This window comes from Pseudomonas sp. (assembly GCF_036387035.1).
Lineage (GTDB): Bacteria > Pseudomonadota > Gammaproteobacteria > Pseudomonadales > Pseudomonadaceae > Aquipseudomonas.
The window spans coordinates 1-44796 of the sequence record NZ_DASVUM010000061.1; the positions used below are offsets into that span (position 1 = coordinate 1).

Here is a 44796-nt window from a genome sequence, read left to right on the forward strand (position 1 = left end):
GTGCCCCATAGCCCGAGGAAAATTGCCATGCCATAGTCGCCTCTCCAGGCCAGCCACGCCGTGGCCGGTATCCAGATCAGCGGCGGGCCCATGGGCACCAGACTCAGCAGGAAAGTGCCAATGCCCAGCACCAATGCGCCCGGCACGCCCGCAATCAAGAAGCCGATCAACGCCAGCACGGCCTGCGCCGCTGCCGTGCCGATCACGCCGTTGACCACCCGCTGCACCGTACCGGCCACCAGATCGAGGTAATACTGCGCGCGGTCGCCAATCAGTCGTTCCAGAAGGCTCAGCACGAACGCCGCCACGCGGGGCCCGTCGCGGTAAAAAAAGAACACGAAGACGATGCTGAGGGTCAGTTCCAGAATGCCGCCACCGATCTGCGCGCTCCGCGCCAGCAGCCAGTTGCCCACCTGCCCGAGGTACGGCCTGACGCTGACCAGCAGTGCAGCGCCCTGCTGATCGATGGTGTTCCAGTAACCCACCAGTCGCCCACCCACCATCGGAATCCCCGCCAGCCAGGTGGGTGGGTCCGGCAGGCCATCCACTTGCACGTCCTTGACGAACGCCGTTGCGTCACGCACGTGATCCGCCAGATTGAAGCCCAGCCACACCAGCGGTGCGAGTACCAGCACCATCCAGCCGAGCGTCAGAATCGCCGCCGCCAGGGATTCGCGTCCCTTGAGCGCGCGGGTCAACAGGCGCATCAGCGGCCAACTGGCAAAGGCCAGCACTGCGCCCCAGAACAGCGCCGACCAGAACGGCGCCATGACCCACAGGCAAGCGCCGAGCAGCGCGAGCAGAAGAATCTGCACCAACAGGCGGTCGTTATTGAACATCGGTCATTCCGCCAAAAGTGGGTTCGGGTCCATTGAGCATACCGGCGAATACCGCAGCCCGCCTCATCCTGCATCCAGGCCAGCGTTGAGACGGGGTTGAGCCCGCCTCAGCGAATGAGTTCGAGCGTCAGCCCCGGATTTTTGCGGTCGCCGGCTTCCAGCCGCGCCGCGCGCACGCCTTTTGCCACGAGCGCCTGACGCCAGGCCTCGCGCTGATCCCCGGACAGCGTGACACGCAAGGTGCTGTCCAGATTCAGGCCACGGGACAGCAAGGTGATCCAGGGCTCCTGGGGTTCTGAAGTCAGCATCGGCAGCTCCAGCTCGCCGGTGCTTTTCAGCTCGCGCAACAGGGTCGCGGAGGTTGGCAGCAGCTCCCCAAGGGGCGTGCCGGACTGAAATTGCTCGACATGCAGGAACGCCCGGCGGTTGCCACGGGTGATGCCATACAACGCCACAAGGGTATTGTCAGCCGGGGCGGCCAGGCGCAGCAGCAGGTAGGATTGGCCATTGTCGGCGCCATACAGCTTGGCGTTGCCAAACACCTCATTGGCCCAGAGGCTGCTTTCGCCGCAATCGCGCGCCTGACACCAGAACAGTAACTGCGCGCCCTGCTGCTGCAAGGCTTCACGGGCGGCTGTAAACGCCTCATCGGCGCTGTGTTCGACCGGCAGTTGGTAGGTTATGCCCGTGACAATGCCACGCCCGGACACTTGCCCGTCAAAACGCAACTGGCCGCTGATCTTGCGGATCGATCCTAGAGGGTAGATGCGTTCAAGCTCAACGGCAGGCCGATAATCGACGATTTCAGCGTCTGCCAGTCGCGGCAGGTTGGGCAGATCCTGACTGCCAGGCACATCGGCCGCATGGGCAACGGCGGCGAGGCCGGTCAGCAGCAGCGACAGCGTGAGCGCTTGGGTGAACGTCTTGGGTGCACTCATGACAGGGCAGTCGGCGAGGCGGTCAGTAAAGCGGCAGGCAACGCAACGCGCGGGCAAAACAACGCCGCGACAACGCGCGGCGGGCCTGACAATAAAACGGTGCGGCGTGGGCAGTGGTCCATCGTGCAGTCTCCTGTTTCAACTGCGCCAGCCTCGGCAGTTGCAGGCTGCAAGTCAAGGAACGGCGAAGAAGCGATTGAAACAGTCTGCAACAGAGCCCGCACCCGCTTCGTCGTTCAGGTGCAAGTGATGCCCGCCCGGCAAGGACGTCACCGTAAAAGGAACAGTGGCGAGGAGTTCACGGTTTTGCGCGAGCATCCCCTCCTCGGCCACGATCAACTGCGCAGGGCAGCGCACCGCCGTCACGAAAGACAGCGCCTGCGCACGCGTCAGCCGAATCGCCGACGGCAAGGTCAACCGGCTGTCGCTGCGCCAGGTGTAGCCGCCGGGCACCGGCATCAGGCCTCGCTGCGCCAACAGCTCGGCGGCTTCGCGACTGACCGCGACCATGCCTTTCATCCGGGCCTCTACCGCCCGATCCATATCCGGGTATACCGGCTTGCGCTTGTCCTGTTGCGTCAATTGCGCCTGCAGTGCCGCGCCCATGCGCTCGGCCACTGACTCCGGCTCGCCCAGCGGCGGAATCAGGCCGTCGATCAGGGCCAGACGACTGACGCGCTGCGGGACCGCCGCCGCCACGATGACCGAGATGATCGCGCCCAGCGAATGGCCCAGCAGGGAGAACCGCTCCCAGCCCATTTGCCCGGCCACTTGCAACACGTCGTGGGCGTAGTCGGGCAAGCCATAGGCCGAACCCGGCGGGCGGTGATCGGAATGGCCGTGCCCGGCCAAATCCAGCGCCAGGATCCGCAGCCCTTCGAGCCGGGGCGCCAGGCGCGCGAAGCTGTTGGCATTGTCCAGCCAGCCATGCAGGGCGATTACCGGAATGCCATCGTGCGGACCGAACAGGTGGGCCGCCAGCTCGATATGCGGCAGACTCAGGCGGATTTCCTCCACTGAGCAGGTCATGCGCGGGCCCGTTGCGCTGCGTCTGCCGTTGCCGTGCCGGCATTGGCAGCCCAGCGTGAGAACAGCGCTCTGAGCATGTGGGCGGTGTCCTCGGGATGTTCGAGCGGGAACATGTGCCCTCCGGGCACGGAAAGGTACTCGCCTTCGCGCATGCTTTTGACCGACAGCGCATGGTGGCGACGCACCACATCGCTGCTTTCGCCGCGCACCATCGCCAGGGGAACCCGCAGCTGGCGCGCCAGCCCGGGACTGGTATGGGGCACGCTGCGGTAGATACTGATTTCAGTGGCCGGATCGAAGCGCAAGCGCAACCCTTCCCCATCAGCTTGCAGCCCATGACTCAAGTAGGCCTCGAAGCACTCGGGATCAAAACGCCGGAACAGCGACTTGCCGGAAAAGTAATCGCGCGCCGCCTCAACGCTGCTGAACACCTCGCGGCGTCCCAACGTCCGGCCAGCGGGTGTAATGCGATCGATGAAGCCGAACCGTTTGGCCGCACGGATCACCCACTGATCGACGCGCGTCAGCACCGGTGAGTCGAGCATGACAACGCCCCGGTACAACTCCGGGTGACGCAACGCCGCATGATAATGCAGCACGCCGCCCAGGGAATGGCCAACGCCCCACACCGGTTGGGGCTGCTCACGCAGATGATGGATCAGCTCGTCCACCAGCTCCGGCCAGTTATCGGTCACGGGAAACCGCGGGTTATGGGCATGCTGCTCCAGATGCCGGATCTCGAACTCAGGCCCGAGGGCGGCAAACAGCTTGCCGTACGTTCCGGAAGGGAAGCCGTTGGCGTGAGCGAAGAACAGGAGTTGGGTCATGCCGAGGCATCCAGAGCAACCAGAATATGCCGCGATTGTGCGCACCGCCCGCCAGCGCGGCAATGACCGGAACTGCCATCAATGAGGCCACTCCGGTCATTGGAGGTTTTATCTGGCTGAGTGGGAGCGATCAGGTGTCACACCGCGAGAATTCTGTTGCAACATCCGGCCTCTTCCCGGCTAAAGCCGGTCCCACAAAAGGCAATGCGCGCAGCCAGTGGGACCGGCTTTAGCCGGGAAGCCCTTGATCTGCTTTTGATCCTCATCCAGAGGAAGCAGAGACACCACAAGTCGCGACTTGGGTGCAGGGTGACCGAGGCGAAACCGTTCTGCCGTGAGCCAGAACAAAGAACGAACTACCGCTGCGGCGGCTGCTCGCCATGGGGCACGACCGCGACCGTCAGCCGGGAAATACAGCAGGCTTTCCCGTCCTCGTTGGTCAGGCGGATATCCCACACGTGAGTCGTGCGCCCGATGTGCACCGGGTGCGCCACCGCCGTCACTCGCCCGCTGCGCACCCCGCGCAAATGGTTGGCGTTGACTTCGATGCCCACGCAAAAAAACCGATCGGTATCTATTACCAGGTAGCTCGCGGTAGAGCCCACCGTTTCCGCCAGCACCACCGACGCGCCGCCGTGCAAAAGGCCGTACGGCTGATGAGTGCGCTCATCCACCGCCATGCTCGCCGTCAGAGACTGCTCGTCGACCGCCTCAAAACGAATATCCAGCACCTCACCGATGGTGTTCTTCTGCTTTGCGTTCAGTGCTTCAAGATCCGGGGGGCTACGCCATACAGTCATGGTTCTTCCTTGTTATTCGAGGGTTGCGGTACGTCTCACGTGCGGCAGCGCGGCACCTGGAACAGCGCGCGGCGCCGCATCATTCTGCGTGGCGAACATCCATCAATTGCATGGCACCGGCAAGGGGCAAATCCGCCTCAAGCCGAGCGAGACTGGCGGTGTGCATCGGTTGCGCCTGTTGCACCGACCCATGCACCGCCAGGCCAATCAACGCACCCACCAGCGGCTGATGGCTGACCAGCAAGACATCCTCCACGCTGTACGCATCCAGTTGATCAAGCACCGTGTGCGGGTGACTGTCCGGGGTCAGCCACGGCACCGTCTCGATGGCATCGGTGAACCCAAGGGCCTGTCGGACGAGTTCGGCGGTCTGCTGAGCGCGCACATACGGACTGGCGATGATCCGCGTCAGTGGCTGCCCCATCAAATGAGCGGCGCTGCGCAAGACCTCTTCTCGCCCCTTGGCGGTGAGCTCCCGCTCGGCGTCCGTGCGGGCCTGAGGCCGGGCTTCGCCATGGCGCAGAATCCAGACGTTCACGGTTTGGGCTCCTGATCGGCCGCAGGAGGGATTTCCGCGGTAGACGGCGTTGTGTCAGGCACCGGAGGAGCCTTGGCAGGTGCCGGTTGCGGCGTGGCAGGCACAGGCTGCGGCGTTGCAGCCGCCGGATGCGGCGTGACGACAACGACGTGAGGCGCCTCGCCCTCAGGTGCCCGCGGCGTCGGCCAGTCGGCAAACGGCCAGGGCTTCTGATCGGTGTTGAAGGTACCGAAGCGGCCAATCTGTGCGAGGTACTGGCTCAGGCTGTCGCCGAACGACATCACGCTCAGGCTCGGCGCACCATAGAATAGGCGGTAGACCAGCTGCACCAGGACGACCGCAGCCAGAACCACTTCCGCCACTTGCCAGACCAGTACAAACAGCACCATCCATAGGATGCGCAGCAGGATCGATTCGTGTTGCTTGAGTTTTGATTCGTTCAAGAGCTTCTCCGTGAGGGATCAGTTGAAACCACTGGTTGAAATGAAATCGACATCGGTCTTGGGCTCGGCGCGCATCAGCAGTTCGATGACCTGCTCCAGCGTGCGTCCCTCGAACAGGATGGCGTGGAGCCCGGCAACCAGCGGCATGTAGACCTGCAATTCTTGCGCCTTGGCCTTGAGCACCTTCAGCGTATTGACGCCCTCCGCGACCTCGCCCAGCCGGGTAACCGCCTCGTCCAGGCTAAGGCCCTGCCCCAGGGCAAAGCCGACCTGGTAATTACGGCTCTTGGGTGATGAACAGGTCACGATCAGGTCGCCGACCCCGGCCAGGCCCAGGAAGGTCATCGGGTTGGCGCCCTGGCTGACCGCGAAACGGGTCATTTCGGCCAGCGCGCGGGTGATCAGCATGCTTTTGGTGTTCTCGCCCATGTTCAGCGCCACTGCCATGCCGGCAATGATGGCGTAGACGTTTTTCAGCGCCCCGCCCAGCTCGACGCCAAAACGGTCGGCGCTGGCGTACACGCGGAAAGTACGGCCGTGCAAGGCAGTCTGGACCTGCTGGCAGAGGTCCTCGTCTTCACTGGCGACCACCGTGGCGGTCAGGGCGTGCTCGGCAATCTCGCGCGCCAGATTGGGGCCGGACAACACGCCGATTCGCGCAGCGGGTGCGATGTCCTCAAGGATCTCGCTCATGAGCTTGAAGGTGTCGGCCTCGATGCCCTTGGTCAGGCTGACCAGCATCTTGCCGGCGAGCAGGTCGACGTGCGGCGTGAGCACGCCGCGCAGCGCACTGGAAGGCAACGCCACGAACACCAGCTGGCTGTCGCGCAAGGTGGCGTGCAGATCGGTGACCGCCTCGACGCCGTCGAGCACCTTGATCCCCTTTAGGTAGCGCGGGTTTTCGCGATTGACGCGAATCGCCTCGGCCTGCTCCGGGTCGCGCATCCACTGCGTCACCCGGTGACCGTTGCCGGCCAACAGATTGGCCACCGCTGTCCCGAAGCTGCCGCCGCCAAGGACCGCTATTGGTTGCTGCTGGGTCATAAAACAATCCATTAAGGGCCATGACATCTGGCGATGCGGGCATTATACGGAGCGCCGTGCTCGCGGCCAGAGCGAAAAGGTGCCCCCACGAACTTCTAGCCGATCCCCCACTCATGGCGAGGAAATTGCCCACAGCTCAGTTAAGATGCGCTCCCCAGATGAAAATTCCGCAGCGACGCCGATGAGCTATCGTCAGGTCGCTCCCGAAGAGGTCCGTCACATGACACCATTCGCCTGCTTTTCGCGCCCTCTCAGGCTTCGCCATGCCTGAGGATCGACAAATCCTGCGAGTCCGGACCACCGGAGCCGCCTCGTGACGGCCCAGCGCAGCTGGAACATCAGCACCCGCACGCAGATCCTCAGCCTGGGCCCGGCCTTGTTGCTGACCCTGCTGCTGATCAGCTTCTTTACTGTGGTGCGAATTCAGGACCTGCGACAGGAGCTCAATCACACCGGGCAACTGATCGCCAACCAACTGGCGCCGGCGTCGGAGTACGGCGTGATCGTGGGCAACAGGGCCGTCCTGGAAAACCTCATGAAGGCCACGATGAACACGCCCCATGTGCGTTTTCTCGAGGTCCGTGACAGCGCTGGCAACGTGCTGGTGCATGTCGAGCCCGCCGAAAGACCGGGCCGCTCGCGGCAGATGGAAGTGTTCCAGGCGCCCATTCGCTTGCAGCCGGACAAATCCGCGCAGTGGTTTGCAGGCGCCAACGAGGCAAGTCTGGAGGATGACCCCAGCGTGCCCGTCGAGGGCTATCTGGGACGCGTGCTGGTGGGCATGTCCAGCGATGCGTTCAATCAGCGCGAGCAGGAGATACTGCTCAAAGCCGGTGTGTTGGCGCTGTTCGCTCTGCTGTTTACTTACATGCTGGCAAGGCGTTTGTCGTTAAGCCTGTCCCAGCCTATCAGCGCCATGAGCGCAGCGGTAAAGGCCATCCAGCAAGGTGATTATTCTGCTCCGCTGCCCGTTGCCGATGATGCCGAGTTGGGCGATCTGGCGCGGCACATCAACAACCTCGCCCTGGGTCTGGAGAAGGCCAGCCGTGAGCAGAAGCAGGCGATGGACGCGCTCATCCGCACCCGCGAAGAAGCCGAACGCGCGAACAGCGCGAAGTCTGAATTCCTGGCGATGATGAGCCACGAGCTGCGCACGCCCATGAACGGCGTGCTGGGCATGCTGCAGCTGATGGAAACCACGAGGATGACCGACGAGCAGGCCGAGTACGCCGCGCTGGCCATGGAATCCACCGAACACCTGCTGCGGGTGATCAACGACATTCTGGACTTTTCGCGCTTCGAACGCGATGCGCTGGAACTGGAGAGCATTTCATTCAATCTGGCCGACCTGATCAGCACCTCGGTACAGGCCTTTTCCCACAACGCTCAACAGCGCGGTCTGGCATTGGAACTGGACTTGCCGCCCGCAATGGAAGCGCTACAGGTCAAGGGCGACCCCACGCGAATCCGCCAGATACTGGTGAACCTGATCGGCAACGCGCTCAAGTTCACGGAATTCGGCAGCGTGCGCGTCGAAGCAGCGTTCACCGCTGCTGACCCGCAGCACATTCTGTTTACCTGCGCCGTTCGCGACAGCGGCATCGGGATTTCTCCGGACCTGCTGGAATCAATGTTCGATGCGTTTCAGCAAGCGGACAACTCCATCTCCCGTCGCTATGGTGGCACCGGTTTGGGTCTGCCCATTGCGCGCAATCTGGCCGAGCGCATGGGCGGATCGCTGCAGGCGCAGAGCAGCGAGGGGCTCGGGTCTGTGTTTCAGCTGCAAATCCCCCTGCAGCGGGTGCAAAGGCCTGTGATCACGCCTGCCGCCGGCACCGTGGGCGAATTGCCGCAAAGCCGCGACGCCTGTGTGCTGCTGGTCGAGGACAATCCGGTGAACCGCACGGTGGTCGACGCGATGCTGCGCAGCCTCGGCTTGCAAGTGAGTGTGGCGGCCGACGGCCTGGAAGCGGTGAACATGGCCAGCCGGGAAACCTTCGCGCTGATTCTGATGGATTGCCGACTGCCGGTCATGGACGGCTATGAAGCCACCCGCCGTATCCGCCTGCTTCCAGGACTGGCGACGTTACCGATTATTGCCCTGACCGCCAACGCCCAGCACGGCGACCGGGAAATCTGTCTGCAGGCCGGAATGAACGATTATCTGGCCAAGCCGTTCAAACGTGCTGATTTACAGCAGGTTTTACAACGTTGGCTGACCATTAAGGCATCTGCGACTGGCGGTAAATGATAAATTGCGGCAGTCTTGTGTGCCGATTCGACCCGTGCCAACGCGCGGACGAAAAATTTCAGTGCACAGGTGTACATTCATTTCACCCGTGCTGTGACTTTCACTACAACGCAATAGTCTATGAGTAGGCTGCCAGCAGAGGGATGACCCGCTGGCCAGATTGGGTAAGTAACGCCACACCCTGCCGCACAGGATTATCGAGGAGCTCGCATGACCAAACAAAACGCCTTTACCCGGGAAGATCTGCTGCGCTGCAGTCGCGGCGAGCTGTTCGGCCCGGGTAATGCGCAATTGCCCGCCCCCAACATGCTGATGGTTGATCGCATCACCCTGATCAGCGAAGAAGGCGGCAAGTTCGGCAAAGGTGAATTGGTCGCCGAACTCGATATCAATCCCGACCTGTGGTTCTTCGCCTGTCACTTCGAAGGTGACCCGGTGATGCCAGGCTGCCTGGGCCTCGACGCCATGTGGCAGCTGGTCGGCTTCTTCCTCGGCTGGCAAGGCCTGCCGGGCCGCGGTCGCGCACTGGGCTCGGGCGAAGTGAAGTTCTTCGGCCAGGTTCTGCCGACCGCCAAGAAAGTCACCTACAACATTCACATCAAGCGCGTCCTCAAAGGCAAGCTGAATCTGGCCATCGCCGATGGTTCGGTCAGCGTGGACGGGCGTGAAATCTATACCGCTGAAGGCCTGCGTGTCGGCGTCTTCACTTCCACTGAAAATTTCTAAGGGTATTCGCATGCGCCGCGTCGTTATCACTGGTCTGGGCATTGTTTCCTGCTTGGGCAATGACAAAGACACCGTCTCCGCCAACTTGCGTGCAAGTCGCCCTGGCATCCGTTTCAATCCGGAATATGCCGAAATGGGTCTGCGCAGCCAGGTGTCGGGCTCCATTGACCTTAATCTCGAAGAACTGATCGATCGCAAGATCTTCCGCTTCGTGGGCCACGCTGCTGCGTATGCCTACCTGGCGATGAAAGACGCCGTGACCGACTCCGGTCTGACCGAGGAGCAAGTCTCCAACCCGCGTACCGGTCTGATTGCCGGCTCCGGTGGCGCATCCACGCTGAACCAGATGGAAGCGCTGGATATCCTGCGCGAGAAAGGCGTCAAGCGCGTTGGTCCTTACCGCGTGACCCGCACCATGAGCAGCACGGTATCGGCATGCCTGGCGACGCCCTTCAAGATCAAGGGACTGAACTATTCCATCGCTTCTGCCTGCGCCACCAGTGCTCACTGCATCGGTACCGCCATGGAACAGATTCAGATGGGCAAGCAGGACATCGTGTTTGCCGGCGGTGGCGAAGAGGAGCACTGGAGCCAGTCGTTCCTGTTCGACGCCATGGGCGCGCTGTCCAGCAAACGCAACGAAACGCCAGAACAAGCTTCCCGCGCCTACGACGCTGACCGTGACGGCTTCGTCATCGCTGGCGGCGGCGGCATGGTAGTGGTCGAGGAGCTGGAACACGCCCTGGCCCGTGGTGCCAAGATCTACGCCGAACTGGTGGGCTACGGTGCCACCTCCGACGGCTACGACATGGTTGCCCCGAGCGGCGAAGGCGCGATCCGCTGCATGCAGCAGGCGCTGTCGACCGTTGACGGCACCATCGACTACCTGAACACCCACGGTACTTCCACTCCGGTTGGCGATGCCAAGGAAATGGAAGGCGTGCGTGAAGTGTTCGGCGACAAGGCACCGGCCATCAGCTCCACCAAGAGCCTGTCGGGTCACTCCCTGGGCGCCGCCGGCGTTCACGAAGCGATCTATTGCATGCTCATGATGGAAGGCAACTTCATGGCCGGTTCGGCGAACATCGACGAGCTGGACCCTGCGGTAGCCGATATGCCGATCCTGACCAAGACCCGCGAAAACACCGAGCTGAACCTGGTGATGAGCAACAGCTTTGGCTTTGGCGGCACCAACGCCACGCTGGTGATGAAGCGCTGGACTGGCAAGTAATCACGTCAGTCGCAGACTAAAAAAAGGCGCCCTGCGGGGCCCTTTTTTTATGCCTGCGAAACACGTTCAGCGGGAACTGCCGTTAGTGGGACATGCCCTCTGTGGGACCGGCTTAACCCACGCAGCAGTGGGGCCTGTTTAAGCCCCTAAGCCAGTGAGACCCGCTTTCGCCGGGAAAGCATCGAAGCTCAAACAGAGAACGCTGCCACCAGCCCGTTCAGATCCGTGGCCAGTCGCGACAGCTCGTGGCTGGCGGCGCTGGTCTGGTTCGCGCCTGCCGAGCTTTGCAGGGAGATGTCACGAATGTTGGTGAGGTTGCGGTCCACCTCGCGCGCCACTTGCGCCTGCTCCTCCGACGCACTGGCAATGACGACGTTGCGCTCGGTGATCAATGTGATGGCCGCCGCGATGTCATCCAGCGCAACACCTGCCGACTGCGCCAGCTCGAGGGTCGTCTGGGCCCGGCTGTTGCTGCCTTGCATGGCGGCCACGGCCTGATCGGTGCCCTGACGGATGTCGCCCACCAGTTGCTCGATTTCCTGGGTTGACGACTGGGTGCGATGCGCCAGTGCGCGAACCTCATCCGCCACCACGGCAAAACCACGTCCCGCCTCCCCGGCCCGCGCCGCTTCAATCGCCGCGTTCAACGCGAGCAGATTGGTTTGCTCGGCAACGGAGCGGATCACGTCCAGCACCTTGGTGATGCCGTACACCTTTTGAGCGAGGGTTTGCACCTGATCGCCAGCATCAGTGACGTCTTCGGCCAGATGGGCGATGGACGCCACCGTCTGCTGGACCTGCTTACGGCCGTGCTGGGCAATCCGGTCGGACTCACCGGAAGCCTGGGACGTCGCCACGGCGTTGCGCGCGACCTCCTCGACGGCTGCCGTCATCTCGTTGACCGCCGTTGCCGCCTGATCAATCTCCAGGCTCTGCTGATGCAGGCCGCGCGTCGCGTCTTCAGTGACCGTGCTCAGCTCCTCCGATGCAGACGCCAGCTGATTCGAAGAATCGGCGATGCGCATGATCGTGCGGCGCAGACTCTGCTGCATGGTCTTCAGGGCCTCCAGCAAACGCGCCGGCTCGTCACGGCCCTGCACGACGATCTCGGTGGTGAGATCACCGGCCGCCACCATTTGGGCGATCCCCAACGCCTGTGCGATGGGTCTGACGATGCTGCGGGTCAGGCCCCAGGCCAGCACCAGAGTAATGAGCGCCGTCAGTACCATCATCCCGGCAACCCAGCCCACCGCACTGGAGAACACCGATTTCGCCCGGTCACTGGCGTCTATCGCTCCCGCCTTGTTCAGTGCTACCAATTCAGTCAGCGCAACCGTCATCTTGTCGGCGAACTGGTTCATTTCGCCATTGACCAGCTGCATGGCGTCCTCAATCTGATTCGCGCCGGACAGCTCCATCACGCGGCTCTGTCGCTGGTAATAGCCCTGCTGAGCGGCGGTAAACGTCTCGTACACCTCGCGTTCGCGCGGTGACCCGATCAAGGCGGCATAGTTTTGCTGGGTGGTCTGCAAACCTGCCTTGAGCTGGTCGACTTTGGCCGCGTTGTCGCGCAGCGCGTCCGGGTTGCGGTTGAGCATAAGACGCAACGTGAGCGTGCGGATGCGCATGAGGTCTTGCCCGACGGTGCCAAGCTCCATCACGCTGGGCAGCCATTTGCTTTCGACGTGGTCCGACTGGGCGCGCATGCTTGCCATCTGCATCAGCGCAAAGGCCCCAAGGGCGAAAACCAGCAAGGCCAGCACGCCGAAACCGATGGCTGCCCGGGGCGCGATGTTCATGTTTCTGACGGTCATACCCGATTCCTTCCCAAGACACTGCTATGGAAACAGCAGTTGCGTGTGATGTCGGCTTTCAGATGACGTTCTGTAGGACAATTCCCATAGCGCTGCCGACGAATCGTTACAGAGTGTGTAGCACCGCCGTTCCAGCCAAGTGCCCGACTGATCTATACCCTGTGTGTCATGCCCACCGAGAGCGCCATTATGCTAACCATCACTCCCCGCGCTGAAGACGTCGAAGGCCAACCGATCCTGCGCCCCTTGCCCGCTGCACAATGCCGGAGCGTGGGCCCGTTCGTGTTTTTCGACCACATGCTCGAGATGCAATATGCCCCCGGCACCGGCATGGACATCCGCCAACATCCACACATCGGGCTTTCCACCCTGACCTACCTGTTTGAAGGCGAAATCCGCCACAAGGACAGCCTGGGCAGCGATCAGTTGGTCAGGCCCGGCGAAGTCAGCTGGATGACCGCCGGCCGCGCCATCGCTCACATCGAGCGCACCCCGGATTCTTTGCAGGCCAGCGGCTCACGCCTGCACGGGTTGCAAGTCTGGCTGGCCTCGCCCACGTCTCATGAGCAGGACGACGGGCATTACAGCCATCACGCCGCCGACACATTGCCGGTCAGTGACGGCATGGGCATTCGGATACGCCTGATCGCGGGGGAAGGCTTTTGCCTGAAATCACCGGTGCCGGTGCTGTCGCCCACGCTTTACGCCGAGCTGAACCTGCAGACCGCCACGACGCTGCGTGTGCCGGCCGAGCATGAACAGCGCGCGCTCTACGTCATTGACGGCGAACTGCTGCTGGATGGGCAGCCGGTGCGGCCGCGAAGTCTGGTGGTGCTGGATACTGGCAGCGAGCCGACGCTCTGCGCGCAAAGCGAGTGCCATGCCGTACTGATTGGCGGGGCGCCACTGGATGGGCCAAGACGGATGAGCTGGAATTTTGTGGCCAGCGATCCGGCACTGATCGAGCAGGCCAGGGCAAAATGGGCCGCGGGCGACTGGCCGACCGTGCCGGGGGAAGTGGAGCGCATCGAATGGCCGGTGAGCAGTAAGCTCAGGCGCTGATGGCCCAAGCCCCACATCATCTTTTCGTCGCGGTGACGCGTGGGGCCTGGTGAAATTCACATCAGCCCGCAAACACCTCGTCCAGCAGGTTGTGCATCGAGGTAAACGCGCGCTTGGACACGGTCGGGTTGTACATCTGCACGCCCGGGTTGTTCGCGTGCGGGTCGGTGAAGGAGTGGTACGCCCCGCCGTAGCTCAGCAGTTGCCAATCGACATTGGCCGCATTCATTTCGGCTTCGAACGCCGGCAGTTGCTCTTTCGGCACCAGGGGATCGGACGCGCCGTGCATCACCAGGACCTTGCCCTTGATGTTCTTGGCATCTGCCGGGTTCGGCGTGTCCAGCGTGCCATGGAAGGAAACCGCAGCCTTGAGCGGCGCACCGGTGCGCGCCAGTTCCAGGGCGCAGCAACCGCCGAAGCAAAAGCCAAACACCGCCAGCCGGGATGTATCGACGGCGGCGTGAGCCTGTGCGGTCAGTTGGTCCAGCGCCGCCTTCATGCGGGTGTTCAACAGCACGCGATCGTTCTTCAACGGCATCATGGCAGCCGCCGCTTCATCGCCATTGGCGGGGCGCACGTGCTGACCATACAGATCCGCCAGCAACACCACATAGCCCTTGCTCGCCACGTCCCTGGCAATCTGCTCGGCGTCTTCGCTGACGCCCATCCAGTTCGGCGCCATCACCAGGCCCGGTGCGGCCTGAGCACCCTCGCCAAAGGCCAGACGACTCTCGTAGCTGACGCCGTCGATCTCATACACGACGGACTGCACAGTGACATTGCTCATAGCGAACTCCTGCTGATAAGGATGGAGGGACATTAAATGACAAAACCCGCCGAAGCGGGTTCTGCCCTGACGCAAATGTTAAACCGAGAGCTCGACCAACAACTTGTTCAAACGGCGCACGTAGGCAGCCGGATCTTTCAAGCTATCGCCGGCAGCCAGCGCGGCCTGGTCGAACAGGATGTGCGACAGATCGCCGAAACGGTCTTCACTCTGCTCGTTGTCCAGCTTGCCGATCAGCGGGTGCGACGGGTTGAATTCGAAGATCGGCTTGGATTCCGGCACCTTCTGCCCGCTTGCTTCCAGAATCTGACGCATCTGCAGACCCAGGTCCTGCTCGCCAATCGCCAGAATCGCAGGCGAATCAGTCAGACGGTGGGAAACACGCACTTCGCTGACGGCATCACCGAGCGCGGCTTTCAAACGCTCGATCAGGCCTTCCTTGTCCTTCGCGACTTCTTCCTGAGCCTTCTTGTCCTCTTCGGAATCAAGCTTGCCGAGGTCCAGGTCACCGCGTGCCACGTCGACGAAACCCTTGCCGTCGAAGTCGCTGAGGTAGCTCATCAGCCACTCATCAATGCGGTCGGTCAGCAACAGCACTTCGATGCCTTTCTTGCGGAAGACTTCGAGGTGCGGGCTGTTCTTGACCTGCGCGTAGCTTTCGCCGGTGAGGAAGTAGATCTTGTCCTGGCCTTCTTTGGCGCGCGACAGGTAGTCGGCCAGCGAAACGCTCTGCTCGCCGCTGTCGTCGGAGGTCGATGCGAAGCGCAGCAGCCCGGCGATTTTCTCTTTGTTGGCGAAGTCTTCGGCCGGGCCCTCCTTGAGTACCTGACCAAAGTTTTTCCAGAAGCCCTTGTAGTCTTCCGGCTGGTTTTTCGCCAGTTTCTCCAGCATATCCAGCACGCGCTTGGTCAGCGCGGACTTCATCGAATCGATGATCGGGTCTTTTTGCAGGATTTCACGGGACACGTTCAGCGACAGGTCGTTGGAATCGACCACGCCCTTGATGAAGCGCAGGTACAACGGCAGGAACGACTCGGCCTGGTCCATGACGAACACGCGCTGTACGTAGAGCTTCAGGCCACGCGGTGCTTCGCGCTGGTACAGATCGAATGGTGCGCGGGCCGGCACGTACAGCAGCGAGCTGTATTCCAGCTTGCCTTCAACCTTGTTGTGGCTCCAGCTCAGCGGATTTTCGAAATCATGGGCGATGTGCTTGTAGAACTCCTGGTATTCCTCGTCCTTGACCTCGGCACGTGGACGGGTCCACAGCGCGCTGGCACGGTTGACGGTTTCCCATTCTTCAACAACCTCGGCATCGCCTTCGACCGGCGCCTGCTCTTTCGGCAGCTCGATGGGCAACGCGATGTGGTCGGAGTACTTCTTGATGATGTTGCGCAGACGATAGCCGTCAGCGAACTCGTCTTCGGCGCTCTTGAGGTGCAGCACGATGCGCGTACCGCGATCGGCCTTCTCGACGGTGGCCACTTCGAACTCGCCCTCGCCTTTCGACGACCAGTGCACGCCTTCGCTGGCAGGCAGACCGGCACGACGGGTAAACACTTCAACCTGGTCCGCCACGATGAAGGCGGAGTAGAAACCGACGCCGAACTGACCGATCAGGTGGGAATCTTTCTTCTGATCACCGGAAAGGTTCTTCATGAAGTCGGCAGTGCCAGACTTGGCGATGGTGCCCAGGTGAGTGATGACATCTTCGCGGCTCATGCCGATGCCGTTGTCTTCCAGGGTGACCGTCTTGGCGTCTTTGTCGTAGCTGACACGGATCTTCAGCTCAGCGCCGCCTTCCAGCAGCTCAGGCTTGGACAATGCCTCGAACCGCAGCTTGTCCACCGCGTCGGACGCGTTGGAGATCAGCTCGCGAAGGAAGATCTCCTTGTTCGAATACAGCGAATGGATCATGAGGTGCAGCAGCTGCTTCACCTCGGTCTGGAAGCCCAGGGTTTCCTTTTGAGTTTCCACACTCATGGTCATCAAACTCCAATCAGTCCACACAAATAGGGGTAGCTGCGCGGAACGCCGACGGCGGCTCCGAGCAACGGGTTGTCATCAAGGTGGGGGCTGGAGAGTCAATTTCAAGGGTCAAGGGTGCTGTGAGTGAAGAATCTTCGCTTCCCCAAACCATCATGGAATAGGTCCGTTGACTGACAACTGTACATAAACGATTAATCAGTCATGGCGACGCTGGCGGCTCTACCGTTGAGAGGGGGTATTCATTTATCCCGCCGGAACATGGAACTAACCTTATAACCGAATGCTCGAAGGCACGTTGATGACCTATAAGGAGAAACACCCCATGCGTAAATCTTTAGCTATTGCCCTGCTGCTTTCTGCCACTCTGGGCCTCGCCGCCTGCGACAAAAAATCCGAAGATAAACAGCAAGATGCAAACAAGGCTGCCGAGCAGTCGCAAGAATCGATGCAGAAAGCGCAAGACAAAGTGAACGACGCTGCCAAAGAAAGTCAGGAAGCCGCTCAAAAGAACGCTGAAGCCGCTCAAGAGCGCGCCAAAGAAGCGAACCAGGCAGCACCTGCAACTAAGCAGTAAGTTTCCAGAGTTTCAAATAAACAAAGCCCGCATTAAGCGGGCTTTGTTTTTTTGCGCTTCAGAATAATCGGCGCGGGGATGACCCACACCGACTCTTTTCAGCCGAACGCTTCACTGCGCTTGCCCAGCAGCCGATCCACCACGAACGCTACCGCCAGGGTGATCAGCGACGGGATCAGCCAGGCCAACCCCTGCTCGCTCAACGGCAAATGCGCCAACGCATCAGGCAGGTGGACACCCATCGCAGAGCCTTTGACCGCATCCACGGCACCGATCAGAAACGCCACCAGCATCACTGGCGCGACGATGCGGCCCTGCTCATGCCAGAAGTCCTTGCAGAAGCTCAACGCCACCAGCGCAATGCACGGCGGGTAGATGGCAGTCAGCACCGGGATCGAGAACTGGATCAGCTTGGTCAGGCCCAGATTGGACACCAGCAGCGAGAACGCCGCCAGCAGGAGCACCAGCGTCTTGTACGACAGCGGCAGCACCCGGCTGAAGTATTCGGCGCAGGCGCAAGTCAGGCCTACTGCCGTGACCAGGCAGGCCAGTGAGATGAGCACGGCAAGGAAGCTGCTGCCCAGGGTGCCGAAGGTGTGCTGGACGTAGGCATGCAGAACGGCTGCGCCGTTGGTTGCGCCGGCGGCGACCGCATGGCTGTCGGAGCCGAGTCGGAACAGGCTGATGTAGACCAGCGCCAGCCCGACACCGGCGATGAGGCCGGCGATGATGGCGTAGCGAGTAATCAACCGGGGCGAATCGACACCGCGCGAGCGAATCGCGTTGACGATAACGATGCCGAAAACCAGCGCACCCAGGGTGTCCATGGTCAGGTAGCCGTTGATGAACCCTTGGGAAAACGGCGCCGCGACGTAGGCAGGCTCGGCCACGCCGACGTCCCCCGCCGGCAGCATGAACGCGGCGATACCCAGGATGGCCAGCGCGATGATCTTCAGCGGCGCAAGGAAACGGCCCACGGTGTCAAGCAATCGACCCGGATAAAGCGAAATCCAGAACACCAGGACGAAATAAACCAGGCTGTACAGGAATAGCGCGAGGGGGCTTTCTCCCGTCAACGGCGCCAAGCCGACCTCGAACGAAACGGTCGCCGTACGTGGCGTCGCGAATAACGGACCCACTGACAGGTAGCAGACGGCCGCAAGAACCGACCCGGCCACCTTGCCGATCGGACTGCTCAAGGCGTCCATGGCACCGCCCACCTTGGCGAGCGCGATCACCGTCACCACCGGAAGGCCGACCGCGGTTACCAGAAAGCCCAGTGCCGCCATCCACACGTGGGGACCGGCCTGAAGGCCTACGATCGGCGGGAAGATGATATTGCCGGCGCCCACGAACAGCGCAAACGTCATGAAACCCAGTGCCAGAATGTCCTGGCCTTTCAATACTTTCATCAAGGAAACCACACTGCTGAATCGGAATTAAGAAGAGGATTTCCCTGAGGGTGGGGGAAATGCTGCCCGCCCTTTTAAGACAGACCCTAGGCGCGCTGCCGCTCCTTGTGGGAGCCACGGCACAAAACGGCGGCTAGCCTACCCTATTTGGCGCACCTATACAGGGCGGTACGACCACTGAACGCACTTTCATGTCGCATATCAGAAAAGTCGTACAGGTTGCCGGGTTTTGTACCCGTGCGAAGCAAAACGCCAGAAACGCAAAAGCCACCCGAAGGTGGCTTTTGTTGATCAGGCAGTGAAACGAGGGCGATTAGGCCTTCTTCACTTCCCAACCGGTCAGCTCAGCCAGGGCTTTGCCGATGTCTGCCAGCGAACGCACGGTTTTGACGCCTGCATCTTGCAGCGCAGCGAATTTCTCGTCTGCAGTGCCTTTGCCGCCAGAGATGATCGCGCCCGCATGGCCCATGCGCTTGCCCGGAGGAGCAGTCACACCAGCGATGTAGGAAACGACTGGCTTGGTCACGTGTGCCTTGATGTAGGCAGCCGCTTCTTCTTCAGCCGAACCGCCGATCTCACCGATCATGACTATCGCTTCGGTCTTCGGGTCTTCCTGGAACAGCTTCAGGATGTCGATGAAGTTCGAACCCGGAATCGGGTCACCACCAATACCGACACAGGTCGACTGACCGAAACCGGCGTCAGTGGTCTGCTTCACAGCTTCGTAGGTCAGGGTGCCGGAACGCGACACGATACCGACCTTGCCCGGCAAGTGAATGTGACCGGGCATGATGCCGATCTTGCACTCGCCCGGTGTGATGACGCCTGGGCAGTTAGGGCCGATCAGGACCACGCCCAGCTCGTCGCACTTGACCTTGGCTTCGAGCATGTCGATGGTCGGGATGCCTTCGGTGATGCAGACGATCAGCTTGATGCCGCCGAACGCCGCTTCAAGGATGGAGTCCTTGCAGAACGGAGCTGGAACGTAGATGACCGAAGCGGTTGCGCCGGTCTTTTCTACTGCTTCGGACACAGTGTTGAACACTGGCAGGTTCAGGTGCGTGGTGCCGCCCTTGCCTGGGGTCACGCCGCCAACCATTTTGGTGCCGTAGGCAATGGCTTGCTCGGAGTGAAAGGTACCCTGCGAGCCGGTGAAGCCCTGGCAGATAACCTTGGTGTCTTTATTGATCAGGACGCTCATTATTTGCCCTCCGCAGCTTTGACGACTTGTTGAGCAGCGTCGGTCAGGCTGGTAGCTGCGATGATGTTCAAGCCGCTTTCTGCCAGTACTTTAGCGCCCAGTTCAGCGTTGTTGCCTTCAAGGCGAACAACAACCGGGATTTTCACGCCGACTTCTTTCACGGCGCCAATGATGCCTTCGGCGATCATGTCGCAGCGAACGATGCCGCCGAAGATGTTGACCAGTACGGCCGCGACGTTGGTGTCGGACAGGATGATCTTGAACGCTTCGGTAACGCGTTCCTTGGTTGCGCCGCCGCCTACGTCGAGGAAGTTGGCTGGCTTGCCGCCGTGCAGGTTGACGATGTCCATGGTGCCCATGGCCAGGCCAGCACCGTTGACCATGCAGCCGATGTTGCCTTCCAGTGCCACGTAGTTCAGTTCGAACTTGGCAGCGTGGGCTTCACGTGGGTCATCTTGCGATGGATCGTGGAAAGCCTTCAGCTTTGGCTGACGGTACATGGCGTTGGCGTCGATGTTGATTTTGGCGTCGAGGCAGTGCAGATCGCCATCAGCCTTGATCACCAGCGGATTCACTTCCAGCAGGGCCAGGTCGTGGTCCTGGAACAGCTTGGCCAGACCGGTGAAGATCTTGGCGAACTGAGTGACCTGCTTGCCTTCCAGACCCAGCTGGAATGCCAGATCGCGGCCCTGGAATGGCTGAGCGCCAACCAGTGGATCGATCGTGGCTTTGAGAATCTTCTCAGGCGTGTCGTGAGCGATTTTCTCGATGTCCACGCCACCTTCGGTGGAAGCCATGAACACGATACGACGGCTCGAACGATCGACTACAGCGCCCAGGTACAGCTCTTTGGCGATGTCAGTGCACGATTCAACCAGGATCTTGGTGACTGGCTGACCGTTGGCATCAGTCTGGTAAGTGACCAGACGCTTGCCCAGCCACTGTTGAGCGAACGCAGCTGCGTCTTCCTTGCTGCGAACCAGCTTGACGCCGCCCGCTTTACCGCGACCGCCTGCGTGAACCTGGGCTTTGACGACCCACTCGGTTCCGCCGATCTTGTCGCACGCTTCTGCTGCTGCTTCCGGGGTGTCTACTGCATAGCCCTTGGATACTGGCAGGCCGTATTCAGCAAACAGCTGCTTACCCTGATACTCGTGAAGATTCATGCTTATTACCGTCTTCGTTAGGTACTGCGCATTCGGTGCTGCTCGTCAAAGCGTGCCGCACCACCTGTGACCGCTTCTCCCGGAGAACGCACGCCAGGCATCAAGCCTGCCCTGCGCTGTCGGGAGTTCGAGTCCAACGGCCCTTCCGCGGTAAGCCCTGCGAACAGGACCTACGACGGGCGGACCGCCGTGGTTATCTTTAGCGTTTTTTCTTGTTCTGGATGTGAATGGCGCCGCCATTCACTGCCAGCGCCGCTTCGTGCAGCGCCTCGGACAGGGTCGGGTGAGAGAAGACCATCATGCCGATGTCTTCGGCACTGGTGCCAAACTCCATACCGATCGCGCCCTGCTGAACCAGCTCTGCCGCACCTGGACCAATGACGTGTACACCCAGTACGCGGTCGGTCTTGGCATCAGCGATGACTTTGACGAAACCGCCGGTGTCATTTGCTGCCATCGCACGGCCACTGGCCGCGAACGGGAACTGACCGACGTTGACTTCAACGCCTTCAGCCTTCAGCGTCTGCTCGGTCTTGCCGACCCAGGCGATTTCCGGGTGGGTATAGATGACCGACGGGATCAGGTCGTAGTTCATCTGGGTCTTGTGACCCTTGATGCGCTCGACGACCATGATGCCTTCTTCGGACGCTTTGTGCGCCAGCATCAGACCACGGACCACGTCACCGATTGCGTAGACGCCAGGAACGCTGGTCTCGCACTGCTCGTTGACGAAGATGAAACCGCGCTCGTCGATGTCGACGCCGCTGTCCGCAGCCAGCAGCTCGGTGGTCACCGGGCGACGGCCGACGGAGACGATCAGACGATCGAAAACGATGGTTTGCTCGCCGTCCTTGTCGGTGTAGTTGACGGTGACCTGTTCGCCTTCAACTTTGGAGCCGGTGACGCGTGCGCCCAGCTTGATGTCCAGACCTTGCTTGGTGAAGGTCTTCAGCGCTTCTTTGGCGACAGCTTCGTCTGCAGCGGGGATGAACTTCTCCAGCGCTTCCAGAACGGTCACTTTGGCGCCCAGGCGAGCCCAGACCGAACCCAGTTCCAGACCGATGACGCCGGCACCGATAACGCCAAGACGCTCGGGAACCTGTGGGAATTCGAGCGCGCCGGTGGAGTCGACGATGACATGCTGATCGACCGGAGCCGGCGGAATGTCGATTGGACGCGAACCGGAGGCCAGGATGATGTTGTCCGCTTCGATGACTTCGGTGGTGCCGTCAGGCTTGGTCAGCTCGACCTTTTTGCCGGCCAGCAGCTTGCCGTGACCTTGCAGGGAGGTGACGCCGTTGGCCTTGAACAGGCTGGCGACGCCGCCAGTCAGGCCTTTGACGATCTGGGCCTTGCGGCCAATCATGGCCGCGATGTCCATCTTCACGTCGCTGACCGAGATGCCGTGAACACCGAACTGGTTCTTGGCTTCGTAGAACTTCCAGGAGCTGTCCAGCAGCGCCTTGGACGGAATGCAGCCCACGTTCAGGCAAGTGCCGCCGAGGGCCAGTTTGCCCTCTTTATCCTGATACTTCTCGATGCAGGCAGTCGTGAGACCGAGTTGCGCGGCCTTGATAGCGGCCACATAGCCGCCAGGGCCAGCGCCAATCACTACCACGTCGAATTTCTGGGACATAGAAAAGAGTTCCTCTTTAGCTGCGAGCTTTAAGCCACAAGCTGCAAGCTGATCCGTGATGCTTTACAGACGAGTTGCAGCCTGTTCATTAGGATGTTGCGACGACCCAAGCGTCGGCGCCAGGCTGCTGTAACGTGCAGCTTGACGCTTGCGGCTTGCAGCTGCCCTTGAATCAGATGTCCAGCAACAGACGCGCCGGGTCTTCCAGCAGGTTCTTGATGGTCACCAGGAACGTCACGGCTTCCTTACCGTCGATCAGGCGGTGATCATAGGACAGCGCCAGGTACATCATCGGACGGATCACGACCTGACCGTTGATCGCCATCGGACGCTGCAGAATGTTGTGCATGCCCAGGATAGCCGCTTGTGGCGGGTTGACGATCGGGGTCGACATCATCGAACCGAAAGTACCACCGTTGGTGATGGTGAAGGTACCGCCAGTCATCTCGTCGATGGACAGTTTGCCGTCACGGGCTTTTTTGCCGAAGGTGGCAATGCCGCCTTCGATTTCAGCCAGGCTCATCTGCTCGGCGTTGCGCAGCACCGGAACCACCAGACCACGATCGCTCGATACGGCAACGCCGACGTCGGCATAACCGTGGTAGACGATGTCCGTGCCGTCGATCGAGGCGTTAACAGCCGGGTAGCGTTTCAGTGCTTCGGTCGCCGCCTTGACGAAGAACGACATGAAGCCCAGGCGCACGCCGTTGTGGGACTTCTCGAAGAGGTCCTTGTACTTGGAACGCAGCGCCATGACTTCGGTCATGTCGACTTCGTTGAACGTGGTCAGCATCGCCATGTTCGACTGGGCTTCAACCAGACGCTCGGCCACTTTGGCGCGCAGGCGGGTCATCGGCACGCGCTTCTCGGTGCGGTCACCGACGGCAGCCACAGGTGCAGCGGCAGCAGCAGGCTTGGCAGCAGGCGCGGCGGCCGGAGCGGATTTCTTCGCTTCGATGGCAGCGACCACGTCTTCCTTGGTCACGCGGCCGTCTTTGCCTGTGCCTTTGACGCTGGACAGGTTGATGCCGTTTTCTTCAGCCAGCTTGCGGGCAGCCGGTGCGCCGATGGCGTCTTCTTCGCCGGAAGCGGCAGCCGGTGCGGCGGCAGCCTGAGCAGGCGCAGCGGCAGCAGCCGGGGCCGATGCGGCAGCGGCCGGAGCGACAGCAGCACCGCCCGCTTCAATCGAGCCCAGCAGCTGGTTCGACAGGACAGTAGCGCCCTCTTCGGCAACGATTGCGCCCAGTACGCCGTCAGCTTCGGCCAACACTTCAAGCACGACCTTGTCGGTCTCGATATCAACGATCAGATCGTCACGCTTGACCGCGTCGCCCGGTTTCTTGTGCCAGGTGGCAACAGTGCCGTCGGCAACGGATTCCGGGAAAGAGGGGGCTTTAATCTCAATAGCCATTATCTGTAATTCCTTTAATTCGGTTTCTAGTGCGCGAAGGCGTTAAACGGAGAACGCGTCTTTCAGCAGTTTTTCCTGCTGTTCGGCGTGCATCGAAGCGTATCCACAAGCAGGAGCAGCGGAAGCATCACGGCCGGCATACTCGAGAACGAGGTTGCGGTTGTGATTGCCGATGCTGCGGCGCAGGTGGTGCTGACTGCTGTACCAGGCGCCCTGGTTCATCGGTTCTTCCTGACACCAGACCACGTGGGTCAGGTTGGTGTAAGGCGCGATGGCCTCCATCAGGTCATCTTCCGGGAACGGATAGAGCTGCTCGAGACGCACGATGGCGATGTCGTCGCGGCCTTCGGCACGGCGTTTTTCCAGCAGGTCGTAGTAGACCTTGCCGCTGCACAGCACCAGACGCGTCACTTTCGCGGCATCGACGGTGTCGATTTCCGGGATGACCGTCTGGAACGAGCCATGGGCCAGGTCTTCCAGCGTCGACACGGCCAGCTTGTGGCGCAACAACGACTTGGGCGTCAGCACGATCAACGGCTTGCGCAGCGGACGGATCACCTGACGGCGCAACAGATGGTAGATCTGAGCCGGGGTGGTCGGTACGCAGACCTGAATATTGTGCTCGGCGCACAATTGCAGGTAACGCTCAAGGCGAGCGGATGAGTGCTCCGGCCCCTGCCCTTCGTAGCCATGCGGCAGCAGCATGGTCAGACCGCACAGACGGCCCCACTTGTGCTCGCCGCTGGTGATGAACTGGTCGATCACGACCTGTGCACCGTTGGCAAAGTCACCGAACTGAGCTTCCCAGATCACCAGCGCATTTGGCTGGGTAGTGGAGTAGCCATATTCAAAAGCCAGCACCGCTTCTTCCGACAGGAACGAGTCATACAGGTCAAAACGAGGCTGACCGGCATACAGGTTCTGCAGCGGAACGTAGGTCTCGCCGTCCTTCTGGTTGTGCAACACGGCATGACGGTGCGAGAACGTACCGCGACCGACGTCCTGACCGGTGATGCGCACCTGATGGCCTTCGAACGCGAGCGTCGCGTAGGCCATGGTTTCTGCGTAGCCCCAGTTGATCGGAAGGCCACCGACTTGCATCTTCTGGCGGTCTTCGTAGATTTTCTGAACCTGACGCTGCACGACGAAGCCTTCCGGCACTTCCATCAGCTTGGCGGACAGTTCCTGCAGGGTCTTGAGGTCGAAGCTGGTGTCGTGACGCGCAGTCCACGCGTGACCCAGGTACGGACGCCAATCGACGAACAATTCCTTGTTCGGCTCCTTGACCAGGCTTTTGACCACGTGCATGCCGTTGTCCAGCGCGTTGCGGTACTCGTCAACCTTGGTCTGAGCGGCCTCAGCGTTGAGGATGCCGGCGGTGGCCAGTGCATCGGCGTACAGCTCACGCGTGGTGCGTTGCTTGGCGATCTGCTGGTACATCAGCGGCTGGGTGCCACTCGGCTCGTCGGCTTCGTTGTGGCCGCGACGACGGTAGCAGACCAGATCGATGACCACGTCACGCTTGAACTGCATGCGGTAGTCAATGGCCAGCTGAGTCACGAACAACACGGCTTCCGGATCATCGCCATTCACATGGAGGATCGGTGCCTGGATCATCTTGGCAACGTCGGTCGCGTACTCGGTGGAGCGCGAGTCTTCCTGCTTGCTGATGGTGAAGCCGACCTGGTTGTTGATCACGATGTGGATCGTGCCGCCCGTCTTGAAGCCACGGGTCTGGGACATCTGGAATGTTTCCAGCACCACACCCTGACCGGCGAACGCCGCGTCACCGTGAATCGAGATCGGAAGCACCTTTTCGCCAGTGACGTCGTTACGACGGTCCTGACGGGCACGCACCGAACCCTCGACCACAGGGGAAACGATTTCCAGGTGGGAGGGGTTGAACGCCATGGCCAGGTGAACTTCGCCACCGGTGGTCATCACGTTGGACGAGAAGCCCTGGTGATACTTGACGTCACCGGAGCCCAGCTCGACCTTCTTCTTGCCTTCGAACTCGTCGAACAGGTCCCGCGGGTTCTTGCCGAAGGTGTTCACCAGCACGTTGAGACGGCCACGGTGGGCCATGCCGATGACGACTTCCTTGGTGCCGTAGGAACCGGAGCGCTGGATCAGCTCGTCGAGCATCGGAATCAGGCTCTCTCCGCCTTCCAGACCGAAACGCTTGGTGCCCGGGTATTTGGTGCCCAGGTACTTTTCCAGACCCTCGCCCGCCGTCACACGCTCGAGCAGGTGGCTCTTGATGTCGTCGGAATAGGCAGGACGGCCACGCACGCTTTCGAGGCGCTGCATGAACCAGTTGCGCTGGTTGGAATCGACGATGTGCGTGAACTCGGCGCCGATGGTGCGGCAATATGTCTGCTGCAACGCCTCGACGATTTCACGTAGGCTCGCTTCTTCTTTGCCGATGAACAGGTCGCCGGCACGGAATGTGGTGTCGAGGTCAGCGTTGGTCAAACCGTAATGGTTGATCGACAGGTCAGCTGGCGCAGTACGCTTCCACAAACCCAGAGGATCGAGTTGCGCACCCTGATGGCCGCGCATACGGAATGCCTGGATAAGTCGCAGCACTTCGACTTGCTTCTTTTCATGCTCGCTGCTCACGCTGCCGGCAGAGACCGGTTGGGCGCGGCGCTGGTTTTTCCCCAGCAACACAAAATGATCGCGAACCGTAGAGTGCGATACATCGGTGGCAGTGCTGCCGTCAGCCGGCAACGTCTGAAAATAGGTGCGCCACTCTTCTGGCACAGCGTTAGGGTCGTGCAGGTAGAGCTCGTAGAGCTCTTCCACATAGGCAGCGTTACCACCGGAAAGGTGGGCGCTGTTCCACATGCGCTGCATCACGCTTTCTTGCATGCTTGGTCACCCTCGATTAGGGGACACCATCGGCGTCGATGCCAGCGCAAACTTGAAAAGTCCATGTGCAGCGACTTCAAGTCACTAGGAATCACGCAGATAGTCCGGGTACCAGCCCGGATGCCCCTGCTGGTTTCATTTCTTCAAAATAAGAGCTGAAGCCATACGACAACTGCTCAGGTTAAAACTACGGCGCCGGTTGAAGCCTGCGCCGCAGCGTTTACGGGTGCTGCAGTAGAGCGGGTGCTGCGGAGTTACAGGTGCGGCAAAACTCAGACACCGCTTTTGAGCAGCATGTTGCGTACGTGACCGATAGCCTTGGTTGGATTCAGGCCTTTCGGGCAAACGCTTACGCAGTTCATGATGCCGCGGCAGCGGAAAACACTGAACGGGTCGTCCATCGACGCCAGACGCTCTTCGGTCTTGGTGTCACGGCTGTCAGCCAGGAAACGGTAGGCTTGCAGCAGTGCAGCAGGACCCAGGAACTTGTCGGGGTTCCACCAGAAGGACGGGCAGGACGTCGAGCAGCAAGCGCACAGAATGCACTCGTACAGACCGTCGAGCTTTTCCCGCTCTTCCGGGGTCTGCAGACGTTCGATGGCCGGAGCCGGCGTGTCGTTCTGCAGGAATGGCTTCACCTTCTCGTACTGCTTGTAGAAGATGCTCATGTCGACGACGAGGTCACGGATGACCGGCAGGCCAGGCAGTGGACGAACCACCATCTTGTTGCCCTTGACCACGGCCGACAGCGGCGTGATGCAGGCCAGGCCGTTCTTGCCGTTGATGTTCATGCCGTCGGATCCGCACACGCCTTCGCGGCACGAACGACGGTACGAGAAGCCTTCGTCCTGCTCTTTGATCAGGGCAAGGACGTCCAGCACCATCAGGTCTTTGCCACCGGTGTCGACCTGGAAATCCTGCATGAACGGCGCAGCGTCCTGATCAGGGTTGTAGCGATAAACACTGACTTGCAACATGGCGGTCACCCTTAATAAGTCCGAATCTTAGGCTCAAAAGTCGGAACAGTTTTCGGCGAGAAGTTCACGGCACGCTTGGCTACGCGCTTTTCACCCGGGAAGTACAGGGTGTGGCACAGCCAGTTCTCGTCGTCGCGATCTTCGAAGTCTTCACGGGCGTGAGCGCCACGGGACTCCTTGCGATGCTCTGCGGCGATCGCCGTTGCTTCAGCGACTTCCAGCAGGTTCTGCAGCTCCAGCGCTTCGATCCGGGCGGTGTTGAATGCCTGGCTCTTGTCGTTGATTTTGACGTTGGCGATGCGCTCGCGCAGGGTTGCCAGCTGGGCAATACCCTTTTGCATGTATTCGCCGGTACGGAACACACCGAAGTAGTTCTGCATGCAGCTCTGCAGCTCTTTACGCAGGGTGGCAACGTCTTCACCGTCGGTACGCGAGTTCAGGCCGTTGAGGCGAGCCAGCGCCACGTCGATATCGGTTTCGGAAGCGCGACGGTAGTCGACGCCTTCGTTGAGCGCCTGCTCCAGGTGCAGGCCCGCAGCACGACCGAATACCACCAGATCGAGCAGCGAGTTGCCGCCCAGGCGGTTGGCACCGTGAACCGATACGCACGCCACTTCACCCACTGCAAACAGACCCGGGATGATGGTGTCGACGCCGGCGGCGTCCTGAGTGATCGCCTGACCATGAATGTTGGTGGCTACGCCGCCCATCATGTAGTGGCAGGTCGGTACGACAGGGATTGGCGCAACGGCCGGATCGACGTGTGCGAAGGTCTTGGACAGCTCCATGATCCCTGGCAGACGACTGTGCAGCACTTCCTCACCGAGGTGATCGAGCTTCAGCATCACGTGATCGCCGTCAGGACCGCAACCGTTGCCGGCAATGATCTCTTTAACCATGGAACGGGCCACTACGTCACGACCGGCAAGGTCCTTGGCGTTTGGCGCGTAGCGTTCCATGAAACGCTCGCCGTGCTTGTTGATCAGGTAGCCGCCTTCACCACGGCAGCCTTCGGTGACCAGTACACCTGCGCCGGCGATGCCGGTCGGGTGGAACTGCCACATCTCGATGTCCTGAACCGGTACACCGGCACGCAATGCCATGCCCACACCGTCGCCGGTGTTGATCAGGGCGTTGGTGGTGGAGGAGTAAATGCGGCCTGCACCGCCGGTGGCCAACACTGTCGCGTCAGCGCGAATGTAGGAGGTCTCACCGGTTTCGATGCAGATGGCGATGATGCCGACGAACGCGCCGTCCTGGTTCTTTACCAGGTCAACCGCGTAGTACTCGTTCAGGAAAACGGTGCCGGCCTTCAGGTTGGCCTGATACAGCGTGTGCAGCAGTGCGTGACCGGTACGGTCGGCAGCAGCACAGGTCCGTGCAGCCTGACCGCCCTTGCCGAAGTCTTTCGACTGGCCGCCGAACGGACGCTGGTAGATGCGGCCCTGTTCGGTACGGGAGAACGGAAGACCCATGTGCTCGAGTTCGAACACGGCCTCAGGCCCTACGGAACACATGTATTCGATCGCGTCCTGGTCACCGATGTAGTCGGAGCCCTTGACGGTGTCGTACATGTGCCAGCGCCAGTCATCGTTCGGGTCGGCCGAAGCGATTGCACAGGTGATGCCGCCCTGGGCGGAAACAGTGTGGGAGCGGGTCGGGAAGACCTTGGTCACGACAGCCGTCTTGTGGCCGCCCTGAGCCAGTTGCAGCGCGGCACGCATGCCTGCACCGCCGCCGCCAATGATGATGGCGTCGAAGGAAAGCGAATTGATGTTAGCCATGAATCAGATACCCCAAAGAATCTGCACACCCCAGACGAAGTAAGCGAACATCGCAATGCCGCACACCGCCTGGAACAGGAACCGCACAGCTGTCGCGGACTTGCCCAGCGCCATCGGCGTCAGGTAGTCGGTCGCGATGGTCCACATGCCAACCCAGGCGTGAGCCGCCAGGGCCACAAGGGCCAACAGACTGAAGATGCGCATTCCGTTGTGCGAGAACAGGCCGTGCCACGTGGCGAAATCGAGGCCAGGGTGCACGATCAGGTACCCGATCAGGAAAAGAAAGTAAGCCGCGAGTACGACAGCGGAGACGCGTTGCGCCATCCAGTCATACAGGCCCGAACGAGAAAGGTTGGTGACGTTGGTTACCATATCCACACTCCTGCCAGCACGATCATCACCACAGACACGGCGATAACGATTTTAGAGCCCAGCTTGCCGCCTTCCAGCGTCTCGCCAATGCCCGTGTCCATGATCAAGTGACGGACGCCCGCCACGAGGTGATACAGCAGTGCGGACAGAAGAGCCCATATCACAAACTTGACCAGCGGACTGGTCAGTCCCGCTTTCACCGTCGCGAAGCCTTCCTCGGAGTCGAGCGACACATCCAATGCGTAGAGCATGATGGCAATGCCGACGAACAGGATGACACCGGAAATACGATGAAGGATGGACGTGTAAGCGGTGATAGGGAGTTTGATGGTCCTTAGGTCTAGGTTTACAGGTCGTTGGCTTTTCACGGCTTTTTTTCACACTGAAGAGCCCTAACACTCAGGGCAAGTTGTTGGGAAGTGTACTGGTCAGGTACCCACTACCCAGGAAGTGACCAACCCCGTTGAATCGGGCCTGAAAGCCCCTGGCGGTCGGACGCCGAGTATAGACAGTTAGCCAACTAATGACAACGCGCAGACCCTGCGCGAAGGGTGGATTGCTTTAGCCCGACATTTGGCGTGAATGGCAGGTAATTTCGACGAAAAACAAGCGTTAAAGCCTTCTGCAACAAGACTTTTGGCAAATTGACTTTAGAATTTATCTCACTATAGTGATGCGGGCCCTGCGTGGGGGGTCTGTCTGATGATTTGAAGCATAATTAGGAGGCCACATGGCTGACAAAAAAGCGCAGTTGATCATCGAGGGCGCAGCCCCCGTCGAGCTGCCCATTCTGACCGGCACCGTTGGTCCCGATGTTATCGACGTACGCGGCCTGACCGCCACCGGACGCTTCACATTCGACCCGGGCTTCATGTCCACCGCCTCATGCGAATCGAAGATCACCTACATCGACGGTGACAACGGCATTCTCCTGCATCGCGGCTACCCGATCGAACAGCTGGCCGAGCAATCGGACTACCTGGAAACCTGCTACCTGCTGCTCAACGGCGAGCTGCCGACCGCCGAGCAAAAAGCCGAATTTGTCGTGACCGTGAAGAATCACACCATGGTCCACGAGCAACTGAAAACCTTCTTCAACGGCTTCCGTCGTGATGCCCACCCGATGGCGGTCATGTGCGGTGTGGTCGGCGCGCTCTCGGCGTTCTACCACGACTCCCTGGACATCAATAATCCGCAGCACCGGGAAATCTCTGCGATCCGCCTGGTCGCCAAGATGCCGACCCTGGCCGCGATGGTCTACAAGTACTCCATGGGTCAACCCATGATGTACCCGCGCAACGACCTGAGTTACGCCGAAAACTTCCTGCACATGATGTTCAACACGCCGTGCGAGATCAAACCGATCAGCCCTACGCTGGCGAAGGCCATGGACCGGATCTTCATCCTCCACGCCGACCACGAACAAAACGCCTCGACCTCCACCGTGCGGATGGCGGGCTCGTCGGGCGCCAACCCGTTCGCCTGTATCGCCGCCGGTATCGCCGCACTCTGGGGCCCTGCCCACGGTGGCGCGAACGAAGCCGTGCTGACCATGCTCGATGAGATCGGCGATGTGTCCAACATCGACACGTACATCGCCAAGGCCAAGGACAAGAACGATCCGTTCAAGCTGATGGGCTTCGGTCACCGCGTCTACAAGAACCGTGATCCGCGCGCCACCGTGATGAAACAGACCTGCGACGAAGTCCTGCGCGAACTGGGCATCACCAACGACCCGCAGCTCGAACTGGCCATGCGCCTGGAAGAGATCGCGCTGACCGACCCGTACTTCATCGAGCGCTCGCTGTACCCGAACGTCGACTTCTACTCGGGCATCATCCTCAAGGCGATCGGCATTCCGACCAGCATGTTCACCGTGATTTTCGCCCTGGCGCGAACCGTCGGCTGGATCTCCCACTGGAAAGAAATGCTGTCCAGCCCTTACAAGATCGGTCGTCCTCGGCAGCTGTACACCGGCGAAGTGTCACGCGACATCGTGCCGCTGGCCGAGCGCAAATAAGCAGGTAGCGCCCATCAGGACGCACACAAAAAGGCTGCCCTTGGGCAGCCTTTTTTGTCGTCAGTGATGCAGCGTGGCGAGGCAACGATCAGTTCTTCTCGGCACGCTCCTTGAGCGCTTTGAGGGTGTTGAAAGGCGCATCCACCACGAACTTGTTGGCGAGCCACGACGGTACGCTGCCGCCGGGCTCGGTGTGCACCTGATAGGTCACTTCGGTGACGTTGGCACCCTTGGGCACGAACTTCCAGAAACCCTCGACCTGCGCGACCCGGACAAAGCCCTTTTCTTCCGGGATGTACGCGGGATCGCCCTGCAGCTCACGTGTAATGCTGCCATCGGCGCCTTCCACCGTTGTCACTTTCAGCACCGAATCCCGGGGCGTCACCGGCCACGGCGTGTTGAATTGGGAATAGGTCCAGGTCTTGTCGCCCTCGTGCTTGAGGATCTTCTGCATCTTGCATTCATGAATCCACGCGCAGGCGGCGGCTACATCTTCCTGCAACGCCCGCAGCTTGGCGATGCTGGCCTTGATGGTCGTCACGCCCTGATAGGCCTTGTACTGCGAACCGGGGAATTCGCTGAGGGACACCTTGATGCCCTCCTCGTTCTTCGCGACCTTCCACTCCTCGGCCTGCGCCGAAGCCGCTACCCATACAGTCAGCCCCAATCCGAAAGCAATGCGGTACAGCGAACCCATGTGTTTTTCCTTATTTTAGAAGTTCAGTTGTGCCCGGTCGCCTTACGCCACCGATGTCATCGTTTCCCACCAGCCGATCAGGCGGATCGCATCCTCGCGGTCAGTGCCGCACACGTCAGGTTCCGCCGCAAACTGAGCGCACACCGCAGGCCTGTCCGGCCGGCCGAAAATGCCACACAGCATGTCCAGGGACAGGTGCAGGCAGCGTATACCGGCAGGCTTGCCGTCGGGCATCCCCGGGATGGGCGAAGTAATGGACGGCGCGATGCAGCACGCGCCGCAGCCTGAACGGCATTCCATGAAAAGAACCTGTGTGGCAGGAGGACGATGGCCGGATCTTACGCGCTAAAACATACGTTTGAAAATCGCACATTTTGTGCGCTGCCCGGCCAGCCAACCTCATTGTTTGAATTTGAAATCCAGCGCAGCGCCTTCCACGTCCTTGCGCGCCTCATTGCGTAACTGCAAGTCCATTTCGTTGCTCAGCAAACGGCCTTGCATCTGGAAGTCGGGGTCGGCGTTCGCATCAGGGAACATTTTGGGCAGCAGCGGCTTGGCACCGGGAGCCTGGGCTTTAGCCTTCGACGCGGAGGTGATCACGTTGGCCGGCGGGGTCAGTTGTTTGACCATTTCGGGCGGCAGACTCAAGTCAAGTGGCACCTTATTCAGGCGAGTTTCCTTAACCACTTGTGACGCCGACTTGCTCTTGCTGGCCACCGGCGCACGCCGCGCAACCTCGGCATTATCCGCTTTAACCTTGGCGGATTTGGCGTTGGCGCCTGCAGGCTTGTCATCAGCAGTCTTGGCATTGCTGACCATTCGCGGCGCCTCCGCCGAGGCCTTGCCCGATGCAACAACCGGTACGGTCGGAATATTCGGTGCCAGGGCGTGGACCGCTGGCGCAACCGCATCAGGCTTGCCCACCGCGGCAGGCGGCGATTCAGGGCCGGTGACGGCCGTTGTGGGCCTGGCAGCCTCGCCCGGTGCCTCGGCACGCGCGGCAGGCGCTGAAGCGGTGGCTTTGGCCGGTGGAGCGGGCGCCTTTTCGGCATCACAGGCGCTCAGCAACACCAACAACATCACACTTATACAACGCAGTGATTTCATAGTCTGAACGGCAGTCAGTAAGACAGAGGCCATATGCTGGCCCTTAGCACGGCGGCTGACAAGTTGCCCTGTCTGCCTCCCCCATTGGTATGGAAAGCGGCCACTCTCATGAGTTCACCAGGATTGGCCGGCGTCCTGGCACAACTGCTTGGCCAGCATGCCCACCGTCATCAGCGCCCTCTCCGCTTCCCGATTCCACGGCAGTCCGCAGTTCAGGCGAATGCAGTGGTTGAACTGCTCCGTGTTACTGAAGATAAGGCCCGGCGCGATGCTGATGCCCTGGTCCAGCGCCCGCACATGCAGTTCCTGAGTATTCACCCTTCCCGGCAGGCTGATCCAGAGGATGAAACCGCCCGCCGGCCGACTGATCTGCGTGCCCTCGGGGAACATCTGCTGCACCGCCAACTGAAACGCGCTGAGGTTCTTTCGGTGCTCCTGACGGATGAAACGCAGGTGCCGGTCATAGCCGCCGTTTTCCAGGTAGGACGCCACTGCCATCTGCGTCACGCTGCACGCCGAATGTGTGCTGAAGGTCTGCAGGCGCTGGATTTCCGCCTGGTATTTGCCGGCAATCATCCAGCCGATGCGCACCCCCGGCGACAGCGTCTTGGAAAAGCTCGAGCAGTAGATCACATGGCCCAGCCGGTCGAATGCCTTCAAGGCCTTGGTCTTGTTCTGGTCGTACATCAACTCGCCGTAGATATCGTCCTCGACGATCTGGATGTCGAAATCCGAAGCCAGGCGCAGCAGGTGCTTCTGCCGCTCTTCGGGCATGGTGCTGCCCAGCGGATTGCTCAGCCGCGAGGTCATCACCAGCGCCTTGATCGACCATTGATTAGCGGCCAGTTGCAGGGCTTCAAGGCTGATGCCGGTGTTCGGGTCACTGGGAATCTCGATGACCTTGAGGCCCAGCAAGTCGGCCAGTTGCAGCAGGCCGTAATAGGTGGGGGATTCCGCGGCGATGAGGTCGCCCGGGCGGGTCAACACGCGCAGCGACATCTGCAGCGCGTCGACGCACCCATGGGTAATCACCACCTCGGAGGGGTCGATCACCACGCCGGCGTCGCGCATGCGGATCGCCACCTGACGGCGCAGCGGCTCGAAGCCGGGGCTGAACATGTAGTTGAAGGCCCTAGGGCTCTGAAAGCGGGTGACCTTGGCCAGTTGCTGATGCAGCGCCCGCAATGGCAGGTAATCAATGTGCGGGACGGCTGCGCCAAAGGCGAACACACCCTCACGGCGGGCTTCGACCAGCACTTGCTGAATGATGCTGGCCCGGGTCACCAGACCCGGACGCTCCACCCGTGCGATATCAGGCGTAGCCGCTGTGAGGGCCGGGGTTTGATGCACGTAATAACCGGACTGCGGTCGTGCGCGGATCAGACCCTGATCTTCGAGGTTGGCGTAAGCCTGAAGGACGGTCGCATGACTGACGTTGAGCTGGGAGCTCATCTTGCGCACCGAGGGTACCCGCTCGCCTGGCTGGTAGACGCCGCGGCGAATGTCTTCGGCCAGCTGTTGGGCGATACGTTGGTAGAGCAACAGACTGGTCATCTCGCGTCCCTCGATCCCGAGCGTTGATCATGCGTGCGATGATCATAGGGCCTGATCACCGGAACAGTTCACAAGTGTACGGGGACAGTTCCTGTTCCGGCTAGAGGGCGCGCACGTTGAATCAAACCGATTCGTCGCGCGCCCTGTACTCAACGAGGCGCGCTGAGGTGACCTTTATCGTCCGAGAAGACGATCTCGACGCGACGGTTCTGTGCGCGGCCGCGCTCGGAGGTATTGGCGTCCACCGGGTACTGATCACCGTACCCCTCGACCTGAATCCGGTCTTCCTCGATGCCCAGATCAGACAACACGTCCGCGACGGCCTGAGCCCGGTCTTTGGACAACGCGAGGTTTTCCTGAGCGTCGCCGGTGCTGTCGGTGTAGCCCTCGATGCGTATCACCCGTTTGGGATTGAACTGCAGGAACTGCACGACCTTCAGCACCGTGCGGTTGGCCGAGCTCTTCAACTCGGCGCGACCGGTATCGAAGAGCATGTCGCCCAGGGTCATGACCAGCCCGCGCTCATTCTGCTGGGTGGACAGGCTGATCACCTGATCTTCCGCCCACTTGCCCTGCTGCTGCGCACCGGCCAGTTTGGCTTCACGCAAGGCCAGTTGCAGCCGTTGCCGCTCCAGCTCCAGGCGCGCGAGTTTTTCCTGATTCAGCAGCAGCCTGCTGTGCTCGCGGGCAATGGCGCTGTAACGGCTGCTCAGGTACGCGTAATGACTGACGTCGTCAGCGCTGCCGATGTAACTCGACAGACGTTCGGCTCGACCCAGCAACTCACCCGCACGGATGACATCCTTCGGCGCGCTGCGCAGAACGTTGGTGTCTTCCTTGACCTTCTGGTAGTCGGCAATGGCGCCCTGTAGCGTCTGCTCGCTTGTCTGGTGGCCGGCGCAACCCGCCAGGACGGCACTGGCCAGCAAGAGGCCGACACTGAGGCTTCGCGCAACGTTATTCATTGGCCGGCCCCCAACTGCTTGCGCAGACGCTCGAGTCGGGTGTTCACCTGAGCCACCTGCGCTTCGCTCTTTTGCGTCAGCACGCGGGCTTCGGCCAGACGCGCGTCCAGCTCAGCCTGCTCAGCCTGCATGCGCGCGTCCTTGTAGGCCTTGTCCGCCATGTCCGCGCGCGCCTGGGTCAGCTTGGCCTGCGCCGTCACCAGGTCAGGCGCTTCATCGGTGGCGCCCACTGCGGTGGCCTGAGCGACCGCCTGCTCGGTCAGCTTCAGTTGTTCGGTGGGGGCCGGGTCATTGGCGCAGCCGACGAGAGCGGCAAGCGTGACAGCGGCGAATACAGGCTGGATTTTCAAAAGAAAGCTCAAAACACATTCCTACTGATGGGGGGCGCTGGCGGACTGCTGCAACTGGGTTTTCCAGACCTCTAGATTGCGCGTGACGGCTTCGCTGGAGCGACCGGAAGCCGCCAATTCTGTCATTTTTTTCGCCAGCTGTCCGCGCAGCCATGGATCGTTGCAGGCGGAGTTGAACGACAGCGCCAGATAGAAGCCCGGACGATCAAGGGGCAAAGGCTGCGTCTGCAGATTCTCGTCCATCTCAAGCGCCTGGGTCACGGCCATCCCGGCGTAGCGGCCCGCGAGCACGAATTCGACCTGCCCTGCCGCCAGTGCCTGAAAGGCCTGCTGGAGACTGGGCTGTTTTTCCAGCGTCAATTGCGCCTTGATTGCTTCATCGAACGCGGCGGTCACCCGGGTCTTTGCCGACATCGCCCCGGAATGCCCCTGCAGATCCGCCAGGGCATTGAACGGCTGCTCATGGCCATTGCGGGTCCAGACCATGATTTCATTCTGAGCGATGGGCGGATGGATGAAATCCAGAGACTCCAGCTCTGCGCTGTTCAACGGCGTGTCGGCGAGCATGTCCATGCGCCCGGTGCGCACTTCTTCAAGGGCCTGACTGCGCTTGCCGCCATACAGCAGCTCGACCTTGACGCCCATCTGCTGCGCGACCTCCTTGAGCAGGTCGGCGTTGGCCCCCATCAGGTGCTTGGGGTCCTGTGGATCGCGCCATAAGTACGGTGGCGCGTCCGGGCTGCCGGTCACGATCAGTCGATCGCATTTGCCTGCAGACCAGGCCAACGAAGGCAGCAACAGCAGCCCGCCCAGCAGTGAAAGCAGCGTCGGCTTTGGCGACAACATCACACGTCCTTTTCAAGCCCATAAAAAAACCCGTCGATCCCGACTGCCTGAACGCGGATTCATCGACTGAACGGATGATCGCCGCGCTGGGCAGCCCGAATGAACGGGTTCTCTTTATAAGTCAGGGAAGTGGATTAAACCAGCTTCTCCAACTCGGGGATCGCTTCGAACAGATCCGCCACGAGGCCGTAATCGGCCACCTGGAAGATTGGGGCTTCTTCGTCCTTGTTGATCGCCACGATCACTTTGGAGTCCTTCATGCCGGCCAGGTGCTGGATCGCGCCGGAGATACCGACTGCGATGTACAGCTGCGGCGCGACGATCTTGCCGGTCTGGCCGACCTGCATGTCGTTGGGCACGAAGCCTGCGTCGACGGCCGCGCGGGAAGCGCCTACAGCCGCGCCCAGCTTGTCAGCCAGGGTATACAGGTGTCTGAAGTTGTCGCCGTTCTGCATGCCTCGGCCGCCCGAGACAACAATCTTGGCGGCAGTCAGTTCAGGGCGGTCGGACTTGGCCAGCTCTTCGCTGACGAAGGACGATTTGCCCGCGTCGTGGGCTGCGCTCACGGCTTCGACCGAAGCGGAACCGCCTTCAGCAGCCACGGCGTCAAAGCCGGTGGCACGAACGGTGATCACTTTCACCGCTGCCGACGACTGAACGGTCGCAATGGCGTTACCGGCATAGATCGGGCGCTTGAACGTGTCAGCGCTTTCCACCGACACGATTTCGGAAATCTGGTCGACGTCCAGCTGCGCGGCCACGCGCGGCAGGATGTTCTTGCCGTTGGACGTTGCAGCTGCCAACACGTGGCTGTAGGCCGAGGCCAGTTCCACGACCAGCGGGGCGACGTTTTCCGGCAGTTGATGCTCATAGGCGGCATTGTCGGCCAGCAGCACCTTGGAAACGCCCGCAATTTTAGCAGCGGCGTCACCAACGGCGGCGACGTTGTGGCCGGCGACCAGAACGTGGATATCACCACCAATCTTTGCGGCAGCGGCAACGGTATTCAGGGTGGCGGGAGCGATTGCGCCGTTTTCGTGCTCAGCGATAACCAGGGTCGTCATCAGATCACCTTCGCTTCGTTTTTCAGTTTATCAACCAGTTCAGCAACCGACTTGACCTTGATGCCTGCGCTGCGGGCAGCCGGCGCTTCAACCTTCAGGGTCTTGTTGGTGGATGCCGTCGAAACGCCCAACGCATCCGGCGTCAGCACTTCGAGGGGCTTTTTCTTGGCTTTCATGATGTTCGGCAGCGACGCATAGCGCGGCTCGTTCAGGCGCAGGTCCGTGGTGACGATGGCAGGCAGCTTGAGCGAAACGGTTTGCGCACCGGCGTCGATTTCACGGGTGACGTTGACGCTGTCGCCGGACACTTCGACCTTCGAGGCGAAGGTGCCCTGCGCGTAACCGCTCAGCGCAGCCAGCATCTGGCCGGTCTGATTGTTGTCGCTGTCGATCGCCTGCTTGCCGAGGATGACCAGCTGCGGCTGCTCTTTATCGACAACGGCCTTGAGCAACTTGGCAACGGCCAGGGAAGTCAGCTCATCAGCGGATTCGACGAGGATGGCGCGATCGGCACCCAGTGCCAAGGCGGTACGCAGTTGCTCCTGCGCGGTGGTCGGACCAATGGAAACGACGACGATCTCGGTCGCAACACCTTTCTCTTTAAGGCGGACGGCTTCTTCCACGGCGATTTCGCAGAAGGGATTCATCGACATTTTGACGTTAGCGAGATCGACGCCGGAGTTGTCCGCTTTGACGCGAACCTTGACGTTGTAGTCGACCACTCGTTTGACAGCTACAAGAACCTTCATGGATTCCTCGTTTCTCTCCGGTGAAAAGAAGTCGCCAGACCTTGCCTGGCGATGGGTACACGTCAGTGTAAAGAACACCTGTGAAAACAACCTATTCACGGTTGCCGAATGCTGATGTCAGCAAAAGCGGCCACGCTACGGCGGCAATCCAAGCCAGACGCCGATGGCCCGTGTAAACTGCAGCGCGCCGCCAACGTGGGGCGGGTATTGCGCTGAGGCGATGCTCGCGTTGCTTTTACCGGTGTTCTGCGACCTACGGTTTTTACGCGACTGCACGCTCACTGCAAAACGGTACGAAGCGCCAAGGCTGACCGCCAGTTGGAGCGAGCGCAAAATCGCCCGTATCTTGACCGCATCGTCTAGGCGGGTCAATACGACATAAACGCCAGTCACAAGCCGCCTCACCATGATTTATCAGGGTTTCGGCCGATTCAAACAAACGTTTGTATTGGACCTGCGAGGTGGTGTAGATATAATGCCCGCCATTGAGAAGACACCCGGACAACGACCTGCCGCGTGTCGGTTAGCCGTCTATAAAAAAATATGCCGTTGAGCCTTGAGTAGGAGAGAGCCTGTGGAACGCGAATACATGGAATTCGACGTCGTCATCGTCGGAGCCGGCCCCGCCGGGCTGTCAGCCGCTTGCCGCCTGAAACAGAAGGCCGCTGACGCCGGGCAGGAAATCAGCGTCTGCGTGGTTGAGAAAGGCTCCGAAGTCGGCGCTCACATCCTCTCCGGCGCGGTGTTCGAGCCCCGCGCCCTCACCGAGCTGTTTCCTGAATGGAAAGCCCTCGGCGCTCCGCTGAATACACCGGTCAAAAACGACGACATCTATGTCTTGACCGGCGCCGAAGCCAGCCAAAAAGTCCCCGGCATGTTCGTGCCCAAGACCATGCACAACGAAGGCAACTACATCATCTCGCTGGGCAACCTGTGCCGCTGGATGGCGCAGCAGGCCGAGAACCTGGGCGTCGAAATCTACCCCGGCTTCGCGGCGCAGGAAGCGCTCATCGATGAAAACGGCGTGGTGCGCGGGATCCTCACGGGCGACCTGGGCGTGGACCGTGAAGGCAACCCCAAAGAAGGCCTCTACACCCCTGGCATGGAACTGCGCGGCAAGTACACCCTGTTCGCCGAAGGCTGCCGCGGTCACATCGGCAAGCAACTGATCAACCGCTTCAACCTCGACAGCGAAGCCGACGCCCAGCACTACGGCATCGGCCTGAAAGAAATCTGGGAGGTCGACCCTGCCAGGCATCAGCCCGGCCTGGTGGTGCACACCGCCGGTTGGCCGCTGGACATCATGGGCACCGAAAACACCGGCGGCTCCTTCCTCTATCACCTGGAAAACAACCAGGTCGTGGTCGGCCTGATCGTTGACCTGTCTTACGCCAACCCGTACCTGTCACCCTTCGATGAATTCCAGCGCCTTAAGCACCACCCGGTCCTGAAACAATACCTGGAAGGCGGCAAGCGCATCAGCTACGGCGCGCGAGCCATCTGCAAGGGCGGTTTGAACGCGCTGCCGAAGATGGTGTTCCCCGGCGGAGCGCTGATCGGCTGCGATTTGGGCACCCTTAACTTCGCCAAAATCAAGGGCAGCCACACTGCCATGAAGTCGGGCATGCTCGCTGCCGAAGCGGTGGCCGACGCGCTGTTCGCCGGCAGCGAAGGCGGTGACGCGCTGAACGGCTACGTCGAAGGGTTCAAGGCCAGCTGGCTGCACGAAGAACTGTTCGCCAGCCGTAACTTCGGTGCCGCAGTACACAAGTACGGCGCCATCCTCGGTGGCGCCTTCAACGTGATCGACCAGAACCTGTTCGGTGGCAAAGTCCCCTTCACGCTGCGTGATAACACGCCTGACTACGCGTGCATGAAGCTGGCAGCCGATTCGAAGAAGATCGACTACCCGAAACCGGACGGCAAGCTGAGCTTCGACAAGCTGAGCTCGGTCTTCATCTCCGGCACCAACCACGAAGAAGAGCAGCCGTGCCACCTGAAGCTGAAGGATCCGAGCATCCCGATCAGCGTCAACCTGCCCAAGTACGATGAGCCTGCCCAGCGTTATTGCCCGGCGGGAGTATATGAGGTGGTGACCCAGGAAGACGGCGCGAAACGCTTCCAGATCAACGCCCAGAACTGCGTCCACTGCAAGACGTGCGACATCAAGGATCCGTCGCAGAACATCACGTGGGTTGCACCGGAAGGCGCAGGCGGCCCGACCTATCCGAATATGTAATGGAAGCGGCAAGCTTCAAGCGTTGAGCTGCAAGTTTGCCGGCTGACCCGGTCCCACTCGACACCACGTGTTGAGTGGGACCGGCTTTAGCCGGGAAGCGGTTGCGGGTGCGTCATTCCATCACGCCGGTCACTTCAGCCACCCCCCTTCCCCCGACTGCACTCTCCACCAGCGCTTACAGGCGTGGCCGAATGGCGAAGCGCTTTTATACCTAGAGGTCAAGATGTCCCCTTTTGATCTGCAGCGCATGCTCCTCGACGAGGTCCCGCTGTCATTTTTACTGGAAGTCGTGGCCAGGACGACATTCGCTTTCCTCGCGGTTTTCCTGTTCCTGAAGTCAAGCGGACGGCGAGGCATCCGGCAACTCTCGCTTTTCGAGCTGGTCGTCATATTGACCCTGGGCTCCGCTGCGGGCGACGTATCCTTCTATCACGACGTCCCGTTGCTTCCGGTCGCCGTCGTTTTTCTCTCCCTCTTGCTGCTGTATCGGCTCACGGTGCTGATCATGACCAAGAGCAAGAAATTCGAAGCGCTGATCGACGGCCTGCCGGTCACGGTCATCAGCAACGGCCTGTACGAGCTCAAATCTTTGGAAAAACTCAACATCTCTGCCAGCGAGTTGTTGATGGAATTGAGGCAACGGGGCGTCGAGCACCTTGGACAGGTCAGGTTGGGACTGGTCGAGACTGACGGCGATATCAGCCTCTACTTTTACGAGCGGGACGACATACGCCCAGGCTTATCCGTACTTCCCCTGGAGCACCGTCCGGAATTCCAGCTCGCACCTACTGCAGCCTGGTATTGCTGCGTCAATTGCGGTTTCGCCCAGCACATTCCAGAACGACAAAAGACAGACTGCGCCCGCTGCCATCAAAGTGTCTGGTCAAAACCCCTCTGCACGCCACGCACCCAGTGAAGGCGCATTGAGCTGCGGCTCGTCACAAACCAAATGTGAGGGTGCCTGCACTGGCCTCTTCCCGGCTGAAGCCGGTCCCACCAAGGACTGCGCGTTCAGTGGGACCGGCTTTAGCCGGGAAGCTTGTATGGTTCAGCCTCAGCCTCATGCTGATATCTTCAGCCGCTCGCCCTCTTCGCCCGGATTGCGCTCGAAGTAGCGCTTGTACTCGCGACTGAATTGCGACGTGCTTTGGTACCCGACCTTGTGCGCCACTTGCGCCACCCCCATGCCCTCGCCGATGAGCATCTGCTGAGCCTTGAGCAGCCGCAAGCGTTTTAGGTACTGAACGGGTGACAGCAACGTGCTGCGTTTGAAGTGCTCGTGGAAAGTCGAGGCGCTCATGTTGGCACATCGGGCCAGATCCTCGACGCTCAAGGCCTGATCGTAATGGTCGCGCAGATGCTGCAGCGACGCGGCGATACGCGCAAAGTGGCCGGTCTGCTCAACCAGGGCTCGGAGCACTCCGGCCTGGGGACCGCGCAACGCCGCATACACCACCTCTCTGACCCGAGCCTGCCCCATTACTTGCGCGTCGAGCGGATCATGCAGGCAGCGCAACAACCGCTCGACACTCTCACGCATTGGCGTGTCCAGCTCCGCGGAGGTCATGGACTCTGGCGTCTGCGCCTTGACCTTGACGTTCGGCGCCTCACCCATGGCTTGCACCAGTTCGCCCAGCAGCGCGCGATCGATTGACACTGCGACCCCGTACATGGGCGCTTGGGACGTGGCGAAGGTTTCGCACATGAACGGTACCGACAACGCCTGCACCAGATAATGACCGGCGCCGTACTCCAGCGTACGCGGGCCCAGTCGGGCGAGCTTGCTGCCCTGGGCGATGATCACCAGGCTCGGTTCGTAGATCTGCGGGCTGCTGGCGACGTAGTAATCCCAGGACATCGCTTGCACGCCCGGCACGAGCGTGTCGACGAAACCCGGGCGCGGCGCCAGCGGTTTGATGAGGGAGACCAACTCGGCGTTGGCGGCGGAATGGGAAAGAGGAGACATGGGCGACCATACGGAGGATTTGACACCGCCATCATCGCAGATCAGCCGCGCGCCGCCCTGCTCGAAATGCGAAATCCGCAGGATCAGGCATGACAGGCGGAGGAATGACCATGGCCGGCGATGCCCTGCCTGCGGACAATGCACCGCCTCAACCGTCATCGTTTTGCGAGGTTCTTCATGTACACAGCCATCGGTTACGCCGCTCAATCCGCCACCGCGCCCCTCGCCCCCATGACGTTCAGCCGGCGCAGCCCGCGGCCGGACGACGTGGCCATCGAGATCCTCTACTGCGGCGTGTGCCACTCCGACATCCACCAGGCGCGCAACGAGTGGGGCATCGCCGTGTACCCGCTGATGCCGGGCCACGAGATCGTCGGCAAGGTCACCGAAGTCGGCGCCAACGTCAGCAAGCATAAAGTCGGTGATCTGGTCGGCGTCGGCTGCATGGTCGACTCCTGCCGTCAGTGCGAAGCCTGCGCCCGCGACCTTGAGCAGTATTGCCTCGAAGGCGCGACCATGACCTACGCCACCCCGGACCGCGTAGACGGCAGCAACACCATGGGCGGCTATTCCAACAGCATCGTGGTCAGCGAGCACTTTGTGGTACGTATCCCGGAAAAACTTGACCTTGCCGCTGCCGCGCCCATTCTGTGTGCAGGTATCACCACCTACTCCCCGCTCAAGCATTACGGTGTCAAGCCCGGCGACAAAGTGGGCGTGCTGGGCATGGGCGGCCTGGGCCACATGGGCATCAAGTTCGCCAAGGCAATGGGCGCGGAGGTGACGCTGTTCACCCGCTCGGCGAGCAAGGCCGAAGAAGGCCGCCGTCAGGGAGCCGATCACGTCATCGTCTCGACGGATGCCGAGCAGATGAAGGCCGCTGCGGGGCATTTCGACTTCCTGCTGGACACCATTCCGGTGCAGCACGACCTGAACCCCTACCTTGAAACCCTGCGTTTTGACGGCGTGCACATTCTCGTCGGCCTGATCGAACCCGTGGACCCGGCGCTGCATGCCGCCAATCTGGTGATGAAACGTCGCGTGCTGGCGGGCTCACTGATCGGTGGCATCGCCGAGACTCAGGAAGTGCTGGATTTCTGCGCCGAGCACGGCATCACGTGCGACATCGAGATGCTCGATATCAAGAACATCAACGAGGCCTACAGCCGCATGATCGCCGGTGACGTGAAGTACCGTTTCGTGATCGACATGGCCACGTTGAAGGCCTGATCCATCTGTCGCCCCGCGCAATGCGGGGCAACACGCTACCCGCCCAACTCCGCCGACAACCGTGCCGCCGCGTCCTTGATCACCGGCACGAGGTCGGCCATTTTTTCCAGCGGCATATAAGGCACGGTGCTGGCAATGCTGATGCCGGCAATGATCTGTTTGCTGGCATCACGCACCGGCGCGGCCACGCAGCGAATCGACGGTTCGTTGTCTTCAAGATCGAATGCATAACCGCCTTGCACGTACTCGTGCATGCGTGCCTGCACCTGCTCCCAGGTCTGCTC

At 60.9% G+C, this 44796-nt stretch carries 40 protein-coding genes and 4 pseudogenes; 10 read left to right on the top strand and 34 right to left on the bottom strand.

Going from position 1 to position 44796, the window contains the following annotated elements; all coding sequences use genetic code 11:
* The 8 genes and pseudogenes from VF672_RS05100 to VF672_RS05135 form a co-directional block, all read right to left on the bottom strand.
* Window positions 1-839 (bottom strand): AI-2E family transporter (locus tag VF672_RS05100; RefSeq protein WP_331102118.1); only part of this gene is annotated, 839 nt, incomplete at its 3' end.
* 107 nt (window positions 840-946) lie between these two features.
* A complete protein-coding gene (locus tag VF672_RS05105; protein ID WP_331102120.1) occupies window positions 947-1777 on the bottom strand; it encodes a DUF4892 domain-containing protein in 831 nt (276 codons plus the stop codon).
* Window positions 1778-1951: 174 nt separating this feature from the next.
* Window positions 1952-2806, bottom strand: coding sequence for an alpha/beta fold hydrolase (locus VF672_RS05110; RefSeq protein WP_331102122.1), 855 nt, complete (start codon window positions 2804-2806; stop codon window positions 1952-1954).
* A complete protein-coding gene (locus tag VF672_RS05115; protein WP_331102124.1) occupies window positions 2803-3633 on the bottom strand; it encodes an alpha/beta hydrolase in 831 nt (276 codons plus the stop codon). The genes VF672_RS05110 and VF672_RS05115 overlap by 4 nt, the downstream gene beginning before the upstream one ends.
* Window positions 3634-3989: 356 nt before the next feature.
* Window positions 3990-4433 (bottom strand): hotdog fold thioesterase, encoded by a 444-nt coding sequence (locus VF672_RS05120; protein ID WP_331102127.1) that lies wholly within the window; start codon window positions 4431-4433, stop codon window positions 3990-3992.
* A 79-nt stretch (window positions 4434-4512) separates the two neighbouring features.
* Complete coding sequence (sixA, locus tag VF672_RS05125) at window positions 4513-4971, bottom strand: phosphohistidine phosphatase SixA (RefSeq protein ID WP_331102129.1); 459 nt, start codon at window positions 4969-4971, stop codon at window positions 4513-4515.
* Between the two features lie 122 nt (window positions 4972-5093).
* A pseudogene (locus VF672_RS05130) lies at window positions 5094-5360 on the bottom strand (DUF4389 domain-containing protein); the annotation flags it as partial.
* 72 nt (window positions 5361-5432) lie between these two features.
* Window positions 5433-6458, bottom strand: a complete 1026-nt coding sequence (locus VF672_RS05135) for an NAD(P)H-dependent glycerol-3-phosphate dehydrogenase (protein WP_331102131.1) — start codon at window positions 6456-6458, stop codon at window positions 5433-5435.
* A gap of 313 nt (window positions 6459-6771) precedes the next feature.
* Here VF672_RS05135 and VF672_RS05140 point away from each other — a divergent pair.
* The 4 genes and pseudogenes from VF672_RS05140 to fabB form a co-directional block, all read left to right on the top strand.
* Window positions 6772-8260 (top strand): annotated as a pseudogene (locus tag VF672_RS05140) (ATP-binding protein); the annotation flags it as partial.
* A 65-nt stretch (window positions 8261-8325) separates the two neighbouring features.
* Window positions 8326-8709, top strand: a pseudogene (locus VF672_RS24545) (response regulator); the annotation flags it as partial.
* A gap of 210 nt (window positions 8710-8919) precedes the next feature.
* A complete protein-coding gene (gene fabA / locus VF672_RS05145) occupies window positions 8920-9435 on the top strand; it encodes a 3-hydroxyacyl-[acyl-carrier-protein] dehydratase FabA (RefSeq protein WP_331102135.1) in 516 nt (171 codons plus the stop codon).
* Window positions 9436-9445: 10 nt separating this feature from the next.
* Window positions 9446-10666, top strand: coding sequence for a beta-ketoacyl-ACP synthase I (gene fabB / locus VF672_RS05150; RefSeq protein WP_331102137.1), 1221 nt, complete (start codon window positions 9446-9448; stop codon window positions 10664-10666).
* A 188-nt stretch (window positions 10667-10854) separates the two neighbouring features.
* Here the strand turns inward: fabB and VF672_RS24550 are convergent, their stop codons facing one another.
* Both VF672_RS24550 and VF672_RS24555 read right to left on the bottom strand, forming a co-directional pair.
* The gene (locus VF672_RS24550; RefSeq protein WP_414705575.1) at window positions 10855-11718 is read right to left on the bottom strand and encodes a methyl-accepting chemotaxis protein; all 864 of its coding nucleotides are present in this window, start codon (window positions 11716-11718) and stop codon (window positions 10855-10857) included.
* Window positions 11713-12480: pseudogene (locus tag VF672_RS24555) on the bottom strand (MCP four helix bundle domain-containing protein); the annotation flags it as partial. The gene VF672_RS24550 and the pseudogene VF672_RS24555, both read right to left, overlap by 6 nt.
* Before the next feature lie 189 nt (window positions 12481-12669).
* Between VF672_RS24555 and VF672_RS05160 the strand changes: the two are divergent.
* Window positions 12670-13542: a pirin family protein gene (locus tag VF672_RS05160; protein WP_331102141.1), complete on the top strand. Its 873-nt coding sequence runs from the start codon at window positions 12670-12672 to the stop codon at window positions 13540-13542.
* A gap of 61 nt (window positions 13543-13603) precedes the next feature.
* Here the strand turns inward: VF672_RS05160 and VF672_RS05165 are convergent, their stop codons facing one another.
* Window positions 13604-14329: a dienelactone hydrolase family protein gene (locus VF672_RS05165; protein WP_331102143.1), complete on the bottom strand. Its 726-nt coding sequence runs from the start codon at window positions 14327-14329 to the stop codon at window positions 13604-13606.
* Window positions 14330-14407: 78 nt separating this feature from the next.
* Complete coding sequence (gene htpG / locus VF672_RS05170; RefSeq protein ID WP_331102145.1) at window positions 14408-16312, bottom strand: molecular chaperone HtpG; 1905 nt, start codon at window positions 16310-16312, stop codon at window positions 14408-14410.
* 328 nt (window positions 16313-16640) lie between these two features.
* Here htpG and VF672_RS05175 point away from each other — a divergent pair, with 328 nt between their 5' ends.
* Complete coding sequence (locus VF672_RS05175) at window positions 16641-16892, top strand: hypothetical protein (protein ID WP_331102147.1); 252 nt, start codon at window positions 16641-16643, stop codon at window positions 16890-16892.
* 98 nt (window positions 16893-16990) lie between these two features.
* Here VF672_RS05175 and brnQ read toward each other — a convergent pair whose 3' ends face one another.
* From brnQ to sdhC, 10 genes are all read right to left on the bottom strand, one after another.
* Window positions 16991-18304 (bottom strand): branched-chain amino acid transport system II carrier protein, encoded by a 1314-nt coding sequence (gene brnQ, locus VF672_RS05180; RefSeq protein ID WP_331102149.1) that lies wholly within the window; start codon window positions 18302-18304, stop codon window positions 16991-16993.
* 313 nt (window positions 18305-18617) lie between these two features.
* Window positions 18618-19505, bottom strand: coding sequence for a succinate--CoA ligase subunit alpha (gene sucD / locus VF672_RS05185; RefSeq protein WP_037009399.1), 888 nt, complete (start codon window positions 19503-19505; stop codon window positions 18618-18620).
* Entirely contained in the window at window positions 19505-20671 is a 1167-nt protein-coding gene (gene sucC / locus VF672_RS05190; protein ID WP_004882574.1) for an ADP-forming succinate--CoA ligase subunit beta, read from the bottom strand. The genes sucD and sucC overlap by 1 nt, the downstream gene beginning before the upstream one ends.
* Before the next feature lie 199 nt (window positions 20672-20870).
* Complete coding sequence (gene lpdA, locus VF672_RS05195; RefSeq protein ID WP_331102162.1) at window positions 20871-22307, bottom strand: dihydrolipoyl dehydrogenase; 1437 nt, start codon at window positions 22305-22307, stop codon at window positions 20871-20873.
* 172 nt (window positions 22308-22479) lie between these two features.
* Entirely contained in the window at window positions 22480-23718 is a 1239-nt protein-coding gene (odhB, locus tag VF672_RS05200; protein WP_331102164.1) for a 2-oxoglutarate dehydrogenase complex dihydrolipoyllysine-residue succinyltransferase, read from the bottom strand.
* 42 nt (window positions 23719-23760) lie between these two features.
* Entirely contained in the window at window positions 23761-26592 is a 2832-nt protein-coding gene (locus tag VF672_RS05205) for a 2-oxoglutarate dehydrogenase E1 component (RefSeq protein WP_331102166.1), read from the bottom strand.
* A 272-nt stretch (window positions 26593-26864) separates the two neighbouring features.
* A complete protein-coding gene (locus tag VF672_RS05210) occupies window positions 26865-27569 on the bottom strand; it encodes a succinate dehydrogenase iron-sulfur subunit (RefSeq protein ID WP_331102168.1) in 705 nt (234 codons plus the stop codon).
* 11 nt (window positions 27570-27580) lie between these two features.
* Entirely contained in the window at window positions 27581-29353 is a 1773-nt protein-coding gene (sdhA, locus tag VF672_RS05215) for a succinate dehydrogenase flavoprotein subunit (protein WP_331102170.1), read from the bottom strand.
* Window positions 29354-29356: 3 nt separating this feature from the next.
* Window positions 29357-29725, bottom strand: a complete 369-nt coding sequence (gene sdhD / locus VF672_RS05220; RefSeq protein WP_331102172.1) for a succinate dehydrogenase, hydrophobic membrane anchor protein — start codon at window positions 29723-29725, stop codon at window positions 29357-29359.
* Entirely contained in the window at window positions 29719-30093 is a 375-nt protein-coding gene (sdhC, locus tag VF672_RS05225) for a succinate dehydrogenase, cytochrome b556 subunit (protein WP_331102174.1), read from the bottom strand. Before sdhC ends, sdhD begins: the two co-directional genes overlap by 7 nt.
* A 362-nt stretch (window positions 30094-30455) precedes the next feature.
* Between sdhC and gltA the strand changes: the two genes are divergently transcribed.
* Window positions 30456-31745: a citrate synthase gene (gltA, locus tag VF672_RS05230; RefSeq protein WP_037009384.1), complete on the top strand. Its 1290-nt coding sequence runs from the start codon at window positions 30456-30458 to the stop codon at window positions 31743-31745.
* A gap of 88 nt (window positions 31746-31833) precedes the next feature.
* Here the strand turns inward: gltA and VF672_RS05235 are convergent, their stop codons facing one another.
* From VF672_RS05235 to VF672_RS05280, 10 genes are all read right to left on the bottom strand, one after another.
* Entirely contained in the window at window positions 31834-32442 is a 609-nt protein-coding gene (locus VF672_RS05235) for an START domain-containing protein (protein WP_331102177.1), read from the bottom strand.
* A gap of 42 nt (window positions 32443-32484) precedes the next feature.
* Window positions 32485-32742, bottom strand: coding sequence for a YkgJ family cysteine cluster protein (locus VF672_RS05240; protein ID WP_331102179.1), 258 nt, complete (start codon window positions 32740-32742; stop codon window positions 32485-32487).
* A 99-nt stretch (window positions 32743-32841) separates the two neighbouring features.
* On the bottom strand, window positions 32842-33522 hold the full coding sequence (locus tag VF672_RS05245) for a translation initiation factor 2 (protein WP_331102181.1): 681 nt from the start codon (window positions 33520-33522) through the stop codon (window positions 32842-32844).
* A gap of 141 nt (window positions 33523-33663) precedes the next feature.
* Entirely contained in the window at window positions 33664-35103 is a 1440-nt protein-coding gene (locus VF672_RS05250; RefSeq protein WP_331102183.1) for a PLP-dependent aminotransferase family protein, read from the bottom strand.
* A 149-nt stretch (window positions 35104-35252) separates the two neighbouring features.
* Complete coding sequence (locus VF672_RS05255) at window positions 35253-36068, bottom strand: OmpA family protein (RefSeq protein ID WP_331102186.1); 816 nt, start codon at window positions 36066-36068, stop codon at window positions 35253-35255.
* Window positions 36065-36418 carry a DUF4398 domain-containing protein gene (locus VF672_RS05260; RefSeq protein ID WP_331102207.1) on the bottom strand — a complete coding sequence of 118 codons (354 nt, stop codon included), beginning with the start codon at window positions 36416-36418 and terminating at the stop codon, window positions 36065-36067. The genes VF672_RS05255 and VF672_RS05260 overlap by 4 nt, the downstream gene beginning before the upstream one ends.
* Before the next feature lie 21 nt (window positions 36419-36439).
* A complete protein-coding gene (locus tag VF672_RS05265) occupies window positions 36440-37264 on the bottom strand; it encodes a substrate-binding periplasmic protein (protein ID WP_331102188.1) in 825 nt (274 codons plus the stop codon).
* A 134-nt stretch (window positions 37265-37398) separates the two neighbouring features.
* Window positions 37399-38328 carry an electron transfer flavoprotein subunit alpha/FixB family protein gene (locus VF672_RS05270; RefSeq protein WP_331102190.1) on the bottom strand — a complete coding sequence of 310 codons (930 nt, stop codon included), beginning with the start codon at window positions 38326-38328 and terminating at the stop codon, window positions 37399-37401.
* Entirely contained in the window at window positions 38328-39077 is a 750-nt protein-coding gene (locus VF672_RS05275; RefSeq protein ID WP_282372558.1) for an electron transfer flavoprotein subunit beta/FixA family protein, read from the bottom strand. Before VF672_RS05275 ends, VF672_RS05270 begins: the two co-directional genes overlap by 1 nt.
* A gap of 135 nt (window positions 39078-39212) precedes the next feature.
* Window positions 39213-39470 (bottom strand): hypothetical protein, encoded by a 258-nt coding sequence (locus VF672_RS05280; protein ID WP_331102195.1) that lies wholly within the window; start codon window positions 39468-39470, stop codon window positions 39213-39215.
* 181 nt (window positions 39471-39651) lie between these two features.
* Here VF672_RS05280 and VF672_RS05285 point away from each other — a divergent pair, with 181 nt between their 5' ends.
* Both VF672_RS05285 and VF672_RS05290 read left to right on the top strand, forming a co-directional pair.
* Complete coding sequence (locus VF672_RS05285; protein ID WP_331102197.1) at window positions 39652-41316, top strand: electron transfer flavoprotein-ubiquinone oxidoreductase; 1665 nt, start codon at window positions 39652-39654, stop codon at window positions 41314-41316.
* Window positions 41317-41539: 223 nt separating this feature from the next.
* Window positions 41540-42232, top strand: a complete 693-nt coding sequence (locus tag VF672_RS05290) for a DUF421 domain-containing protein (RefSeq protein WP_331102199.1) — start codon at window positions 41540-41542, stop codon at window positions 42230-42232.
* Between the two features lie 144 nt (window positions 42233-42376).
* Here the strand turns inward: VF672_RS05290 and VF672_RS05295 are convergent, their stop codons facing one another.
* Window positions 42377-43282, bottom strand: a complete 906-nt coding sequence (locus tag VF672_RS05295; protein ID WP_331102201.1) for an AraC family transcriptional regulator — start codon at window positions 43280-43282, stop codon at window positions 42377-42379.
* A 177-nt stretch (window positions 43283-43459) separates the two neighbouring features.
* Here VF672_RS05295 and VF672_RS05300 point away from each other — a divergent pair, with 177 nt between their 5' ends.
* The gene (locus VF672_RS05300; RefSeq protein WP_331102203.1) at window positions 43460-44512 is read left to right on the top strand and encodes an NAD(P)-dependent alcohol dehydrogenase; all 1053 of its coding nucleotides are present in this window, start codon (window positions 43460-43462) and stop codon (window positions 44510-44512) included.
* 35 nt (window positions 44513-44547) lie between these two features.
* Here the strand turns inward: VF672_RS05300 and VF672_RS05305 are convergent.
* Window positions 44548-44796, bottom strand: a 249-nt coding sequence (locus VF672_RS05305; protein ID WP_331102205.1) for an IclR family transcriptional regulator domain-containing protein, incomplete at its 5' end; no start/stop codon positions are given.

Coding starts and splice junctions, on each gene's coding strand:
- sdhD (WP_331102172.1), bottom strand. CDS start 29,725: ATGGTAACCAACGTCACCAACCTTTCTCGTTCGGGCCTGTATGACTGG.
- VF672_RS05105 (WP_331102120.1), bottom strand. CDS start 1,777: ATGAGTGCACCCAAGACGTTCACCCAAGCGCTCACGCTGTCGCTGCTG.
- fabB (WP_331102137.1), top strand. CDS start 9,446: ATGCGCCGCGTCGTTATCACTGGTCTGGGCATTGTTTCCTGCTTGGGC.
- lpdA (WP_331102162.1), bottom strand. CDS start 22,307: ATGTCCCAGAAATTCGACGTGGTAGTGATTGGCGCTGGCCCTGGCGGC.
- VF672_RS05265 (WP_331102188.1), bottom strand. CDS start 37,264: ATGTTGTCGCCAAAGCCGACGCTGCTTTCACTGCTGGGCGGGCTGCTG.
- VF672_RS05210 (WP_331102168.1), bottom strand. CDS start 27,569: ATGTTGCAAGTCAGTGTTTATCGCTACAACCCTGATCAGGACGCTGCG.
- htpG (WP_331102145.1), bottom strand. CDS start 16,312: ATGAGTGTGGAAACTCAAAAGGAAACCCTGGGCTTCCAGACCGAGGTG.
- fabA (WP_331102135.1), top strand. CDS start 8,920: ATGACCAAACAAAACGCCTTTACCCGGGAAGATCTGCTGCGCTGCAGT.
- VF672_RS05205 (WP_331102166.1), bottom strand. CDS start 26,592: ATGCAAGAAAGCGTGATGCAGCGCATGTGGAACAGCGCCCACCTTTCC.
- VF672_RS05175 (WP_331102147.1), top strand. CDS start 16,641: ATGCGTAAATCTTTAGCTATTGCCCTGCTGCTTTCTGCCACTCTGGGC.
- VF672_RS05235 (WP_331102177.1), bottom strand. CDS start 32,442: ATGGGTTCGCTGTACCGCATTGCTTTCGGATTGGGGCTGACTGTATGG.
- VF672_RS24550 (WP_414705575.1), bottom strand. CDS start 11,718: ATGCAGCAGAGTCTGCGCCGCACGATCATGCGCATCGCCGATTCTTCG.
- VF672_RS05270 (WP_331102190.1), bottom strand. CDS start 38,328: ATGACGACCCTGGTTATCGCTGAGCACGAAAACGGCGCAATCGCTCCC.
- VF672_RS05110 (WP_331102122.1), bottom strand. CDS start 2,806: ATGACCTGCTCAGTGGAGGAAATCCGCCTGAGTCTGCCGCATATCGAG.
- VF672_RS05240 (WP_331102179.1), bottom strand. CDS start 32,742: ATGGAATGCCGTTCAGGCTGCGGCGCGTGCTGCATCGCGCCGTCCATT.
- sucD (WP_037009399.1), bottom strand. CDS start 19,505: ATGAGCGTCCTGATCAATAAAGACACCAAGGTTATCTGCCAGGGCTTC.
- VF672_RS05160 (WP_331102141.1), top strand. CDS start 12,670: ATGCTAACCATCACTCCCCGCGCTGAAGACGTCGAAGGCCAACCGATC.
- VF672_RS05135 (WP_331102131.1), bottom strand. CDS start 6,458: ATGACCCAGCAGCAACCAATAGCGGTCCTTGGCGGCGGCAGCTTCGGG.
- VF672_RS05255 (WP_331102186.1), bottom strand. CDS start 36,068: ATGAATAACGTTGCGCGAAGCCTCAGTGTCGGCCTCTTGCTGGCCAGT.
- VF672_RS05120 (WP_331102127.1), bottom strand. CDS start 4,433: ATGACTGTATGGCGTAGCCCCCCGGATCTTGAAGCACTGAACGCAAAG.
- odhB (WP_331102164.1), bottom strand. CDS start 23,718: ATGGCTATTGAGATTAAAGCCCCCTCTTTCCCGGAATCCGTTGCCGAC.
- sdhA (WP_331102170.1), bottom strand. CDS start 29,353: ATGGCTAACATCAATTCGCTTTCCTTCGACGCCATCATCATTGGCGGC.
- VF672_RS05165 (WP_331102143.1), bottom strand. CDS start 14,329: ATGAGCAATGTCACTGTGCAGTCCGTCGTGTATGAGATCGACGGCGTC.
- VF672_RS05300 (WP_331102203.1), top strand. CDS start 43,460: ATGTACACAGCCATCGGTTACGCCGCTCAATCCGCCACCGCGCCCCTC.
- VF672_RS05115 (WP_331102124.1), bottom strand. CDS start 3,633: ATGACCCAACTCCTGTTCTTCGCTCACGCCAACGGCTTCCCTTCCGGA.
- VF672_RS05275 (WP_282372558.1), bottom strand. CDS start 39,077: ATGAAGGTTCTTGTAGCTGTCAAACGAGTGGTCGACTACAACGTCAAG.
- brnQ (WP_331102149.1), bottom strand. CDS start 18,304: ATGAAAGTATTGAAAGGCCAGGACATTCTGGCACTGGGTTTCATGACG.
- VF672_RS05290 (WP_331102199.1), top strand. CDS start 41,540: ATGTCCCCTTTTGATCTGCAGCGCATGCTCCTCGACGAGGTCCCGCTG.
- VF672_RS05250 (WP_331102183.1), bottom strand. CDS start 35,103: ATGACCAGTCTGTTGCTCTACCAACGTATCGCCCAACAGCTGGCCGAA.
- VF672_RS05245 (WP_331102181.1), bottom strand. CDS start 33,522: ATGTTGTTGGTGTTGCTGAGCGCCTGTGATGCCGAAAAGGCGCCCGCT.
- gltA (WP_037009384.1), top strand. CDS start 30,456: ATGGCTGACAAAAAAGCGCAGTTGATCATCGAGGGCGCAGCCCCCGTC.
- VF672_RS05295 (WP_331102201.1), bottom strand. CDS start 43,282: ATGTCTCCTCTTTCCCATTCCGCCGCCAACGCCGAGTTGGTCTCCCTC.
- sucC (WP_004882574.1), bottom strand. CDS start 20,671: ATGAATCTTCACGAGTATCAGGGTAAGCAGCTGTTTGCTGAATACGGC.